This is a genomic window from Mesorhizobium sp. NZP2298, assembly GCF_013170825.1.
GTDB lineage: Bacteria > Pseudomonadota > Alphaproteobacteria > Rhizobiales > Rhizobiaceae > Mesorhizobium.
The window spans coordinates 4,247,076-4,303,879 of the sequence record NZ_CP033365.1 but is presented as its reverse complement, the minus strand read 5'-3'; the positions used below and the strand labels follow the sequence as shown (position 1 = coordinate 4,303,879).

Here is a 56,804-nt window from a genome sequence, read left to right as displayed (position 1 = left end):
CCCGAAGCGTCCTGCAGATTGGCGCCGGAAAAAGCGAGGTTCAGTCCCTCTGTGAAGTCGAGCGTCAGCGCCATCGGGGAGGTCGATATAATCGCCTTGTCGGCCGGGTTGGCGCTCTTGAGATGCGCATGCGCGAACGCCGGGCCGGCTGCGAAAAGGTAACCGAGCCCCGCGAATGCGAGGAAAACAGAAGCATGTTTCATTCGATATGTCCTTCCATGCATGGAGTGATTTCCACCCATGTGGACATTCGGGAAGCGCTTTTATTCCATCGGACAACGAAATTGCCGCGGGTAATGTCGCAAGAGTGACGAGGCCTTTATTCGGAAATTCCTTTTGCGTGAACCCATCGAGGGATTCGAGACAACGGTCATCATCGACCGTGTGAAGGTCGGATTCTCCATGCCGATTGATTTCGACGATTTTTGTGACTGATACCTTATGTTGGATGCCGATTGGCGGATCACAGGGGATGGGCACCAGCTTTTGGCACAGGGGATTCGTCCTGACATCTACACCAGCGAGGGCACGCTCCAGAAAGTCGATGCCTCGTCAGTTTCTTCTACGATCGACGTGAAAGCCTCATTCACACTCTCTGCCAATTCGAAGGAATTCTGACGTCTGCTTTTAGGAGCCTGCACGACAATCGCCGACGACCGACATGAGCGCCAAGCTGCCGTGCCTGGATCGGGCAACGTCGGGTCGTTAACCCGACGACCGCCAGCCGGAAAGAAACAGGCCTGGTAACGCGAGTACGATGATCGGCAAGGCCGAGCGACGCACTGTGGGCAGGAAACAACTGCGCGCGACGTCACGCCGTCTGCACAGCGCCTACCAAGCAAGGGGTTGGTTGCGGAAATCGACGAAATGAATGCCACCAGCGCCCGAACGGGCGATCAGCGTCTCGGCAATTCCCGCGGCGCTCGTCTCTATGTCGAGCGGCGCCCCATTGCCACCCATCTCCGTGCGTACCCATCCCGGCGACATGGCGATATAGGTTCGCCCGTCTCCTTTGCGGATCGCGAAACTTTTCATCATCTGATTGAGGGCCGCCTTGCTGGCGCGATAGATCTCCCATCCGCCGCCGGCATTGTCGTTGATGCTGCCCATGTCCGAAGACATCGCTGCGACAACGCCTTCGGGATCGACCAAATCGTGGAGCGCTCCAATGACGCGCAGCGGAGAAAGCGCGTTCGTGACCATGACGTCCACGAAGTCCTGTGTCGAGACGGTTTCCGCGGCAATGGAAGGGTCAATAGCAACGCCCGCATTGACGAACAAAACGTCGAGCGCGCGCGCCGAGAGCATCTTCCGAAGGGCCGTTACGTCTTCTGGTTTGTTGATGTCCATGTGCGCAATGGAAACCAACCCATTGCCGGCAAGGGTTTCCAGGGCGCCGCGGCCATGCGCGCTGCGTACGGTCGCTATCACCTCCCATCCGCGTGAGACGAAGGCATGGGCGAGCCCGAGACCCAGGCCTCGCGATGCACCGACGACGAGGGCGACTTTTCGATCTGGCATCTTAGTCCCTTTCTGGGCCTGCTCCTGTCTGGCGAATAATAAGCGCCATGCCTCACCCCACCTTCAGCCCGCCGAAGCAGGCATATTTCAGCTCAACATATTCCTCGATGCCGTACTTGGAGCCTTCGCGGCCAAAACCGCTTTCCTTGATGCCGCCGAACGGGGCAAGCTCGGTGGAGATCAGGCCTTCGTTGATGCCAACCATGCCGAACTGCAATTCTTCGAGGACGTGCCAGATGCGGTTGACATCACGGGCGTAAAAATAGGCCATCAGGCCGTAGCGCGTGTCGTTGGCGAGGCGGATGACTTCCGCTTCGTCCTTGAAGCGAAAGACCGGAGCGATCGGACCGAAGGCTTCTTCCTGCGCCAGCCGCATCGGCGCCTGCATTCCGCTCAGCACAGTCGGTTCGAACCAGGTGCCGCCGAGCGCATGCGGCTTGCCGCCAGTCTCGATGCGCGCGCCGCGATCCACGGCGTCGCCGACAAGCTCCACCACTTTCGCCACGGCTTTTGCGTTGATGAGCGGCCCCTGCACCACCTCCGGCGCGGCGCCGTCACCGACTTTCAGGCTAGCAACCTGCTCGGTCAGCTTTGCGACGAAGGCAGCGTGGATGCCGTCCTGCACATAGATGCGGTTGGTGCAGACGCAGGTCTGGCCGGAATTGCGGAATTTCGAGGCGATAGCACCGGCGATGGCGAGATCGAGGTCGGCGTCGTCGAAGACGATGAACGGTGCATTGCCGCCGAGTTCCAGCGACAGTTTCTTGAGCGTATCGGCGCACTGCCGCATCAGGAGCTTGCCGACTGCTGTCGAGCCGGTGAAGGAAAGTTTTCGGATCACCGGATGCTCGCAGAGCAGGCGCCCGATGCCGGCGGCATCCTTCGACGGCACGATGTTGAGCACGCCGGCCGGAATGCCGGCCTGCCGGGCAAGCTCGGCCATTGCGAGCGCCGTCAGCGGCGTTTCCTCGGAGGGTTTGACGACCATGGTGCAGCCGGCGGCGAGTGCGGCCGCCGCCTTGCGGGTGATCATCGCCAGCGGGAAATTCCAGGGCGTGATGGCAGCGCAAACGCCGATCGGCTGTTTCAACACGATGAAACGCCGGTCACGACCGGCCGACGGGATGACGTCGCCATAGACGCGTTTGGCTTCTTCCGAGAACCAGTCGACGAAGGAGGCGCCGAAGGCGACCTCGCCGCGTGCCTCGTAGAGCGGCTTGCCCTGCTCGGCCGTGATCATCTGGGCAAGATCCTCGGTATGGGCAGTGATCAGGTCGAACCAGGCGCGCAGTAGCTTGGCCCGTTCCTTGGCCGGGCGCTGGCGCCAGTCCACGAGCGCGCGCTCGGCCGCAAGGATCGCCCGCTCGACGTCGGCGGTCGCAAGATCGGCGACGCGCGCGATAACCGCGCCCGTCGCCGGATTGCAAACCTCGAAGGTCGAGCCCGTGTCCGCCCCGGCCCAGGCGCCATCGATGAAGGCCTTGTCGTGAAGCAGCGCGAGCGTCATTGTCCGCGCTCCACCTTTTCCAGTGCCGCCCGCAGGCTGTCCTTGAGGATGGCAATGCCTTCGTCGAGATGGTCGAAGGGAATGGTCAGCGGCGTCAGCACACGCACGACATTGCCATGCACGCCGCAGGAGAGCAGCAGCAGGCCCTTTTCGGCAGCGGTGTGCGTGATGGCTTTCACCAGTTCAGGCCAGGGCTGGCGCGTCTCGCGGTCACGCACGAATTCGATCGCCACCATGGCACCAACGCCGCGGACCTCGCCGATGCAGGAAAATTCGTTGCCCTCCTGCCAGCCCTCGAAGACCGCCTTCAGCCGGCGGCCGACCTCGTTGGCGCGGTCGATCAGTTTCTCGTCCTCGATGATCTCAAGCACCGCGATCGACGCGGCGCAGGATAGCGGGTTACCGGCAAAGGTGGAGCCGACGCCGCCCATCGGGATCTTGTCCATGACATCGGCGCGGCCGGTGACGGCGGCGATCGGGAAGCCGCCGCCAAGGCCCTTGGCCATGACGACGATATCGGCGGCAACGCCGGCATGTTCCATCGCGAACATTTTTCCGGTTCGGGCAAAGCCCGTCTGGATCTCGTCGGCGATCAACAGGATGCCGTGCCTGTCGCAAATCTCGCGCAGCGTGCGCAGGAACGTGACGGGCGCCGGGTAGAAACCGCCCTCGCCCTGCACCGGTTCGACGAAAATGCCGGCGACGCGCGTCGGATCGACCTCGGAGCGGAAGAAGCGGTCGAGGGCGGTCAGGGATTCCTGCTCGGAAATGCCGTGATAGGGGATCGGGAACGGCAGGTGGAAGACATCCGGCACCAGCGGGCCGAAGCCGGCCTTGTAAGGATTGGTCTTGCCGGTCAGCGTCATCGCCATCAGCGTGCGGCCATGGAAGGCACCGGAGAAGGCGACAAAGGCCGAGCGGCCGGTCGCGGCGCGGGCAATCTTGGCGGCGTTCTCCACGGCCTCGGCGCCGGTGGAGACGAGAAAAGTCTTCTTCGGGAAGTCACCCGGCACCAGCTTGTTCAGCTTCTCGCAGACAGTGACATAGTCGATATAGGGCGTGGTCTGGAACGAGGTGTGCGTGACCTTGTCGAGCTGGTTGCGCACGCGCTCGACCACCTTCGGATGGCGATGGCCGGTGTTGTTGACGGCGATGCCAGCGGCAAAATCGATGTAGCGCTTGCCTTCGACGTCCCACAGTTCGGCGTTCTCCGCCTTCTCGATATAGACGTCGAGATGTTTCGACAGGCCGGCCGGAATGGCGGCTGCGCGCCGCGCCGTGAAGGCAGCGTTCGTGGACATGGGTATCTCCTTGGACAGTTTGTTATGGCGCGGCGCTTGTCGCGGCGCTTGAAGTTGTCGGCCCCATCCCTGACGGACGGGGCCGGCGCATCGATTGCTAGACTGCGGCCTTGGCGCGGCGGGCGTCCCGGTCGATCTTCCAGTCGACGCATTCCTGAGAGCAATAGATGCTCCCGTCATGCGTCTTCCTGCGGGCGGAATCCTCGGCCGAGGCCTCGTAGATCAGCACGCCGCAATTGGCGCATTTGGTGTAGCTTTCAATGTAAAGCCCGTTCAGCGAAAACTTCATGGTCTCAGGCCTCCTGATAGCCGTAGTGTTTGTGAGCGGCCGCCTTCGAGACGTAGCCCTCGCGGACATCCTCCGCGACCGCCGCCGGATCGCGCTTTGCAGGCTCGCCGTAGCCGCCGCCGCCAGGGGTGACGAGCCGCACGCGATCGCCGCGGCGAATGGAGACGTTGGAGTAGCGGCTGGTCGAGGCCTTGCCATAGGCTTCGCGCATCGTCTGCCAGTCGCTCCGCCCGGACTTCATGACCAGCGTCGCGCCGAGGCCGCCTTCCGTGCCGCCATTCAGGCCCCAGGGGGCCAGCAAGTGCCGGTCAGTCATCTGCGAGCAGATGATTTCGTCGTTGAGGCACAGCATCTGCTTGGAATAGCCGACCCCACCACGATATTCGCCGGCACCGCCGGCATCGACGTTGAAGGCGAGGCTTTCGATGCGCCAGGGGAAGCGCGTCTCGTAGACTTCGACCGGCGTGATGCGGCAATTGCCGTTGATCGAGTCGACGCCGTCATTGCCATCGGCAAAGGCGCGGCCGCCCCAGCCGACCGCTTCGAGGTCGTAACAGGCGAAATACTCGCCTGTGTCGGCATCGACGCCGCCGAAGACGAAGTTGCAGTGGGTGGCACCCTCCGCCGCCATCACCCGGTTCGGGATCGCCGGGGCCATGGCGCCGAGGATCGTGCCGACGATGCGTGGATGGGTTTCGGTGTTGCCGCCGACTTCCGGCGCGGGGAAGTCCACGTTGACGATGGTGCCGGGCGGCGCCATGACGCGGATCGGCCGGAAGCAGCCGGAATTGCGCGGGATCGTCGGGTCGGTCATGTGTAGCACGGCGTTGTAGGCCGCCGATGTGGCAACGCCGAGCGTTGCGTTGATCGGGCCGGAGGCCTGCGGCGAGGAACCGTGATAGTCGACGATGATCTCGCCGCCGCGCTTATGCACTTCGACAGCGACCGTATAAGTGCGGTCGGCGTCGATACCGTCGCTCTCAATCTTGTCGGAGAAGGCATAGATGCCGTCCGGGATCGCCTCCAGTTCGGCACGCATGCGGCGCTCCGAATAGAGCAGCAAGTCGTTGACCGTCTCCTTGATTTTCTCCTTGCCGTACTTCTGGTAGATTTGCGTCATCTGCTTTTCGCCGAGGTCGACGGCGGCGATGAGGGCGCGCAGATCACCATAGTTGACGCGCGGCGTACGCACGTTGGCGAGAAGCAGCTTCCAGACCTCGATATTGTCCTTGCCGCGCTTCTTGATCTTGACCGGCGGAATGCGAAGGCCCTCCTGGAAAATTTCCGTCGCCTCGCCGCAGAAGCCGCCAGGCGCCATGCCGCCGACTTCGGCGATATGGCCGATGGCGACAGCAAAGCCCATGATCTCGCCATCGACGAAGATCGGCTTGAAGAAGGTGTGCTCCGGCGTGTGCAGGCCCCCGCGATAGGGGTCGTTGTGCAGGATGACGTCGCCCTCCTCGATCTCGTCGATCGGGATTTCCTTGAGGCAGGATTTGACGAGCAACGGCATGCCGCCGATCTGCGCCGGGCAATAGTCGGCGACCGCGATCATGTCGCCGTTCATGTCGGCAAGCCCGCAAGTGAAGTCGAGCGCCTCGTTGAAGATCGTCGAATAGGACGTCTTCATCAACACGATCCCCATCTCCTTGCAGAGAGAGACCATGCTGGATTCCAGAATGTTCATCGTAACGAAGTCCATGATGGTACTCCTCAGGCCGAAATGATCAGATTGCCGAGCCGGTCGACGCGGAGCGTCTGTTTCGGCTGCAAAATGGTGACGGAGGCGCTTTCCTCCACAATGGCGGGACCGGCGACGGTCTGCCCCTGCTTGAACGTGCCGCGGTCGTAGGTCTTCACCTCGTGCCAGCCGTCCTCGAAGCGTACCTTGCGGCTGCCCGAGGACGCCGGCGTGCCTTCGCCCTTTTCGAGCTCCCGCATCTTCGGCTTTTCGGAGACGGCGACGGCGACGACCTTGAGATTGACCGTCTCGATGGTCTCACCCGGAATGGAGAAGCCGAAGCGGTTCTGGTGCTCCTCGTGGAAGCGTTCCCAGAGGCTTGCTATGGTCTCCTCAGTGAACTGGTTGGCCGGGAAGCTCAGTTCCAGCTCGTGGTTCTGGCCGAAGTAGCGGGCCTCGATGGAGCGGTAGATCTCCACCTTCTGCTGGTAGCCCTGGGAGACCAGCTCGGCGATGGCGCCATCCACCAGTTCCGTCATCGCCGCCGTGGCGCGGGCACCGTCGAAGTATTTCGAGATCTGCTGCACCGTGCGATGCCGGTCAACACGCGCATCGGTCATGATGAAGCCGAAGGCGGAGAACTGGCCGGGATAGTTCGGCACGATGCCTTGCGGAATGCCGGAAATATCCATCAGGTCGCAGATATGCACCGGTCCCGCCCCGCCCGAGGCGACGAGCGAGAAATCGCGCGGATCAAGGCCGCGCTGGAGGAGAACGGCACGCAGTGCGCCCAGCATGTTGTTGTTGGCGATCTGCACCATGGCGAAGGCAGCAGCATCGACATCGAGGCCGAGCTGGTCGGCGATTGTCTTGACCGCGCGATGCGCCGCCCCGGCGTCGAGCTTCATCTTGCCGCCGAGGAAGTAGTCGGGGTTGATGCGGCCGAGCACGACATTGGCGTCCGTCACCGTGGCATTCTCGCCGCCACGGCCGTAGCAGGCGGGCCCCGGGGCAGCGCCGGCCGATTGCGGGCCCATGCGCAACATGCCGCCCTTGTCGATCCAGGCGATGGAGCCGCCGCCGGCGCCGATCGTGTGGATGTCGATCATCGGGATCTGGATCGGCAAGCCCCATTCGATCTCGAAGCTCGTCGTCACATGCTCCATGCCGTCCACGACGGTCGAACAATCGGTCGAGGTTCCACCCATGTCGAAGGTGACGAGGTTCTTGATGCCGGTGAGTTCGGAGAGGACGCGGGTGGCGACGACCGCACCGGTCGGGCCGGAGAGCGTCATCTGCACCGGCGCTTCTGCAGCACCTTTCAGCGTCGATTCACCGCCGTTCGACTTGATCACGCCGATCCTGTCGCCGATGCCGATGCCATCGAGGCGCTTCTGCATGCGGTGGAAATTGTCGGAGACGATGGGCTTCAGATAGGCGTCGGCAATCGTGGTCGAGGCGCGGTCGTATTCCTTCCATTTCGGCAGCACCTCGTAAGAGATCGAGATCGGCATGCCGGGCAATTCTTCCGCAAGGATGTCGCGGATGCGCTGCTCGTGGCTCGGATCGATATAGGAGAACAGCGTGCAGACAGCGATTGCCTCAATCGTGCCGTCGGCCTTGATCGTTGCGGCCACCTCGCGCACGGCCGCCTCATCGAGCGCCGTGACAAGCTCGCCCTTGGCGCTGAAACGCCCGCCGATCTCATAGGTGTCGGCGCGCTTCATCAACGGCTTGGTCTTGATCCAGGTAATGTCGTAGTGACTGCGGCGATCGCCGCGCTGGATGAAGGGAACATCACGAAAACCGGTGGTCGTGACATAGGCGACCTTCGCGCCGCGCCTCGTCAGCAGCGCGTTGGTGGCGATCGTCGTGCCGAGACGGATCTTGTCGACGCTTGTGACATCCTCTACCTGCGCGAGCCCCTGGAGCACGCCTTCGATCGGTTCGGAGGGTGTTGTCAGGTTCTTCCAGTTTTCGATGGTACCGGTCGCCGCATCGTAGGAAACGAAGTCGGTGAACGTTCCCCCGATGTCGATGCCGATGATTTTCGTGTCAGGCATTATGTCCTCATTTCTCATGGATAGGATCAGGACGAGCGGGGTTTTTCCCGGTCGTAAGCTTCAAGCAGGTGACGCCAGGAATCGCGGATATGATCGCGGATGGCGTCCATCGCCTTTTGGGGATTGCGGGTGCGAAGCGCCTCGACGACCGGCCAGTGATCGACGGCCGCCGCCATCTGGCTCTCGAACTGGCGTTCCGCCATCGTGATCAGCATCTGTACTTCCGCCTGGATGTTGGTGAAGGCGTGCAGCGTCTGGCGGTTCTTCGACAGCCGGCAGATCTCGAGGTGGAAGGCGAGGTCGTTCTCGACAAGCGCGATCTCGTCATTGGCATTGGCGGCCGCGACCATGGCATCGACGAAACCGGCGATGCGGTCGATGTCGGCATCCGTCATCTGCGGCAGCGCCTGTTCCATCGCGAAACGCTCGACGACCACGCGGAAGGAGAAGATCTCATCGATATCGCTGTGCAGGAAAGTGCGAACGAAGGTGCCCTTGCGGGGAACCGCGACGAGCAGGCCACGCTCCTCCAACCGGCGTATCGCCTCGCGGATGGGATTGCGGCTGATCCCGAGCTGGCGGGCCAGTTCCGCTTCGTTGATACGCTGGCCGGGCTGGAGCCGGCCGAAGATCAGTTCGCGCACGAGTAACGTCGAGACCTGGTCGGACAGCATCCGGTGGTCGATGATGCCGATTGGCTCGTCTGTATTGAAGAGATTGTTAGCCATTGATGAGCCCCTTCTCGCGCTGTAGCTGCTGCGGCAAGCCTATTTCTCGCCCTGCCATGATCCCGTCTTTGCGGAAGACCAGTATCAACAGCATAAAGCCCGCGATGATAAGCTCCTGCGTTCCCGCCGGCAGCGACCACTGCTCGCCGCCGATCGAGATCCCGCTTTCGAGGCGACGGAAGATATCGATCATCACCGTGATGACGACGACGCCGACCACCGCGCCGGCAAGGCTGCCCATGCCGCCGACGATGAGCATGGCGAGCGCGAGGAAGGTGAAGCTCAGGAAGAAATTGTTGATCGACACGGTGCCGAGGTAATGCGCCTGCAACACGCCGCCGAGGCCGACCAGAAAGCCCGAGAGCGTGAAGGCGATGAGCCGCGACCAGTAGAGCGAGATGCCCGACGCGGCGGCCGCGACCTCGTCTTCCCGCGTCGCCCGGATAGCAAGGCCGAAGGCGGAAATCTGGTAGAGATAGGCGATGACGATCGCGAGAACGGCGCAGATGAGCGCAAGCCAGGCCGTCACATAGGTCGGCAGGCCGACGATCGAGGCAGAGCCCATGGTGACGCTGTCCCAGTTGGAATAGACCACGTTCAGGATGAAGAGCACGGCAAGCGTGGAGATCGACGCAGCAAGGCCCGTGAGCCGCATGATGACGAGGCCGGTGAGGAAAGCGGCGGCGCCGGCGAGCAGCACCGAGACGACGGCGGAAGGCAGCAGCGGGATGCTCTGGTCGCGCAGGAAATGCGGCAGGCCAGACATGGTGATCGGCTTCAGCATCTCGCAGCAGGTCTGCCAGGCCGAGGCATAGGCTGCGATCGCCATGAAGGTGGCATGGCCGAAGGAAATAATGCCGGAATTCCCGACGAAGACGTAAAGCCCGACGACGATCACGATGCTGATCAGCATTTCGATGACGGTGCGCTGCAGGGAGAGACCGCCGAAGTGGCCGGTGACCACGACGATGAGCGCGAGCGGCACGACAAGCGCCAGCACCGGAAACCAGAAGCGGCCGATCGCGGCAAGGGATGGCATGGTCTTGCTCTTCATTACACACGTTCCTTAGCGGCGCTGGTGACGATCAGGCCTTGCGGGCGGACGAGGAGGATCAGGATGACGAGCGTGAACACACCGGCATCGCGGAAGGGGCGCAGATCGGCCGGCAGGTAGGTTTGCAGGAGCACACTGGCGACACCCACGAGGAACCCGCCGAGTGCTGCCCCCGGCAGCGAGCCCATGCCGCCGATGACGGTAGCGAAGAAGCCGTAGACGACGGGCATCAGGCCCATGCGCAGGTCGAGCGTGCCCGTCTGGATCGTGAGCAGCAGGGAGACCACACCGCTGAGCAGGCCCGAAATGGCAAAGGCGAGCGCGATCACCCGGTTCGCCGGCATACCGAGCAGCCGGGCCATCTGGAAGTTCTCCGCCGCTGCCCGCATCTGGATGCCGAGCGGTGTCTTCTTGAGGAAGAGAACCAGCGCGACGAGCAGGCCGGCGGTGACGCCCATGGTCAGGAGCTGCACGCCCGGAACGCGCACGCTACCGATTTCCACCGCGTTTGCGAGACCCTGCCCGATCCCGACCGATTTAGGCCGGCCGGTATGGATGAGCATGACGAGGTTCTGCAGGAAATAGCTGACGGCGAAGGACGAGATGAGCAGCGTCGACGGGTTGGAATTGCGCAGCGGTCGGAAGGCGACGCGCTCCGTCAGCAGCGCCAGCACGACAACCACGAAAAGCACGCCGCCGATCATGAGGGCGGCGGGAAGCGCACCGAGCAGCAACGGCGGCGTGACGCTCGCCGTGGGCACGACCAGCGCATAGGCGCCGATGGTGATATAGTCGGCCTGCGCGAAATTGACGAGCCGCATGACGCCGAAGACGAGGCCGATCGCCAACGCGACAAGGGCATACAGGCTGCCCAGCGCGATGGCATCGACGAGAACTTGAACGATGTTGGCCATGGCGTCCGGTCCTAGATCGCGAGTGTGCTGTCGGCCGCTTTTTCGCCCAGATAGGCGCGGCGAACGGCGGGGTTCATCCGGATATCCTGCGGCGAGCCTTCGGCGAGGCTCTGCCCGCCATCGAGCACATGGATGCGCTGGCACACCCCCATGATCACCTTCATGTTGTGTTCGATCAGCAGCACGCCGCAGCCGAAGCGGGCCGGCAGCTCGGCGATGACTTCCATCAGCGCCTCGCACTCAGCGTCGTTCATGCCGGAAGCCGGCTCGTCGAGCAGCGCGAAGGACGGCTGCAAGGCGAGTGCCCGGGCAATGCCGACGCGCCGCTCGTCGCCATAGGAAAGACTGTCGCAACGGTGATCGGCCTTCTCCGCGAGGCCCATCCAGTCGAGGATGTCGAGCGCCCGCTCCCGGGCCTCCCGACGAGACAGCCCGCCGCCGATCGCCGCAACGGAGAGGTTCTGCTCCACCGTCATTGTCCGGAACAGCCGGGCCGCCTGAAAGCTTCGGCCGATGCCGGCCTGGGCGATCTTGCGGGCAGTCAGCCGCGACACGTCGATGCCATCGAGGCGGATGCTGCCGCTCGTCGGCCGCTGGAAGCCGCTCAGCACATTGACCATCGTCGTCTTGCCGGCGCCGTTCGGGCCGATGAGGCCGAGGACTTCGCCGCGGCTGAGTTCGAGGTCGACCCCGTTGAGCGCCCGGATGCCGCCAAAGGCGACGGCAACACCGCGGGCTTCCAGCCGTTCTTTCGATCCCGATCTTTTCGATGGGCGTGACATATCGGGCGAGACCTATCCGTAAGCTCGGCTGTGAATTTTCCAGGAGATTTGGTTCTGCCAGCCGCACCACCATGCGGCCGGCGGATCGCAGTCGGTTACTGACCGACGCGGAACAGGAGCTTCATGTCCGGCTTGAACGAGTTCCGGTAGACCTCGACGGCATGGAAGGAGCCGTTCTCGACCTTCATGATCAGCCAGGGGCGGTCGACCTGGATATGCAGCTGATCGGTAAACGAGGTCGGGCCGGCCGTGAACGGCTGGTCCTTGAAGGAGTTCATGACGCCGACCACGGCTTCGGATTCAGTCGTCTTCGCTTGCTCGACTGCGTACGCCCACTGCTCGATGAGGCTGTAGCCCAGAACCGAGTAGGAGGAGACCGGCGGCTCGCCGTAACGCGCCTTGTGGCTTTCAAGGAACTTGTTCATCTCCGGCCGCGGGTCATCGCCGTAAAGCGACATGAAGGCGGGCAGGTAAAAATCCTTCAGGCCCGGTACGGCGTTGAGCCAATAATTGTCGACCATCGCAGTGTTGGCGAGGATCGGCTGGTCGATGCCGGCGGCGCGCAGCTGGCGCACGGCGGAAGCGCCACCCGGCGTGAACGAGCAGACGAAGACCGCGTCCGGCTGTTTTGCAAGCCCCTTGAGGCGGGTGATCTGCGAGGCGATCGACGGGTCGTCGTTCTTGAAGGTGTCGTTGCCGAGGATCGTTTCCTCGCCGCCACCCGCGACCCAGGCCGCCCGGAACCCGGCGCAGGCCGACTTGTTGTATTCGATCGTCAGGTCTTCGAGCACGTAGACTGACTTCAGGTTCATCTTCTTCTGGGCATATTCGGCAATCGCGATGCCTTCCGACTGCGCCGCGCTGTTGGCCGTGAAGGTGAGTGGGCCGACGCCTTGGACGCCCATCTTCGGATCGGCGGCGCACAGGCTGAAGGCGATCTTGCCAGCCTGCTTGGCGGCGAGCGCCGACGGGGCGCCAAAATCGTAGTCACAGGAGACGACCAGCATGTCGACGCCGCCATCGACGAGCTGCGCGCCGACAGTTGCAGCGCGAGCCTGGTCCGTCTTGGTGTCCATGACAGAATATTCGATCTGACGTCCCAGCAGCCCGCCAGCCTTGTTGATCTCCTCGATCTTCATGACCGCCGCTTTGAAAGGCGCGCTGTCGTAGTTCGAAAGCCAGCCGGATTCCGCGATGGCGAACCCGATCTTGATCGGCTCTTCGGCGCGCACGCCGGCCATAGGCAATAGAAAGGCGATTGCGGCCGAAGCGGCCACAGCAACAGATTTCATCGTCGTTCCCCTTGGCGATGACCAATGCACCGCCTTAATTATTTGCACATAGTCCTCTGTGGACAGAAGACAGAATGCGAGTTAGATTTTTTTTGTCAATGGCAAAAAAATGGCGGGCCATTCTGGTTTGATCGCGCCACAGACCGTCAAAGGGGAATGACATGCTTGAAATCCGCGGCCTCACCGCCGGCTATGGCCGGCTTGCTGCCCTGAAATCGGTCGATCTTGAAGTCAGAAAGGGGGAGGTCATTTTCGTCGTCGGCCCCAACGGCGCCGGCAAATCCACGCTCCTGAAGTCAATTTCCGGGCTCATGGCGCCGACTGGGGGCACGCTTGTCTTCAATGGCGAGCCGATCGCCGGCCAGTCGCCGGAAAAGCTGTGCCGGAAAGGTTTGGCACTGGTGCCGGAAGGCCGCAGCATCTTCCGGACACTGACGGTGCAGGAAAACCTGCTGCTCGGCGGCATGATCCGCAAGGACAAGGCCGAAGCGGCCGCCGATCTGGAACGGGTTCTGGAAGCGTTTCCGATTCTCAAAAGCCGCTACCGCGGCGTTGCCGGCCACCTTTCCGGCGGCGAGCAGCAGCAGCTTGCCATTGCCCGCGCCATCCTGCAGCGCCCGTCACTGATGATGATCGATGAACCGTCGCTCGGCCTTGCGCCGCTGGTGATCGACCAGGTCTACGAAAGCCTCCGCCAGCTTAACGCCAGCGGGCTGACCCTGCTCGTCGTCGAACAGTCCACCGCCCGTATTCTCGACCTCGCTTCCCGCATCTACGTGCTGCGCAACGGCCATGTCGCGCTGGAGGGTTCGGCAAGCGAACTTGCCGATGGACATGCGCTGGAAGAAGCCTATTTCGGCTACGGCGACCGTCAGACTGCACACGCATAAGCAGGCAAACAAGGGCGAGACATATGATTTTCGACTATTGCGTCATCGGCGGCGGCATCGTCGGCCTGGCGACGGCCATGCGGCTGCTTGAGACATATCCCGGCTGCAGCCTGATCCTGCTGGAGAAGGAGGAAGCTCTCGGCAGGCATCAGACCGGCCACAACAGTGGCGTCATCCATGCCGGTATCTACTACCCGCCGGGCAGCCTGAAGGCCGAGCTCTGCCGCAAGGGTGCCGATGCCACCAAGGCCTTCTGTCAGGAGCACGGCATCCGCTTCGATGTCTGCGGCAAACTACTCGTCGCCACCTCCTCACTCGAAGTGCAGCGCATGGAGGCGCTCCACGAACGCTCGAAGCAGAACACGATCGAAGTCCATCGCCTCAGCGAGGGTGAATTGAAGGAGCGGGAACCGAACATCCGCGGTCTTGGCGCGCTTTTCGTGCCCTCGACCGGCATCGTCAGCTATGCCGACGTCTGCCAGGCCATGGGCCGGCGCATCAAGGCTCTCGGCGGCGAGATCCGCCTGTCGGCGCGCGTCACCGGCATTCGCGAAGCCAGGGATTCCGTCGACATCGCGTCGACCGGCGAGAACTGGCAGGCGAAGAAACTGGTGGTCTGCGGCGGTCTCCAATCGGACCGGCTGGCCGTGCTCGCTGGGCTTTCAATCGAGCATCGCATCGTTCCCTTCCGCGGCGAATACTATCGCCTGCCCGCATCGAAGAACGACATCGTCCGCCATCTGATCTATCCCGTCCCGGATCCCGCCTTGCCCTTCCTCGGCGTGCACCTGACGCGGATGATCAACGGCAGCGTCACGGTCGGGCCGAATGCCGTGATCGGTTTTGCCCGCGAGGGCTATCCACGGCTTTCATTCAATGTTTCGGACACGGCCGACTACGCGCTGTTTCCCGGCTTCTGGAAGACCGTGTTCGCCAACCGCGGATCGGCGTTGACGGAACTCCGCAACTCGCTCTGGAAGCCAGGCTATCTGGAGGAGTGCCGGAAATACTGCCCGAGCCTCGACCTCGCCGACCTGCTCCCGCACGAAGCAGGCATCCGCGCGCAAGCCGTGCGCAAGGACGGCGCCCTCATCCACGATTTCCTGTTCGCACAAACGGACCGCATGCTGCACGTCTGCAACGCCCCCTCACCCGCCGCCACGTCGGCGATCCCGATTGCGGAGATGATCGTGGGGCGCATGGCGGATGAACGTCGACGCATGCCAGTGAACTGAAAAACGGCAGTTCGGGATAGGGCCAGTTGGCGTGGATGTCCTCCAGAGCCATGTCATACGGCTCCATGAACACGAGCTTGCCCGCTGACTGGGCGAACACCGGCATGGCGCCGAGCATGAGACCGGCGCCGCCAGCGGCCATGCGCTCGTTGCGCCGCACTTCCGTGAGAGGATTCCATGGGGTCGATGGGCGGCGCTATAATCCTTGTTGTCTTCCCCATCACCAGTGGTAATGGGAGCTAAGTCGCCCCATGAATGCTGTGAATGATCGAAAATGGGCCGGTGAACAAACCACCGCTTCTGGGATCGCCAAAGAGCTTACGGGCGGCGACAAGGCGCCAAGCTTGAGCCAGGCTGGGTGCCCACAAAAATGGGTGGCCCCGGGGCGTCCGACGATATGAAGCAGGCGCATCTGACTCAGGCCTGGCTCGCTGCCGACAACGACCCGCAAGCCAAAGCAACCGGCCGCTATTTCTATCATCTGCGTCCGCTGGCCGCCAACCGCCAGGCCGACGACAAGGCGCTTCAGGATCGTCTGCTTGAAATCTGCGCCGAGCTTTCCGGCATCACTCTGCCTGCCTGATCCAGAACATTCCGTGAGCTGTCACGAATACGAAGGAGCATTCCACAGTAGGATCCGGTGAAGCAGAAGCGAAGCCAGCATGGGCGATTCAGTCGTAAGAAAGCCAGTCTACGATCCGCAGGATCTCGAGCCGCTGCTGATTTCGCGGCAGCATGCCGGAGATGTCGATGGCATGACCGCTTTGTTCGAACCCGATGCGGTGATCGACTGCGGCGGCGGACGTTTTCTGCGCGGCCGCGAAGCCATTCGCGGCTACTATGCCGAGATCCTCGCGTCAGGACGGAAGTTTGCCGTGGGGGAACAGCGGCCTGCACTCATTTGCGGCGACCTGGCACTCACCTCCACCCGTCTTCCCGATGGCGATATAACCAGCGAAGTCGCACGGCGGCAAAGCGACGGTTCGTGGCTTTGGGTGATCGACCGTTATTCCGTCGCTTGGGCAGACAAATAAACTGTCGTTATGGACGCGGTCCACAACGTTCAGCATCCAGCAGCCCGACGCGTCTATCGCCGCAGCGCGTATACGCCTGCCATGGTTTCGCCGGCGACGGGCAACGCCATGTCATCGTCCAGAAGGCGCGTGATCCGGGCAAAGCCCGTGAATGCCTTCCTCGCCTCTTCAGCCGACATTTGTCCCGACAGGGCGGCCGAGCAGCAATTCAGCGCGCACTGATACACAGGTCCACGTCGTCCCGTCGGCCATTTACGCAAGAAAACCATCGCCTCGGCGACACTATCCACTTCTTCTACAGGGTGTCCCTGCCCGCGCGAAATCCGCACGGGCGAAAAGAAATGCAGGTAGTCCATTGTTTCCTCCCGGTCGATAGCGATGCGCCCGATCGAACCGATTGAAACGCGCCGCCTGACCGTCGGTTCCACGCAAAAAACGGAATCTTCAAAAATATTTTGGCCGAATGCGATCGCCGATGCGACGATGACCGCTCGGCTACACCGTCGGAAAGTGGCAGGCAACTTTCCGGCCGGGCCGATACTCCCTCAGCTCCGGCCGCTCCGTGCGGCAGCGCTCGACCGCGATCGGGCATCGAGGGTGGAAACGGCAGCCGGATGGCGGCTTGAGCGGGCTTGGCACATCGCCGGTAAGGATGATGCGCTTGCGCGTCCCGCTCGGCGTCGTCTCAACCACGGGCACCGCCGAGATCAGCGCCTGGCTGTAAGGGTGGGCCGGGGCCGCAAACACCTCCTCCGCCGGCCCTTCCTCGACGATCGAGCCGAGATACATGACGGCAATGCGGGTCGACACCTGGCGCACCACCGAGAGATCGTGGGCGATGAAGATGTAGGTGAGGTTGAGCTTCTCCTGCAGGTCGGCGAGCAGGTTGACGATCTGCGCCTGCACCGACACGTCGAGCGCGGAAACCGGCTCGTCCAGCACGACAAGATCGGGGTTCAACGCGATGGCGCGCGCGATGCCGACGCGCTGGCGCTGCCCGCCGGAGAATTCGTGCGGATACCGCATGACATGATCCGGCAGCAACCCGACGAGGTCGAACAGTTCGGCGACGCGCGCGGTGATCTCGCGTGACGAAAGCTTGCCATGGATGCGCAGCGGCTCGGCCACCAAATCGCCGACACGCCGGCGCGGATTGAGCGAGGCAGACGGATCCTGGAAGACCATTTGCAGGCGCCGCCGCAGCGGCCTCAGTTCGGAAAGCGACTTCGAGGTGATGTCGTCGCCTTCAAACAGAAGCTCGCCGTCAGATATGTCGTAGAGCCTCACCAGGCAACGCGCCAGAGTCGACTTGCCGCACCCGGACTCGCCGACCAACCCGACCGTCTCGCCACGCCGCACGCTCAGCGAAACATTGTCGACCGCATGCACGGTTCGCCTGCCTTCGGCGGAAAAGCGGGTGCCGATCGAGAAACGCTTTCCCAGCGAACGCGTCTCGAGAATCGGGCGCTCTTTGTCGGTCATAGGTCCGCTCATGCCTGTGCCACCCGAAAGCATGCCGCGGCGTGGGTACCGGCCCCAAGGTCGGGCTTGCCGGTCACGCAGGGCTCGTAATGCACCGGACAACGCGGGCCGAACGCACAGCCTTGCGGCAATCGCAGCAGCGATGGCGGCGAGCCAGGAATGGCCGGCAGGCGGCGCGGCTTGTCGCCGGTCAGCGGCGGGATCGAACCGAGCAGCGCCCGCGTATAGGGGTGTCGCGGGTCGGAAAACAGCTCCATCCGACTGCCGCGTTCAACCACGCGGCCCGCATACATGACCATCACCCGGTCGGCGAGTTCGGAGACCACGCCCATGTCGTGGGTGATGAAGACGACCGCTGATTTGTGTGTTGCGCGCAGCTTGCGCACCAGGTCGAGAATGCCGGCCTGCACCGTGACGTCGAGCGCCGTGGTCGGCTCGTCCGCCACCAGCAGTGCCGGATTGCAGGACAAAGCCATTGCGATCACCGCCCGCTGCCGCATGCCGCCCGAAAGCTGGTGCGGGTAGCGCGACATCGCCTCGTGCGGGTTGGGAAAATTCACCTCGGCCAGCAGTTCTTCCACGCGCTCCATCGCCTTGGCCTTGCTGATGGTGCGATGCGCGCGGATCTGTTCGGCGATCTGCCAGCCGATCGTGTAGACAGGCGTCAGCGCCGTCATCGGATCCTGGAAGATCATCGCGATCTCATTGCCGCGCAGCCGTCTCAGTTCGCGCGCGGGCAGCCCCACCAACTCGCGGCCCTTGTAGCGGATCGAGCCTTCGATGCTGGCATTGGGGTCGGTGATGAGGCCCATCACGGCCAGCAGCGACACCGTCTTGCCGGAACCGGACTCGCCGACGACACCGAGGATCTCGCTTTCCTCGAGGTCGAAGGAAACGCCGTCGATGGCCCGCACCAGACCGTCATTGGTGCGGAAGGACACTTTGAGGTCGCGCACCGACAGTATCATGATGTCCTCAGGCGCGGATCGAGAAGGATGTAGACGAAATCGACGACCGCGTTGGCGATCACCACGAACATGGAAGCATACATTACCGTTGCCATGATCATCGGCAGATCGAGGTTTTGCAGTGCGTCATAGGTGAGCTTGCCGATGCCGTGCAGCCCGAACACCACCTCGGTCAGCAGCGCCGAGCCTCCCACCAGTGCGCCGAAGTCGAGGCCGAACAAGGTGACGAAGGCAATGAGCGACGTGCGCAAGGCATGGCGCAGCAGGATGCGGGTCTCCGACAGCCCCTTGGCCCGGGCCGTGCGGATATAATCTTCCTGCAGGGATTCGATGATGGCCGCACGCAGCACCCGCCCATAGATGCCGATGTAGAGGATGGCCAGCGTGATCCATGGAATGATCAGCGTCAGGAACCAGCCCTTCGGATCGTCGGAGAAATTCTTGTAGCCGAGCGGCGGCACCCAGGAGAACGCCCAACTGTCATGGTAGCGGCTCTGGGTGATCAGGTTCATCACCTCGCCCAGCCAGTAGACCGGCATGGAAATGCCGAGCAGCCCCAGCGCCATCAGAAGCTTGTCCAGCCAGCTGTCGCGCGTGGCGGCGGCAACGATGCCGATGATGATGGAGACAACCACCCACAGGATCGCAGCCCCGAACACCAGCGAGAGCGTGACGGGAATGGAATCCATGACTGCCGGCACCACCTTCCAGCCACGGTTGACGAAAGAGGTCAGGTCGCCAGTGACGAAGATCTTCTCCATCATCTTCACATATTGCACGTAGAGCGGCCGGTCGAAGCCGAAGCTATGGCGCACCGCCTCCAGCACTTCGGGCGACGCATTGCGGCCGGCGATGCGCGCGGCCGGGTCGGCGCCCGGCGTCGCGAAAAAGATCAGGAAGACGATGACCGAGATGCCGAACATGACGAACAGCATCTGACCGAACCGGCGCAGGATGGCGTAAATCATCAGTCGCGCCCCAGCCGAACCTTGGAGCGCGGGTCGAGCGCGTCGCGCAGCCCGTCGCCGAAGACATTGAGCGCCATGACCGAAACCGCGATCGCCAGGCCCGGAACCAGTGCCACCAGCGGCCTGGTGTAAAGCAGCGCCTGTCCGTCCTGGATGATGGTGCCCCAGCTCGCCGCCGGCGGCTGCACGCCGATCGACAGGAAGGAGAGTGCCGATTCCGTCAGCATGTTCAGCGCCATCATCAGCGGCACGAAAACGATCAGCGTGGTGGTGATGTTGGGCAGGATATCGCGCCACAGGATGCGCCATCCCGGCACGCCCAGATTGATCGCGGCGAGCACGAACTCGCTGTGGCGCAGCGACAGGACCTGCCCTCGTATCGGTCGAGCCACATAGGGCACGTAGACGATGCCGATGATGATAACCGGCAACCAAAGGCTGCCGGACTCGATATCTATCGGCCCGATCCTGATCCCCTGCGCGATGGTGACGATGGAAAGCGAAATCGCCAGCAGGTAGATCGGAAACGCCCACAGGACATCCAGCAAGCGCGACAGCACCGTGTCGGTGACGCCACCGAAATAGCCGGCGATCAGTCCCGCCGCCGTGCCGATGATCAGCGTGAAGATGGTGGCCGCCCCGGAGATCAGCAGCGAGCTCAGCCCGCCATAAAGCATCCGGGCCATGACATCGCGCCCCTGACTGTCGGCGCCGAGGAAATAATTGCCGAGCCGCCAGGTCGGACCGATCGGCGTGTAGCCGAGCCCGAGCCCCTCGGTCGATTGTTCCATCACCGGGACGTCGGTGCCGTCGATCTGGATGACGGCGTCGAGCGTCGAGGCGAAGGGGTCCACGCCTGCCCATTGCGCATAGAGAGGTGCACTGAGGCAGGCAAGGACGATGAGGAGGAACACGGCCAGGGACGCCATCGCGGCCCTGTCCCTTGCCAGCTTCGCAAACGCGACGGCCCAGGGCCCTCGCGTCTTGCGCGGCATGGCGACAGCTTGGTTCGACACGGACGTGTCCCTCCAAAGGTCGTTACTGCACCCAGGACTGGGTGATCATCCAGTTGAACTGCCGGTTGAACTTGAAATTGCCAACCCGTTTGCTGACGAAGTCAAGCCGCTTCGGCGTGAAGAGGCCGACGGCCGGTGCCTTGTCCGTGACTTGCTTGTCGATTTCGGCCCACAATTTGTCGGCGGCTTTCTGGTCGGTCACGCCAAGGTCCAGCGCCTTTTGCATCTTGGCATCGATGTCCTTGTCGCAGAAGCCGGCGATGTTGATCGAAGCATCCGAACCCTCACGGAAGGAAGCGCAGCTGAACAGGATGTTCAGGAAGTCCGAAGCCGCCGGGTAGTCCTTGTACCATTGGGTGACGGACATCTGCACTTTGTTGTTGGTGTTCTGGATGTAGGTGAACTGGATATTGGACGAGATCGGCTTGACGTCGGCCACATAGCCGATGGTCGTCAGCACACTCTGCAGGTAGACGCCGATCGACCGCGAAATGGCGGTATCCTCGACGATGATGGTCACCTTCTGGCCCTTGGTTCCCGATTCCTCGACGAGCTGCTTAGCCTTGTCGAGATCAGGCGCCGACCATTTGGTGCCGGGGTCCTTGGTGAAGGGGCAATAGTCTTCGTGGCCGGGGAAGTCCGGCGGCAGAACCTGGCAGACCGGCGATGCCAGCACCTTGCCGCCGAACAGCTTGACCAGTGTGTTGCGGTCGATCGCATAGGCAACAGCCTGGCGCGCCTTTTCATTGTCGAATGGAGCGAGGCGGTTGTTCAACGGGGCGTACCACCAGGCCGAAAGCGGCGAGATGTGCAACTGGTCCATGGACTTGCTGCCAAGTTCGCCCAGGCGGTCGCTCGGCAATGCGTCGAACATCCAGTCCGCTTCGCCGTTCTGGATCGCGGTGACGGCCGCTTCCTCGGACAGGCCGAAATCATATTGGACAACGTCCGGATAGCCGTCCGGCTGTGCTTCCTCGCTCCACTGCTTGAAATTGGGATTGCGCGAAACCGTCATTCCTTTGTTGGGGTCGAAGGCGGAGATCATGTACGGACCGGTGCTGGGGATGGGCTTGGAGCCCATGTCTTCGGCTGGCGTATCCGCCGGCAGGATCACGGCATGCGGCAAGGCCAGCTTGTAGAGGATTTCGGCGTCAGGCTTGGTGAGGTTGACGGTGATGGTGCCCGCCGCTTCATCGCCGACAACGCCGCCTTCCAGCGTGCAGCCCTTGGTGTCGGCCAGGCATTTGTCGGCGCCGACGATGCCGGCATAGAACGTGCCGGAGGTCGGCCCTGAAACCTTGAAGATGCGCTGGAATGAGGCGACGACATCCTTCACGCCAAGATCCTGGCCGCTGGAGAACTTGATGCCTTTGCGCAATTTGAAGGTGAAGGTCTTGCCGTCATTGGTAACCTCGGGCAGCGCCTCTGCCAGGTCGGGAACGATGGTGAAGCCGTCCATGCCCTCGGCCTTGCGGAAGGCCACGAGCCCGTCATAGATCGGCTGGTACATCTGCCAGCCCTGGTCGGTGTAGTTGATATGCGGATCGAGTGTACCCGCCGCGGAGCGGGCCAGAAGGCGGATGGTGCCGCCTCGGTGCTCCTTGAGATATTCGGCCTGTGCCGGAGAAAGCCACGCGCCGGCCAGCAATGCCGCGGCTGATGCCGCCAGAAGCAGTTTCTTCATGTCTTGATTCCCCTTTTCTCAGTTGTCGTTGTGGTCCAGGAAGTCTCCCACCGCCCGCATGCACGCATCCTGTTCTTCGACATGCGGCATGTGGCTGGAGTGCTCGAATATCTCCCAGCGCGATCCTTTGATGCCGTCCTTGAAGGGCTGCACGGTCGCGGGCGTGGCCTCGTCGTGACGTCCGGAGATGATCAGCGTGGGAACATCGATGGCCGGCAGGCGGTCGATGATGCTCCAATTCTTCAGGGTTCCGATGACGTGGAACTCGTTCGGCCCATTCATCAAATTATAGACGGTGGGATTGCGCACAACCTGGGCGAAGGTCTCCGTCACCTCTGGCGGGAACGGCACGACCCGGCAGACATGCCGCTCGTAGAAAACCATCGTCGCTGCCTGGTAGGCCGGATCGTCCGTCGTGCCGGCCTGCTCGTGGCGGGTCAGTGTCTCCTGCACGTCCTCGGGCAGGTCGGCGCGCAACCGGTTGGCCTCTTCGACCCACAGCTTCATCGAAGCCGGCGAATTGGCGATGGTCAGCGACTTCAGGCCTTTCGGCCGCGTGACCGCATATTCGGCACCCAGCATGCCACCCCAGCTCTGGCCAAGCACATGGAAGCCCGTGCGAATGCCAAGACGGTCGACCAGGTTTTCAAGCTCGTCGATGAAAAGCAGAGGTGTCCAGAAGTCGGCGCCTTTCTCGGGCAGCAATGTGGAATTGCCGCAGCCCAACTGGTCGTAGTGGATGACGGCGCGATCTCTTCGGGCAAGAAGCTTGTAGGCATCGACATAGTTGTGGGCAGCGCCTGGCCCACCATGCAGGATCACCAGCGGGGCCTTGGCGGCGTCGATGTCGCCAGAGATCCGATACCAGGTCTCATAGCCGCGGAAGGTGGCCCGCCCTTCCCTGCCAATGATCTCAGACGACATCCCGGTTCCCCATCACGCTCGAACGCATCTCTTTGCTGTCCCTGACGGCAGGCGCCTAGTTAACCCCGCGGCTGGCCTGCACCCACTCTTCCAGCATCTGTACGCCGAAGGCGGTGGCACCTTGCCTGCCCAAGGGCCGATCGGTGTCGGTCAATTCCTTGCTGGCGATGTCGAGATGCACCCACGGGCGGTCTTCCGTGAAATGGCGCAGGAAAGCAGCTGCATAGGGAGCGTCGCCATCCTCCATGTCCTTGGCATGGTGGCGGAGGTCGGCGAATGGCGATTGCAGCCCCTCGTCATAGGCACGGTCGAGCGGCAGCCGCCAGAACCGCTCGCCGACGGTTTCACCGGCCGCGATCATCTGCGAGGCGATTGCATCGTCGGTGCTGAACAGGCCGGCGAATATCGATCCCAGGCCACGCGTCACCGAATAGGTCAGCGTCGCCAGATCGACGATCACCGACGGATTGAAGCGTGTTGCCGCGTAGTGGAGGCAATCGGCCAGGAGCAGACGCCCTTCGGCGTCCGTATCGAACACTTCGACGGTCTGTCCCGAGGCCGTCGTGATGATGTCGCGCGGTTTGAGAGCGGTGCCGGACGGCATGTTCTCGGCAATACCGAGAACGCCAATGGCGTGTACCGGGCTGCCTTGCCGGGCGAGCGCGATCAGAAGGCCGACCACCGCCGCCGCCCCGCCCATATCGGCCTTCATGTCGAACATCTGCTCGCCGCGCTTGATGCAGAGACCTCCGGAATCGAAACAGACGCCTTTGCCGACGAACGCCAGCGGCTGGGAGGGAGCACCCTTGCCGCGATAGCGCAGCACAGCCACCCGTGGCGGCCGCGCCGAGCCGGAGCCGACCGCCAGCAGCGCGTTCATGCCGAGCTCTTTCAGTTGCGCGGCATCGAGCATTTCGATGTCGATGCCGGCCTCGCGCAGCGGCTCCAAATGATCGTGGAAATTGTCGGGGTGGAGATGGTTCGGCGGCAGGTTGACCAGCGTGCGCGCGTATTCGACGCCATCGGCGATTGCATTGACCCGGGCCAGCGCCGGGGTCAGCTCCGCGCTACTTGCTCCGACCAGTTGCACCCGCAGGGTTCGATCCGCTCCCGCCCCCTGGCGCCGGTTGCGCATGTCGAAACGATAGCGCCGCAGCCGCATGCCAAGCGCGACGCGCGCCAAGATCTCGGCTCCGGGCAAGCCGGCACCGGCAATAGGGTCGAGGACAAGCGTGGCGGCGCATTCGCCCTTGCCTTCCAGATGCGCGGCAAGCAAACCGCCGGCCCGCGCCAAGGACAGGGCGCTCACGGCTTCAGCTTTGCCCAGGGCCAGGACGACTACGCGCCGGGCCGATACGGCCTGAGGGGCGATGAGATCGATGCAGGTGCCGGATTCGGCCAGTGCGGCCGGGTCGGAGCAGGCGCGGGACAGAATCCCGCCCATTTCAGCATCCAGCGCCGCTGCCTGGGGGCCAAAGCCTGTTTGGGCAGTTTGCAAGATCACGACGACAGAGGCCTCTGGGGAAATCTCGTCCACCGTTTCGAATACCGGCACCGGCGATTGAGGCATATGCAGTTGTTCTCCCATTTGCTGATGCGCAATGCTTCCGCAGCCGGCGATGGAACCGATCAGGCCGGTCTCCGCCACTGGTGGAATGGTGCCGGAGGCCCCAAATAGTTGTTTTTGGACGGCGACTTAGTCGCTCTTGTCCTTGGGTATCCCCGAACAGGCCAGGCGATCAAACGCCAATTTTGCTCAAGTCGATTGACAAAAACTCAACTGACAATTCATGATCGGCCCATGGCCTTACCATCACTCAATGGCATGCGCGCTTTCGAGGCCGCCGCACGTCTCGGCAGCATCAAGGATGCGGCCGAAGAACTGCACCTGACGCCCTCGGCCATAAGCCGCCACATCCGCGCGCTTGAAAGAAATCTCGGCCAGGATCTGTTCGAGCGCGGCTTTCGCCAGATAACGCCGACCATCAGGGGCTCTTACTATGCGCGCAGCCTTTCCGAGGCGTTCGAAGCCATCTGGCGCGCCACCGACGATGTCAGCCTCGCCGATGGCCCGAGCCACGGCAGGACCCAACGTGTCCGGGTGTTATGCGTGCCGGCCGTTCTGAACCTTTGGCTGGCGGACCGTTTGCCGAACTTTCGCCGGCTGCATCCGACGGTGGAACTGGAGATCTCGACATCAGGCAAGCGCGCCAACTTCGATTTGGCCATTGTCGACGAGTTCGTCTACAAGGCCGGCCCCGCCCTGACGCTGCTGATCCCGCTGGTTCTGACGCCTGTCTGCGCGCCCTCACTGCTCGAAGGGCCTGTGCCGCTGCGATCGCCCGCTGATCTGGTCAATCACCATCTGATCCATGAATGCGAGACCATGAGATGGAGGCGGTGGCTGGAGCAGGAAGGTGTTTCGGATACGACGCCGAAATCCAGCACGACGCTGGATGATTGCACGCTGATCATGCGCGAGGCGATCAATGGGGCCGGAATTGCGCTTGCCGACACGATGATGGCACAGGATTTTCTTGAGCAAGGCAAACTTGTCGCCCCGTTTCGTGCCCGCCACACCTACCCGGCCGGCATTTATCTGCACCAGCGTCGCAGCATCGGCAACAAGCCAGGCACCGGCCTGTTTCAGGATTGGCTATTGTCCGAAGTCGAGGACCACAAGCGGGTAATGGCCATCACCTAGGTGGAGCCGTTGTTGCCGAAATCCGAATCGCTGAGCCGACCTTGTTCAACAACGGCCCACGAATGCGATCCGTCGATAATCGCGGTTCGTATTGAATATCTTTAAGGCCAAAGCCGGCAAATCGGTTGCTTGTCGGTTCCCCAGCGTCAGGCGTAACCTCTTTGGTCAACGCGTGAGGGCGCGTGCTGCAAGAAGGGGATATTGCAATGACGATACAGGGCGCATCGCCTGACCTTTACAATGAGGACCTCGCTCCAGCCAAAGTTCGAAACTGGGGAGCATTTTCGATCTTCAACGTCTGGACGTCGGACGTCCATAGCCTGTGGGGCTATTATCTCGCCGCCAGTCTGTTTCTGTTCTGCGGCGGCTTCGTCAATTTCATCATAGCCATCGGCATCGGGTCTCTGATCATCTACGCGCTGATGAACATGGTCGGCTATGCCGGCGTGAAAACCGGCGTGCCCTACCCCGTGCTTGCACGCGCCTCCTTCGGTGTCTGGGGAGCCAACATACCGGCGCTGGTGCGCGCCATCGTCGCCTGCTTCTGGTATGGCGCGCAAACCGCGGCCGCATCCGGCGCGATCGTGGCCTTGTTGACCCGCATGCAATGGTTCGACGAGTTCAACAAGACGTCGCATCTTCTCGGCCATTCCACACTGGAAGTGATCTGCTTCGTCATTATCTGGGCGCTGCAGCTGCTGATCATCCAGAGAGGCATGGAAACGGTACGCCGCTTCCAGGATTGGGCTGGGCCCGCGGTCTGGGTGATGATGCTGCTCCTGGCCATCTATCTCTGCGTCAAGTCAGGGACCTTCGCCTTCACCAGCGATATTCCAATGGATGTGCTGCGCGAAAAGACCGCCGATGCCGGCATTCCCGGCGATCCCGGATCGTGGACGGCACTCTTCGGGGTTGCCGCGATCTGGGTGACCTATTTCTCGGCGCTTTATCTCAATTTCTGCGACTTCGCCCGCTATGCGCCGGATAAGGCTTCGCTGCGCAAGGGCAACATCTGGGGCCTGCCGGTCAACCTGATCCTGTTCTCGCTGGTCGCTGGCGTCACCACCATTGCTGCCTATGATGTCTATCACGAAGTGCTGCTGCATCCCGACCAGATCTCGGCTAAGTTCGACAGCTGGTTCCTGGCTGCCCTTGCCGCGCTGACCTTCGCGGTGGCGACGCTCGGCATCAACGTCGTCGCCAATTTCGTCTCGCCGGCCTTCGACTTCTCCAACGTCTTCCCGCGCCAGATCGACTTCAAGAAGGGCGGCTACATCGCGGCGCTGATCGCGCTGGTGCTCTATCCCTTCGCCCCGTGGGAAGGCGGCGCGGCGCATTTTGTCGGCGTCATCGGCGCGACAATGGGACCGATCTTCGGCGTCATGATGGTCGACTACTATCTGATCCGCAAAGGCGAGGTCGACGTCGAGGCGCTTTATCGCGAGCATGGCGAGTTCCGTTTCCAGGGCGGCTGGCATGTCAATGCCTTCATCGCCGCCGGCATTGGTGCTGTCTTCTCGTCGATCCTGCCGAACTTCACCAACTGGCTGCCGGCCTGGTGGGGCGTCTACGGCTGGTTCTTCGGTGTCTCCATCGCCGGCGTCATCTACTACGTGCTGCGCACCGCCGCCGTGGGTGCGGGCGCCAGGACGGCGAAGGCTTGAAAATGAGGGAGTAGGCGGCAGGCGTCAGGGAATCCCTACTGCCTGCCGCCCACCATCTCGGCCAATCTGCGCACCGTATTCCAGTTGCGTGACGTGCCTACGCCCATGCGCTTGTGATTGGCGGCCGCAAGCAACCGTGAGCTTGGTCTTTCACGCGAGAAGACGAGCCATATGTCGCCGCCGACCAAGAGCACCGTCTCGTCCTCGGCGGCATGCGCCTGAAGCCCTGGCAGGACATCTTCGGCCACGGCTTTGCGCATCACGCGCACCGCGACCTGATCGCCGGCGTCCGTCGATTCGGTGGGGAATGGACTGCGTGACGCGAGTTTCAGCCAATCTCCGGCGCTGCGGACAATGATGTCGACGTGGCGGCCAAAAGCCGTTTCGAAAGCGGCCTCCAGCCGCCTTTCAAGGACGGGGATGGCAGTCTTTTCACTCTCGAAGACAAGGTTGCCGGTCGCCACCAAAGTGCGAACGTTCCTGAGGCCAAGGCTTTCCGCCATCGCCTTGAGGTCCGACATGACGACCCGCCGCCCCGCGCCAAGAATGATGCTGTAGAGGAGCGCCACATAGGTCTGCATCAGGTGGGCCTCGCCTGAGCAATTCCAGGAAAAGTGTGAAACGGTTTTCCCACAGGAATTGCGCCGAAACAAAGGGATAGAGCGGTCCACCGTTTCCGTGAGATGGTGGCCCGCTCTCTATCGGGTGCCTACACCAATCTGCTCTGCTCGACCGCCGCCTCGATGAAGCTGGCGAACAGCGGATGCGGATCGAGCGGCCGGCTCTTCAGCTCGGGGTGGTACTGCACGCCGATGAACCACGGATGGTCGGGATATTCGACCGTTTCCGGCAGCACGCCGTCCGGCGACATGCCGGCAAACACCAGGCCGCAATCCTCGAGCCGCTCCTTGTAGTCGATATTGACCTCGTAGCGGTGGCGATGGCGCTCGGAAATCTGCGTGTCGCCATAGATATCGGCGATCTTGGATCCCTTGGCGAGATCGGCCTGATAGGCGCCAAGCCGCATGGTCCCGCCGAGATCGCCGGTCTCGCGGCGCTTCTCTAGCATGTTGCCTTTCAGCCATTCGGTCATCAGGCCGACGACCGGCTCGTTGGTGGGGCCGAACTCGGTCGAAGACGCATGCTCGACGCCCGCCAGCGAGCGCGCCGCCTCGATGCAAGCCATCTGCATGCCGAAGCAGATGCCGAAATACGGCACCTTGCGCTCGCGCGCGAACTTCGCCGCCAGGATCTTGCCTTCGGAGCCACGTTCGCCAAAGCCGCCGGGAACCAGGATGCCATGCACCTTCTCCAGCCATGGCGTCGGATCTTCCTTTTCGAAGATCTCCGATTCGATCCAGTCGAGCTTGACCTTGACGTGGTTGGCGAGCCCGCCATGCGACAGCGCCTCGATCAGCGATTTGTAGGCGTCCTTGAGGCCGGTATACTTGCCGACGATGGCAATGGTCACCTCGCCTTCCGGATTGTGGATGCGGTCGGAGACCTTCTGCCAGGGCTCCATGCGCGGCTTCGGCGCCGGGTCGATGCCGAAGGCGGCCAGCACTTCCGAATCAAGCCCTTCCTTGTGGTAGGCCATCGGCACGTCGTAGATATGCGGCACGTCGAGCGCCTGAATGACCGCGCTTTCCCGGACATTGCAGAACAGAGACAGTTTGCGGCGCTCTTCCTTGGGGATGGCGCGGTCGGCACGGACCAGCAGGATGTCGGGAGCGATGCCGATGCCGCGCAGTTCTTTGACCGAGTGCTGGGTCGGCTTGGTTTTCAATTCACCCGCCGTCGGAATGTATGGCATCAAGGTCAGATGCACATAGACGGCATTGTTGCGCGGCAGATCGTTTCCGAGTTGGCGGATCGCCTCGAGGAACGGCATCGCCTCGATGTCGCCGACCGTGCCGCCGATCTCGCACAGCACGAAATCATAGTCGTCATTGCCGTTGAGGACGAAATTCTTGATCTCGTCGGTGACGTGCGGGATGACCTGGACGGTGGCGCCGAGATAGTCGCCGCGCCGCTCACGCTCGATGATGTTCTTGTAGATTCGGCCGGTGGTGATGTTGTCCTGCTGATTGGCCGAGCGGCCGGTGAAGCGCTCGTAGTGGCCAAGATCGAGGTCGGTCTCGGCACCGTCATCGGTGACGAACACCTCGCCATGCTGGTACGGCGACATCGTGCCGGGATCGACGTTGAGGTAAGGGTCGAGTTTTTTGATGCGTGCGCGATAGCCTCGCGCCTGCAGGAGAGCCCCAAGGGCCGCTGCGGCAATGCCTTTTCCAAGTGAGGAAACCACGCCGCCTGTGATGAATACATATCGCGCCATGGGAGTCATCGCTTAACGCGGCCGGATTGATTCCGCCAGAGAAAAAACCACCGCGAAGGCTTTTTCCCAAGAAGGCGCTTGGACCAGGATCCCGAAACGTGGAATCCGGTTTCACGACCGAACAGGCTTGATCGTGAACGGGCAAAACAAAAGGGCCGGCTGAGCCGGCCCTTTCGGCATGATGATAAAGACGTCAGATGATGACGACTTTGGTGCCGACCTTGACGCGGCTGTAGAGATCCATGACGTGCTCGTTCATCATGCGGAAGCAGCCATTGGAGGCGCTGGTTCCGATCGACTGCGGCGCGATGGTGCCGTGGATACGCAGATGCGTGTCCTTCTTGCCGTCATAGAGATAGATGGCGCGCGCGCCGAGCGGGTTCTGGCCACCGCCGGGCATGCCGTCCTTGTACTGGGCGTAATGCTTCGGTTCGCGCTTCTGCATGTCGAGCGTCGGGATCCAGCGCGGCCATTCCTGCTTGTCGCCGACGGCGACCGTGCCTTTGAACTGCAGGCCCTCACGGCCGACCGCGATCGCGTAGCGACGCGCGGTCGTCGATGATTCGACGAGATAGAGGCGGCGCGCACTGGTGTCGATGACGATGGTGCCGGCATCGTAGCCGGTGAATTCCACGTCCTGCGGGACGAATTCCGGCTTCACCTTGAACGGCTTCTTGGCGTTCTTCTGGGCGAGTGCCTGGTCGAGCGCGCGCGTCTCGGGCAGATAGCTGATCGACGAGCCGGATGAGGTCCCACCAAACAGGCCGGCGAACAGACCGCCACTCGACTGCTTCTGGCCGCCGATGACCTCGCTGCGCAGTTCGCCATTGTTGCCGGTCAAGGCGACGTTCATCGCCTCGGCCGGGAGCGGCTCGGCCGACTGGATTGGCGTGATCGGTTCAACCGGCTCGATGACCTTGGTGGTCTTCTTGGCCGGCTTGGCGTCAGCCACTTCGGTTGCCTGAGCTTTCTGGCCCTTGCTGGCCAGGAACGCCTGCCTGTCCGCTTCGGCCCTGGCCTTGGCGGCTTCACGCATCGCCAGCTTCCTGGCTTCGAGCGCCTTGGCCTTGGCTTCTTCCTTGTCGGCAACGATCTTGGCCTCGAGCCTCTTGATCTGGGCGAGATCGTCCGGTGTCGGGTTTTTCTTCTTCTTGAGAAGCTTCAGTTGCGCCGCATCGCTCTTGGCTGCGACGTTGATGGCGTCGGTTTTGTTGACCGACTGGTTGGCGGCCAAATTGGCCGGCACACCGGCGAAAGCCGGGGAACTAAGGCCGATTGCGGCGCAAAGTCCCAGGAAAATGAAGCTGCGAAGCTGCATGGCGAAGATCCGATCGTTCAATGCTTGTTGCCCACGGCGTCGCCCGGCGCCCCCCAAGGACACCGAAAATGCCGCGTGCAATCTATAGTCGAATAAGCGCGTATGCCTCAAGCGCGAGACCACGCTGCTGCCCGTCGAATCTTCGTGATCGCGCAGCATTTGCCGCGACTGTGTTCAAACGATCACAGGTCGCGGCTGGGACCAGGTGGAGCTTACTGGTTCGGGACTTGCGGTGTCGCCGGCGCGGTGTTGGTGGTGCCGTTGCTTGCCGGCGGCGTCGCGCCGGCAGCAGGCGCCGTCGCCGGGGCAGTTGCCGGAGGCGTCGCCGCGGCGTCATTGCCGGATGGCGGCGTCGGTGTGGCGTTGCCGGCGGGCGCCGGCGTCGTCGTGCCGGGCAATTGATTGAGCACGCCCTTGCCGGCGCCGTCCGAAGTCGCGGGAACGCGGTCGAGAATGTCGATCGGCTTCTCGCCGTAGCGGGCAATGATCGACAACGTCAGCGACGTAACGAAGAAAGCGGCCGCCAGGATCGCCGTCGCCCGCGTCAGCGCATTGGCGGCGCCACGCGCCGTCATGAAGCCCGATCCGCCACCAATGCCAAGGCCGCCACCTTCGGAGCGTTGCAGCAGCACTACGCCGACCAGGGCGAGCACGACCATGAGATGGATGACGATCAGTACGGTTTGCATAGTTTATCCTGGCAAGACCTTGCCCGGCCGCGGACACGACCGGTGAATTGGAGGCGGCTCAATACAATGCTTTCACGGCATTTCCAAGCCCGTGGCCGGAATATGGGAAGCAACGCGCCCTTTGCAACGAATTTGGACGGGATGAGCCCCGTCCAGCATCATGAATCTCAGCCGGGAATGCTGCGGTAGGCTTCCGCGATACCCAGGAAATCAGCTGCCTTCAGGCTGGCGCCGCCGACCAGGGCACCGTCGACATTCCTGACACCCAGCAACTCCACCGCATTGGACGGCTTGACCGAGCCGCCATACAGGATGCGTATCCTCGCAGCAGCGGCGCCGAGCTTTTCCGACAGCTTTTCGCGGATATGCGCATGCGCTTCGGCCACATCGGCCGCGGTCGGCGTCAGGCCGGTGCCGATCGCCCATACCGGCTCATAGGCGATGACGGTGTTGGATGGCGTGGCACTCGGCGGCACCGAGCCGGCGACCTGGCGCGACAGTACGTCAAGCGTGGCGCCCGCTTCGCGCTGTTGCTGCGTCTCGCCGATGCAAACGATGGCCACCAATCCGGCGCGCCATGCGGCGGTTGCCTTGGCCTGGACCGTCGCATCGTCTTCACCGCGTTGTTCTCGGCATTCGGAATGGCCGACAATGACATGGCTCGCGCCCGCGTCCTTCAGCATCTCCGCCGAGATGCAGCCGGTGTAGGCGCCGCTTTCCTTGGCATGGCAGTCTTCACCGCCGGCATGGACGGGCGTGCGTGACAGAATCTCCGCGGCATGGGAAAGCAACGTCGCGGGAACGCAGACCAGCGCCTCGGTCTCGGCGTCGAGCCCGCTCATGAACCCGTTGCCGATCATCCTGATCTCGTTCAGCGAGGCGCTGGTGCCGTTCATTTTCCAGTTGCCGGCAACGAGCGGGCGAATTCCTGGCGTCATGGTCTGCTTCTCCGGGCGATATCAGGCTCTGGCCCTCACTACCAAAATCAGGCCACAAAGCAATCGACAGTGGGGCGGAAGGGCGCTATTGCGCTTGTTTCAGACTCGGCGCCTGCGAAAAAGGCGCACAAATCGGAAGTAACGATGCTTAGTATATTGAGAAACGCGGCGGGTACCTGGGTCGCGAAAGGTCTACTGGTGTTGCTGGTGCTCAGCTTTTTGGTCTGGGGCATCTCCGGGCGGCTGATGGGCGGCTTTGCCGGGCACGATTCGGTGATAACTGCGGGTGGCACCAAGGTATCGATCAACGAATATCGCCTCGCCTATGACCGCCAGTTGGCCGTCATGTCGCAGCAATTCGGTCAGCGCCTCACCCATGAACAGGCAAAGGCGCTCGGCATCGACAATCAGGTGCTGGCCCAGCTCGTTTCCGGCGCCGTTCTCGATGAACAGGCACGCAAGCTGGGCCTCGGCCTGTCCAAGGACCGGCTGGCCGAGTTGACGCGTGAGGATCCGGCCTTCAAGGGGCCGAGCGGTGAGTTCGACAGGAGGACGTTCGAATACCTGTTGCGCGAAGTCGGCATGCGGCCCGAGGATTATCTGAAGAACCGCGCCCAGGTTGCGGTGCGCCAGCAGATCGTCGAGGCGGTCTCGGACGGCCTCAAGGTGCCGGACGCCTTCTTCAAGGCGGTGGCGCTCTACCGCGGCGAGGACCGCACCGTCGATTACCTGACATTGCCGAAGGCGCTCGTCGAGCCGATCGACGCACCGAGCGACAGCGTGCTTAAGGCCTATTTCGAAGCCAACAAGAAGACCTACGCCGCACCCGAGTATCGCAAATTCTCCTATGTCCGCCTGGAGCCGGTGGACATCATGGATACGACCGCGGTCACCGACCAACAAGTCAGCGACGACTACAACAAGAACAAGGCGCGCTACACCACGCCTGAGATGCGCACCATCGAGCAGCTTGTCTTCAAGACGCCGGATGCGGCCAAGGCCGCGCTCGATTCGCTCAAGGCCGGCGCCACTTTCGAAAAGCTGGTGACCGCCGAAGGCAAGACTCCGGCAGACACGCTGCTTGGCACGCTTGCCAAGGACAAGATCGCCGACAAGGCGGTTGCCGATGCCGCTTTCGCGCTCAACGCCAATGAAGTCAGCCAGGTCGTTCAGGGCGCCTTTGGTCCGGTGCTGCTGCGCGTCACCGCGATCAAGCCCGAGGTGGTGAAGCCGCTCGCCGAAGTCTCCGACCAGATCCGCAAGGACCTGGCGCTGGGCGAGGCAAGCCGCATCCTGCTGGATGTCCACGACAACTACGAAGACACCCGCGCCTCCGGCAGTTCCCTGGCCGAAGCGGCCGCCAAGCTGAAGCTGAAGGACGTCACCATCGACGCCATCGACCGCAACGGCCTCAGGCCTGACGGCTCGGTCGTAAAGGACCTGCCGGAATCACCAGCGTTGATCAAGGCGGTCTTTGACGCGGAACCCAACACCGAAAACGAAGCGCTGACCACGGCCGACAACGGCTTCGTCTTCTATGAAGTCGGTTCGATCACGCCGGCTCGCGACCGTACTCTCGATGAGGTCCGCCAGAAGGTCGTCGCGGACTGGACGGCGGCGGAGACCACCAAGCGGCTCGCCGCGAAGGCGGACGAACTCGAAAAGCGGCTCAAGGCTGGCGCCACGCTGGACGTCATCGCCAACGAACTCAAGCTGGAAAAGCAGACCAAGCGCGGCCTGAAGCGCGAAGCCGACGATGCCGATTTCGGCAAGGAGGGCGCCGCCGTGATGTTCGGCGTGGGCGAAGGCGGCACCGGGCTGATCCCCTCGCCCACCGGCGACGGACAAATCCTGTTCAAGGTCGCCGAAGTATTCGAACCCGCCGGGGCCGATGCCAGCTCGGTGCCGGAGGACGCACAGAAATCCTTCACGTCCGGCATGTCGGACGATCTGCTCGACCAGTTGGTGGCGCAGTTGCAGACGCAGTATGACGTCCGCATCGACCAAGCCGCCGTTGCCCAAGCCTCGACAAGATGAGCGCGCTGAAAACCCATATCGCCAAGGTCGCGGGCGGCAACGCGCTTTCCTTCGAAGAAGCACGCGAGGCCTTCGACATCATCATGTCGGGCGACGCGACCCCCGGGCAGATCGGCGGCTTCCTGATGGCGCTACGCGTGCGCGGTGAAACGGTGAGCGAGATTTCGGGCGCCGTTGCCACCATGCGGGCCAAGATGCTCCGCGTTGAAGCGCCCGCCGGTGCCATCGACATCGTCGGCACCGGCGGCGACAATTCCCACAGCGTCAACATTTCGACGGCATCGGCGTTCGTCATCGCCGGCAGCGGCGTTCCAGTCGCCAAGCACGGCAATCGCGGCCTGTCCTCGCTGACCGGCGCCGCAGACGTCCTGATCGCCCTTGGGCTCAAGATCGATATCTCTCCGGAAACGATCGGCGGCTGCATCCGAGAGACTGGCCTCGGCTTCATGTTCGCTCCGGCGCACCATCCCGCGATGAAGCATGTCGGCCCGACCCGTGTCGAGCTCGGCACCCGCACCATCTTCAACCTGCTTGGACCGCTCTCCAATCCGGCTGGCGTCGTCAGGCAGATGGTCGGTGTGTTCCTGCCGGAATGGATCCTGCCAATCGCTGAGACGTTGAAGGCGCTGGGTACCGAGCATGCCTGGGTTGTTCACGGCGACGGCTATGACGAAATCACCACCACCGGCGAGACGCAGGTGGCGGAGCTGATCGGCGGCGAGATCCGCGGCTTCACGCTGACCCCGGAAGAATTTGGGCTGAAGCGCCATACCAAGGACGAGCTGCGCGGCGGCGACGCCGCTTACAATGCCAAGGCATTGCGCGACATGCTGGGCGGCGCTGCCGGCGCCTATCGCGACACCGTGCTGATGAATGCCGGCGCTGGCCTGGTGATTGCGGGCAAGGCAACGACACTTGGCGACGGCATCGCGCTCGCCGCGCAAGCCATCGATAGCGGCCGGGCGCTGCAGGTCCTCGACCGATTGGTCGAAGTTTCGAACGGGTGAACCGTGTCTGACATTCTGCGCAAGATCGAAGCCTACAAACGCGAGGAGATCGCCGCCGCCAAGGCACGCGTGCCGCTGGCCGATATCAAGGCGCGCGCAAAGGATGCAGACGCGCCGCGCGGCTTTCTCGCGGCCCTCGAGGCGAAGCGCGGATCAGGCGGCTTCGCCCTGATCGCCGAAATCAAGAAGGCAAGCCCTTCCAAAGGGCTGATCCGGGCCGATTTCGATCCACCGGCGTTGGCCCGGGCCTATGAGAAAGGCGGCGCCGCCTGTCTTTCGGTCCTGACCGACGCACCGTCCTTCCAGGGCGCGCCGGAGTTCCTCACCAAGGCACGGGCTGCCGTCGCCCTGCCCGCGCTGCGCAAGGATTTCCTGTTCGATCCCTATCAAGTGTACGAGGCGCGCGCCTGGGGCGCCGACGCCATCCTGATCATCATGGCAAGCGTCGATGATGCCTTGGCGAGCGAATTGGAAGCGACCGCATTCGAACTCGGCATGGATGCGCTGATCGAGGTGCATGACGAGGCCGAAACGCAGCGTGCGGTAAAACTGTCGTCGCGGTTGATCGGCATCAACAACCGCAATCTGAGAACATTCGAAACCAGTCTTGAGACTTCCGAACGGCTGGCGGCAATGGTGCCAGGCGACCGCCTGCTGGTCAGCGAGAGCGGGATTTTTACACATGACGATTGCCTCAGGATGCAGAAGAGCGGCATCGGCACCTTCCTCGTCGGCGAGAGCCTGATGCGACAACAGGATGTCACAGCGGCGACACACTTGCTTTTGACGGGCAAGGCGGCGGTAGAGGCCGCCTGACAATGACATCGGCCCTCACCCATCTCGGCGCGCAGGGCGAGGCCAACATGGTCGATGTCGGCGACAAGGACGAGACGACGCGCACCGCGATCGCTGAAGGGTTCGTCTCGATGCGAGCCGAGACGCTGGCAACCATCCTCGCCGGCAATGCGAAGAAGGGCGATGTGCTCGGTACCGCGCGCATCGCCGGCATCATGGCGGCGAAGAAGACGCATGAGCTGATCCCGCTGTGCCATCCGCTGCTCCTGACCAAGGTTTCCGTCGACATCGAGCCCGACCATGCGCTGCCCGGCCTGAAAGTCACTGCATTGGCGCGCGTCACCGGCAAGACGGGCGTCGAGATGGAAGCACTGACCGCCGCTTCCGTGGCCTGCTTGACCATTTACGACATGGCTAAGGCGGTGGACCGCGCCATGATCATCTCCGGCATTCGGCTGGTCGAGAAGACCGGCGGCAAGTCTGGCGACTACAAGGCTGACGCCTGATGGCGCTGGTCCCGGTCGCGGAGGCGCTCGAACGCCTTCTTGATGGTGCCGCGCCGCTGGCCGGCGAAAGCGTTCCTCTCATCGAGGCGGTCGATCGCGTGCTGGCCGAACCGGTCGTGGCGCTTCGCACTCAGCCGCCCTTCAATGCCTCGGCCATGGATGGTTATGCCGCGCGCGCGGCCGATGTAGCGTCAGTACCGTCGAGACTCTCGGTGATTGGCATGGCGCCGGCCGGCCGCGGCTTTGACGGCACGGTCGGCGAACGCCAGGCGGTGCGTATCTTCACCGGCGCCCCGCTGCCTGACGGCGCCGACACCATCGTCATCCAGGAAAACGTGCGGAATCTTGGCGGTGGCAATATCGAAGTGATCGAGCCCACCGCCGGATGGCGCAATATCCGCCGCGTCGGGCTCGACTTTTCCAAAGGCGACGTCTTGCTGGAGAAAGGCCGCTTGCTCGACTCGGCGGCGCTTTCATTGGCGGCATCGGCCAACCATCCCGTGGTCACCGTGGTCAAACGGCCGCTGGTCGCCATCATCGCCACCGGTGACGAGTTGTTGCCGCCCGGCAGCGAACTCGGGCCGGACCAGATCATCTCATCCAACGCTTACGGCGTCGTCGCCGCCGCGCAATCTGTCGGCGCCCGCGCGCTCGATCTCGGCATTGCCGCTGACCGCCAGGAGGCCATTGCCACGCTTGTCAGGAAAGCGGTCGCGGCCGGTGCGGATGTCATCGTCACCCTTGGCGGCGCCTCGGTCGGCGACCACGATTTGATCCATGACGTGCTGACCGGCGAAGGCATGACGCTCGGCTTCTGGAAGATCGCCATGCGCCCCGGCAAGCCGCTGATGTTCGGACGCCTAGGCGATATCAGGTGCATCGGGCTGCCCGGCAACCCCGTGGCGAGCCTGGTCTGCTCGCAATTGTTCCTGAAACCGCTTCTGGCAAGGCTCGGCGGCCGCAATCATCGCCAGGACATCCGTCAGGCGCGGCTGGGCGCCTCAATGCCGGCCAATGATCTGCGCCAGGATTATGTGCGGGCGGTAGTCAGGGAGGACGATGGCGGGCTGGTGGCGACGCCGTTCAGCATCCAGGATTCCTCGATGCTGAGGATGCTGGCCGACGCTAACGGGTTGGTCGTGCGACCCCCGTTCGCCTCCGCTTCCGCTGCCGGAGATTCCTGCAGCGTTCTGATGCTCCGCTGAAGCGCTGCCATATAAGTCGCTGATAAATGTAAAAAATGATCTCCGCTATTCCGAGATCAAGGTCCGCGTCAGCCCATGCGCCGGATCGGCGAGCCCATCGACAATGTCGTAATGATGCCGGTCGGGCTCAACCACGGTGCTGGTAACGGCGCCAAGCCCGGTCCAGATGTTGGCCAGCAGCGCATTCTGGCGCAGGAATTCGGACCGCTCCCCGCCGCCGGCCCAGCAGGTGATGCGGACGCCATCCATGGGGCGCAGCAGTGCCGGGCTCTCGGCCTGGGCTTCGGCTTCGTCGATTGCCAGCGCCTCGTTCATGCCGGTGCGCATGAGTGGGCGCAGGTCATGGAGGCCCGAAATCGAAACGACATGGCGTATACGCTTTGCCACATCGGCGGCCAGCGGCGTTGATATGGTCACCATGCGGCTGGCGAGATGGCCGCCGGCCGAATGTCCGGTGAGCATCAGCGGCCCCCCAACCATTGCCGCCGCCTTGCCGATCGCCGCGCCGATTTCGCGGACGATTCCGGCGATGCGAATGTCCGGGCATTGCGTGTAGGACGGCATCGCCACGGCGAAACCGCTGCTGACCGAGCCCTTGGCCAGGTGCGACCAGGTGCTCTTGTCGGACTCCATCCAGTAACCGCCATGGATGAACACGACGAGCCCCTTGGGCGAAGCCTCTGGAAGGAAAAGATCGAACCGATTGCGCGGTCGCTCACCATAGGCGATGTCGATGCGTGCCCGGCCTTGCGCCGACATCGTGTCGCGAAAGGCTTGCGCAGGTTCCCTCCACGCGGCCGGCCAGCGGTCACTGCGAGCAATATTCGCGCCGTTGGCGTAGGCATTGTCCCAATCCTCAACGCGATGTCCAAGCATCCGCACCCTCCCCCAAGCACTTCGGTTGTCACGCCAGCAATGGCCACCACAATGCCATGCGTCAATGCTCCGGCACAAAACATTTTAGGCTTGAAACAAATTTCGACTGGTGCGATCCTGCTTCACGAACAGCCGACAATGGGAGGTCTGCTGTGCTGTCCAAACCTGCGGATGTTCACCCTTTCCCGGTGGCGTCGCCGAACAGGTGTAGCCGGCTGCACGAAGCCCTCTCGCGAAAAGACGGGACCTTCAGATCCACCGCCTCGGACAGCTGCTTAGCGCACTGGCCAGGCAGCGAATGGGATAGCGGCGAGATGCTTGGGCCTTCAGCGCATATCGACACGTTCACGCGCGATCACCTGCCGCCGCCGGATCAATGGCCGGATTTCCTGCTCGACGGTTTCGATTATCCTGAACACCTCAATGCCGGCGTCGAATTGACCGATCGGCTGGTCGAGAAAGGTCTCGGCGATCACACCGCCCTGATCGGCAATGGCCGCCGCCGCACCTACAAGGAACTGTCCGACTGGACGAACAGGCTGGCGCACGCGCTGGTCGAAAATTACGGCGTTAAGCCAGGCAACCGGGTGCTGATCCGCTCAGCCAACAACCCCGCAATGGTCGCCTGCTGGCTGGCCGCCACCAAGGTCGGCGCCGTGGTCGTCAACACCATGCCGATGCTGCGCGCGGGCGAGCTCACCAAGATCGTCGACAAGGCGGAGATCACCACTGCGCTCTGCGACACCAGGCTGATGGACGAGATGACCGCCTGCGCCAAGGACAGTGCGTTCCTGAAGCAGGTGATCGGCTTCGACGGCACCGCCAACCATGATGCCGAGCTCGATCGCGCCGCCCTCGACAAGCCGGTCACCTTCACCGCCGTTAACACTGGCCGCGACGACGTCGCCCTGCTCGGCTTCACCTCGGGCACGACGGGCGTGCCGAAGGCAACGATGCATTTCCACCGCGACCTTTTGATCATCGCCGACGCCTATGCGCGCGAAATTCTCCAGGTAACGCCGGACGATATTTTCGTCGGCTCACCGCCTCTCGCCTTCACCTTCGGCCTTGGCGGCCTCGCCATCTTTCCCCTGCGCTTCGGCGCCGCGGCGACATTGCTGGAACAGGCGACGCCGCCCAACATGATTCACATCATCGAGACCTACAAGGCGACCATCTCCTTCACCGCGCCGACCGCCTATCGCGCCATGTTGAAGGCCATGGATGAAGGCGCCGACCTGTCATCGCTGCGCGTCGCCGTTTCGGCCGGCGAGACGTTGCCGGCTCCAGTCTTCGAGGAATGGACTGAGAAAACCGGCAAGCCGATCCTCGACGGCATCGGCGCCACCGAAATGCTGCACATCTTCATTTCCAACCGTTTTGGCGACATGAAGCCTGCTTCCACAGGCAAACCAGTCGGCGGCTATGAGGCACGCATCGTCGACGACGCGATGCAAGAGGTGCCGCGTGGCGAGACCGGACGGCTGGCGGTGCGCGGCCCGACCGGCTGCCGCTACATGGCCGACGACAGGCAGAAGGAGTATGTGCGCGACGGCTGGAACCTCACCGGCGACACATTTACCCAGGACGAGGACGGATTCTTCCATTTCGCCGCGCGCTCCGACGACATGATCGTCAGCGCCGGCTACAACATCGCCGGCCCCGAGGTCGAAGCCGCACTGCTCTCGCATCCCGATGTCGCCGAATGTGCTGTTATCGGCGCCGAGGATAACGAACGCGGCCAGATCGTCGAGGCGCATGTCGTGCTGGTGCAAGGCGTGGCAGCTGATGCATTGACAGTCAAGCGCCTGCAGGACCACGTCAAGGCGACGATCGCACCATACAAATATCCACGATCGGTCAAGTTCATCGCCGCGCTGCCCAAGACGCAGACCGGCAAGATCCAGCGCTTCCGGCTGCGCACGGAGAAAATCCATTGAGCGAGCCATACGATCCGGCGTCCGAAGGCGCGCAGATGTCGTTCAAGGAACGCATGTCCTACAGCGACTATCTGCACCTGGAAAAAGTGCTGGAGGCACAGACGCCGCTGTCGTCGGCGCATGACGAGATGCTGTTCATCATCCAGCACCAGACCTCGGAACTCTGGATGAAACTCGCTTTGCATGAGATCGGCGCCGCGATCCGCTCCATCCGCGCTGATCGGCTCGAGCCGAGCTTCAAGATGCTGTCGCGCGTCGCGCGCATTTTCGAACAGTTGAACAACGCCTGGGACGTGCTGCGGACCATGACGCCAAGCGAATACACCGAGTTCCGCGACGCGCTCGGCCAATCCTCCGGCTTCCAGTCCTGGCAGTATCGCGCCATCGAGTTCATGGCCGGGAACCGCAACCTCGCAATGCTCGGCCCACACAAGCATCGACCCGACCTGAGCGGCAAGTTGGAAGCCATCCTGGCCGAGCCGTCGCTCTACGACGAAGCGCTGCGCCTGTTGGCACGCAACGGGTTCGACATCGGCGCCGATGCCAGGCGCACGGACTGGCGTGAAACGCGGACCGAAAATGAAGAGGTCCTGGTCGCCTGGCAGACTGTCTACCACGATCCGCAGCGCTACTGGATGTTCTATGAACTGGCCGAGAAGCTGGTCGATTTCGAGGATTATTTCCGCCGCTGGCGTTTCAACCACGTCACCACGGTCGAGCGCATCATCGGCCTGAAGCGCGGCACTGGCGGCACGTCAGGCGCATCCTACCTCAAGAAGATGCTGGAAGTCGTCCTGTTTCCAGAACTGTGGACGGTCCGCACCCGGCTCTGAGGTCTCAAGTCACCGCCGTTTTGACCGCGAAACGCGCCTCCTGCCAAGCGCCGGTGCGCAGGATGTCCTCAAGCACCTCGACCGCCTGCCAGACGTCCCTGTAGCCGACATAGAGCGGCGTGAAGCCGAAGCGGATGGTTGATGGCGCGCGGAAATCGCCGATCACGCCGCGCTCGATCAGGGCCCGCATCACCTGGTAGCCATGCGGATGGAGGAACGACACTTGGCTGCCGCGCGCATTGCCGTCGCGCGGGCTTTCCAGTTCGAGCCCATAGGCGCCGCACCTGGCTTCGACGAGCTGGATGAACAGGTCAGTCAAGGCAATGCTCTTCTTGCGCACCGCCGCCATGTCGACCTCGTCCCAGATATCCAGCGCGCCCTTCAACGCCCGCATCGACAGCACCGGCTGCGTGCCGCACAGGAACCGGCGAATGCCGCTGCCGGCGGCAAAACCCTGCTCGAAGGCGAACGGCCGCGCATGGCCCCACCAGCCGCTGAGCGGCTGATGGACATGGTTGTGATGGCGTGTCGCGGCATAGATGAAGGCCGGCGCGCCCGGGCCGCCATTGAGATATTTGTAAGTACAGCCGATGGCGAAATCGGCATTGGCGGCATCGAGTTCGACCGGCAAGGCACCTGCGGTGTGGCAGAGATCCCAGACGATCAGCGAGCCGGCCTGGTGGGCCTTGCGCGTCAGGGCTGCCATGTCGCGCAACTGTCCGGACTTGTAGTTGACGTGGTTGACCAGGATGACGGCGACGCGCTCGTCGATCAGCTCTTCAATGGTCGGAGCATCCACGCCCTCGAGCCGCACCACCGTGCCCGGCCGTGTCGAGGCCACGCCCTCGGCCATATAGAGATCGGTTGGAAAGCTGTCGCCTTCGGCGACGATGACCGTGCGGTCCGGCCGCATGTTGAGTGCGGCATGCAGCACCTTGTAGATGTTGATCGAGGTCGTGTCGCAGACCACCGTCTGGCCCGCCGCGGCGCCGATCAGCCGTCCGAGCTGGTCGCCAAGCGCGACCGGCATATCGAACCAGCCGGCGGTGTTCCAGGCACGGATAAGGTCCTGTGCCCACTCCTGCGTCGCGGCCTTCTGCAGCTCGTTGAAGACGGCGGGCGCCGCGGCGCCCAGCGAATTGCCGTCGAGGTAGATCACGCCTTCCGGCAAAATGAACCGGTCGCGCATGGCACGCAGCGGATCCGCCGCATCCATGGCCTCGACTGCTGCGAGATCGAGCGTTGCGCGCATGATTTGTGACGTCCCTCGGTTATTCACGTCTGATTATTCACGGATCGCTTCGCGCGCGGGTGCCGGGCCTCGGCTGCGCTTCAGGCTGGGCAGAGCAAGCATGGCGAGCACGAACAGGCCCGTGGCAAGCTTCAGGTCGGGAGGAGGCATGCCGGCGGCAAGGCAAAACGACACCAACTGGTAGTAGATGATCGCGCCGGCGAAGGGCGCCAGCAACTGGCGCCAGACTGTCTGCTTGCCGACGACGGCCTCGCCGATCATCAGCGCGGCAAGGCCGTTGATGAGAATGCCCAGCCCCATATTGACGTCGGCGAAGCCCTGCGACTGCACCATCAGTGCGCCGCTCGACGCCGAAAATGCACTCGCCAGCCCGACACCGCCAATGGTCGCCGCCCAGACATTGATGCCTTGAGCCTCGGCCATATCGGGATTGGCGCCCACGGCGCGCACGGCAGTCCCCTTCTCGGTCCTGAAAAACATATAGAGCGCCAGGAAGACGATGAGCGCGACGAGGCCGGCGACAACGATCTTGCTGGCCGGAAAACCCGGCCGCGCGAACGGCACCCAGTCGAACACGGTGGGCGAGCCGAAGACGGAGAGGTTGGACTTGCCCATGATGCGAAGGTTGATGCTGTAGAGCATCGTCATCATCAGGATGCCCGCAAGAAGCGTGTGGATGCGGAAACGCAGATGGATGAAGGCTGTGCAGCAACCCGCCGCGAAGCCCGCCGCGAACGCAACCACGATGGCTGCCAGCGGTGATACGCCGGCAGCCAGCAGCACGCCGCAGACGCAGCCCCCCAGCGGAAATGCGCCTTCGCTGGTCAGATCGGGAAAATTCAGCATGCGAAACGGGATCATGATCCCGAGCACGACAAAGGCCAGGATCAGGCTTTGCGCCAGCGTGACCGGTATGATCGCGACGAAGCTGGTGAGAACCTCCTGAACAAAGCCCATGATGATCAGCTCGCCAGCAACATGCGGTCGGTCTTGACCGAAAAATGGCCGATGAGGTCGATGACCGTGACCCTCGCCTTCTCCTCGCCGGTGATCTCAAGCAGGACCCGGCCCGCATCGAGCATGATCACCCGGCTGCCATAGTCGACGGCGTGTTGCATGTTGTGGGTCACCATCAGGGTGGTCAGCTTCAGCGCGTTGACGGCGCGCACCGTCGCTTGCATGACGATCTCTGCCGTGCGCGGGTCGAGCGCGGCCGTATGTTCGTCGAGCAGCAGCAAATCCGGCGATCCGCCGACAGCCATGATCAGCGACAGCGACTGACGCTGCCCGCCCGAGAGTAGATCGACACGGGTATCGAGGCGATTTTCAAGGCCGAGGCCCAATATCGACAGGCGCTCCTTGTAGGACGCCAGCCGCGTGGCGTTCAGCCCTTGCCGCAGCGTGCGTTTTTGGCTGCGCAGGTCGGCCAGCAGCATGTTCTCCGCCACCGTCATGCTGGCGGCTGTGCCGCGCATCGGATCCTGGAAGACCCGTGCCAACCTTGCGGCACGTTTGTACACCGGCATGGCTGTCACATCGACACCATTGATCAGGATTTTGCCGGAATCCAGGACAAGAGCTCCGGAAATGGCATTGAGCATGCTGCTCTTGCCGGCTCCGTTGGAGCCGATGACGATGCCGAACTCGCCCGTGGCCAGCGACAGGCTGAGACCGTCCAGCGCGATCTTCTCGTCGGCCTGGCCCTTGTAGAATACTTTACGCGCGGATCGGATCTCGAGCATCGTTCCTCCCTGACCTCGGGATGACGGCGCCGGCGCCGTCATCCTTCAGTGCCGATGTCAGTCGACGATGCAGCCGCAATCGGCCATCGACGCCGGTATCTCGATGCCGAACGCGGCCATCGCCTTGCGGGAAATCGTTGCCATATGATCCTTGTAGGCCGGGCGCGACGGCGCGATCGTCTTGGGATCCTTGCCCTTGAGGATTTCGGCGGCGATGTTGCCGGCGTTGACACCGACCTGCGTGTAATTGACCGCGAAGCTTGCCGGCACCGTGCCGTTGCGGACCGCGCTGTCATCGGAGTTGACGACCGGGATTCCGGTCTGGCGAGCGGCCGCGGAAACAGCGGCGATCGCCGGCTGGATCAGGTTCGAAGCCGGGCCGTAGATCACGTCTGCCTTGCCGGCGAGCGCGGCGATGCGCTGCTGGATGTCATTGACGTTGTCGATGCCGACTTCGACGACCTCGAAGCCGGCCGCCGGTGCGGCCGCCTTGATCTTCTCGACCAGGGCGACGTCATTGGCCTCGCCTGGATTGTAAGGCACGCCGAAGCGCTTGGCGTTCGGCAGCAGCTTCTTGGTGAAGGCCATGACAGCGGCGACATCCTGCAGATCGCTGGCGCCGGTCATGCCTTCGTCTCCGGCGTCCCACGACGGCACCAGCTTGGCCGCGACCGGATCGGTGACAGCGGCGAAGACGATCGGAATGCCGGAACCGGCAAGCGCCTTCTTGGCGATCTGCGAGACCGGCGTGGTGATGGTGTAGATCAGCTTGGGCTGCTCCGCCTGTAGCTTGGCGATCATCTGCGGCACCAGCGATGCATCGAAATTGGTATGGCTCTCCGTGTAGACGACATCCTTGCCCTCGACAAAGCCATTGTCCGTCAGCGCCTTCTTGAATCCGGCTATGGCAGCGTTGAGCTGCGGATGCTCGCCGAAATTGGCGATGCCGATGCGAATCTGGTCGGCGGCGGCACTCCCCGCGCTGACCATCAATGCGCCTGCCAGGGCCAATCCCGACAGCCAAGCGGATTTGGACTTCAACATCATTTCCTCCCAGATTTGATCAGCGCCGCTCATCGGGACGGCAACTGTGGCGATCATGGTCAGTCCATCGCTTCCTGTCAAACATTATATATAATTCTTGCCATCGAGCACCATCATATATAATTTTCACATGCCCGACGATGGACGGATCGCGATGCAGGACCAGAACAACTCCACGAAAACCGAGGCGGCCTATCAGCTGCTGCGGCGCGATATCCTGACCACACGCCTCATGCCGGGCGCACCGCTCAAGCTGAGTGCGCTGCGCGGTCTATACGGCGTCGGCTGGACACCGCTGCGTGAAGCCTTGTCTCGACTTGAGGCCGAGCGCCTGGTTACCGCCATCAGCAATCGCGGCTTTGCCGTGGCTCCGGTGTCGCGGGCCGAACTCGAGGACCTGGCTCGCGCACGGATGGTTGTGGAGATGCCGCTGTTCCTGGAATCGATCGAGAAAGGCGGCAGGGAATGGGAGGACGCGGTTGTCACCGCCCACTACCGGCTCTCCCGCTGCAAGACCGCGGTCGACGACCCCTCGGATGCGGCCGTCGACCAGTGGGACGAGAGCCACGAGGCCTTTCACGGGGCACTGCTGAGTGCCGCGACGTCCAACTGGCTGTTGCGCTTCCGTTCGACAATCGCCGATCAGTTGCGGCGGCATCATCGGTTTCTCGGCCTGGCGCCGACATTGCGGGCGGCCGCCGGCCTCAAGGATGGTTATGGCGAGGCAATGGACGCTCTTCGAGAGGCGATCGCGATCGAGCATCACACCGCGATCATGGAAGCGGCCCTCGATCGCGATGTCGAGCGGGCAAAGGCGCTGATGACGGCGCATATCGGCTATACGCTGCATGTCTACGTTCATAGCGAGGACGGCGGCGCGAACAACTACACCGCACGCGCCGGCAGCCTGAAAGCAATTTCCGGATGACTTCAGCGTTATTGCTCTCGAAGCATGATCGTTGGCGTTTTGATTTCGTTTCGTTCCGCCAGGAATGGATCGAACAACGACGCGATCCAGCCTCTGGACGCCCTCTAGAAACTGATTCCAAGGTCCATCAAGGGTAGGCCACAGGCCATTAACCAAAATGATTTCAATGCTCGCGCTGGCGGCGAAGGCGGCCGATCGCTGCCCGCTGCCGGCGGCAGACAATTTCAGATGCCTTAACAAATTCACTAAACTTTAAACAGTTGCGGAACACAACTGGAACAGATAGTGTTTGTTCTGGGTTTGTTTTTCGATTCCGATTCCCTTCGTTCAATGCCTGGGGGGCGCCATGCTGACGCGTAAGCAACATGAACTGCTGATGTTCATTCATGAACGGCTGAAGGAAAGCGGTATCCCGCCTTCCTTTGACGAGATGAAGGAGGCGCTGGATCTCGCCTCCAAGTCAGGGATACATCGCCTGATCACGGCGCTGGAGGAACGCGGCTTTATCAGGCGGCTGCCCAACCGGGCGCGGGCATTGGAAGTGCTGCGACTGCCGGATTCGATCGCGCCCGGCCTCAACGCGGCAAAGAAATTCTCGCCGAGTGTCATTCAAGGCAGTCTTGGTCAGGGCGGCCTAGGCCGTCAGATCAAGCCGGCGCCGTCGCGCTTGCCCTCTGCCGGCAATGACTACGACGCGGTCTCTGCCGTGTCGATCCCGGTGATGGGCCGTATCGCCGCAGGTGTGCCGATCGATGCCATCCAGCATCAGACGCATTCGATCTCGGTGCCTCCGGACATGATCATGGGTGGCGAGCACTATGCGCTGGAGGTCAAGGGTGACTCGATGATCGAGGCCGGCATCTTCGATGGCGATACAGTCATTATCCGCAACGCCGATACGGCGAGCCCAGGCGAGATCGTCGTGGCGCTGGTCGACGAGGAGGAAGCGACCTTGAAGCGGTTCCGCCGCAAGGGCGCCTCGATTGCCCTTGAAGCCGCCAACCCGGCCTACGAGACGCGCATTTTCGGGCCGGACAGGGTCAAGGTGCAAGGCAAGCTAGTCGGCCTGATCAGGCGCTACTGAGCAGGAGCGGCCGGCGTTTCAGGTTTTTGATAGGGCGGCAGTCCCCTCGCCTCACGCGAAAACTTTCGTTGCGTGTGCCAGGGCCGATAGGGCCCGTCCACGGCGAAGCTGATGGTTGGCGGGCTGGTCGCCGATTGGCGGTCGAAGAAGACAGCGGCACTGCCCTTGCGTGCGAGTTGCCGTTTGGTAACGACGAGAACCAGCGGGTTGTGGCAGGCATCGTAGCCCGTCGCATCATTGACAACGATCAGGTCGGCGAAGCCGCAGGCCTTCCAGGTAGCCTTGCGGTCTTCGACATGCGCGATGATCGCGCCAGACGGATGCCGGGCGAGACAGATGCCCTCCGTGCAATAAAACGGCGCCCCCGGCGGCAGATTGACCGCATCGGCCAAGTCGAATTGCCCGTCCGCCTTGTTGAACATCTCCGGCACGACGATGGTTTCGGACACCAGCGCGCGTTTCCAATTGTCGACGGTGAATTCGTTTGGACGAGCCCGGCTGACCGCGAGTTCGCCGCCGCCGATCGGCAGCGCAACCAGCCGCGCGTCTTCGGAGATCAGCACGTCCGGCGTGCGTGTATCCGACACTGTCAACAGGCCGGCGAGCGCGAATGGCACTGCCGCGAGCCGCAGCCATGTCGTCGCCATCGTCGCGATGACCAGGGCGATCGTCACCAGCAGCACGGAGTGTTGTGAAATCAGCCCGACCGCATCGACGGGGGAGCGTTCCGATATCCACGCCGATATGGCGATCATCGCGGTCAGGCCCTTGCCCATGAGGTAGAGAAAAGGTCCGTCCAGACCGAAGGGCATTGTCAAGGCGCTGACAACCGCCAGAAACATGACGACTGAGACAATTGGCATGACAGCCAGATTTGCGAACAGGCTGAGCGGCGACACACGCTGGAAGTGCCATATGGCAAACAGCGCCGTGGCGCTGCCGGCAATGATGGACGTCATCGCCACCCCTCCCGTGAGCGCGAGGAATTTTCGCGTCAGGAACCCCGGCAGGGATCGCCTTGGCGGTGGCGGTCTTGTCTTTCCCGCACGGTGATCCGCCCAGCCGGCATAGGCGCCGACCAGTGCGGCCGTCGCGGCGAACGACATCTGGAAACTCGGGCCGACCACTTCATGCGGCGACACCACGATGACGGCGATCGCCGAGATAGTGAGGTTGCGCATGGTCAGCGCCGCGCGATCGAACAATACGGCAATCAGCATCACCGCCAGCATGATGAAGCTGCGCTCGGCGGCAACGACGACGCCTGAGATGACGAGGTAGGCGGCGATCGACAACAGTGCCGCGGCGGCCGCATATTTCTTCACCGGCCGACGCGCGGAAAAATCCGGGAAAAGCGCGAAGGCACCGCGCAGCAGACCCATGATGGTGCCGGCGACCAGCGCCATATGCAGTCCCGATATGGAGATGATGTGATAGATGCCAGTGCGCCGCATCGCTTCGTTGATTTCATCGGGAATGCCGGCGCGCACGCCAACGATCAGCGCTGCCGCGATCTCGCCTTCGGCGCCGCCAACAACGCCCCTGATATGGTCGGCGATGGCTTCGCGCGCATTTTCTATCCCCGAAAACAGGCGGGCCGACAGCGGCATCTCATCGTCGTCGGCGGAGATGATTTTTGGATTGCCAAGGAAGAAGCCGCTGCCACCGATGCCGGCAAAGTAGCTGTCGAAGGAGAAATCGTAGCTGTCCGGCCGCACCGGACCGGTCGGCGGCAGCAGTTTGGCATAGCCCGATATCAGCGAGCCGGCGGTCATGTCGTCAGGTATCTTGCGCGCTGAAAGCCGGACCCTTTCCGGCGCGTAACGCAGTTTTGGCCGCGCCGTCGACGTCACGTCTATCGTCAATCGGATGCGGCCGGTCTCCATGCGCTCGAGCGAGACGACGCGGCCGGTCACTTGCGTCGAGATTTCCGAACCCAGCATCCGGGTGCCCGCCCGCCAGGTCTCGACCTTGGCGGCAAGCAGGCCCAGCGCGCACAACAATGCCGCCATGAAAGCCAGATGGGTTTTCGGCCAGGAGCGCGAGACAAGCGCACAGATCGCCATCAGCACGACGATCGCGACGGGCTTTGCGAAGTCAGGCTCCGCCGCCAGCGAATAGTAGCCGATCGCACCCGCGGCCAGGCAGACCGGCACCAGCAGGAAGGCAGCGCCTCGGTCAAGCTCCAGTTCCGCTGCCGTCGTCACACTGTGGCGCAGGCGACGCAAGGAAGCCTGGCCGATTTGCCGCCCGACACGCGCAATCCGGCCAGTGGCGGGCGGAATTGGTGCTGGGGCACCCGCTGGCAAAGGTTGGCTGCCGGAGCCGGGAAGGAGAGGTGATGGCGGCAGCGAGGCCGGCGGCGGGATCGCAAACAGGGACCGCTCGCTGACGCCAACAACAGCGTCCTCGCCCTGATCCGAGCCCCGGCCACGTCCAGCCATCGGGTCTGCCCCTTGCACCCCTGACGCCCTATGCTACATGAACGCGCAACGCGCGAAAGTCCGCGCCGCCGCGCCCCGCTTCAGATGGTTTCCGAGAGTTTCATGTCCGACAAGGTCGTCACCCGTTTTGCCCCCTCGCCCACCGGTTACCTGCATATTGGAGGCGCGCGCACGGCGCTGTTCAACTGGCTCTATGCCAAACATACCGCCGGCACGATGCTGCTGCGCATCGAGGACACCGATCGCGAGCGTTCGACCGATGCGGCGACGGCCGCCATCCTGGACGGACTCTCCTGGCTCGGTCTTGGCTGGGACGGCGATGCGGTTTCGCAGTTCGAGCGTGCCCCGCGCCACCGCGAGGTCGCGGAGGAGCTCGTGCGCCTGGGCAAGGCCTATTACAGCTACGAGACGCCTGCCGAACTGGAGGCGATGCGCGAGGCGGCTCGCGCAAAAGGTCTGCCGCCGCGCTACAATGGTCAGTGGCGCGATCGCGATCCATCCGAGGCGCCGGCTGGCGTCAAGGGCGCCATCCGCATCAAGGCGCCGACCGAGGGCGAGACGATCGTCCACGACCGCGTCCAAGGCGAGGTGCGCTTTCCCAACAAGGATCTCGACGACTTCATCATCCTGCGTTCGGATGGTAACCCGACCTACATGCATGCCGTCGTCGTCGACGACCACGACATGGGTGTCACGCACATCATCCGTGGCGACGACCACCTGACCAATGCCGCCCGCCAGACCGTGATCTATAACGCCATGGGCTGGGACGTCCCGTCGATGGCGCACATCCCGCTGATCCACGGCGCCGACGGAGCCAAGCTGTCGAAGCGCCACGGCGCGCTTGGCGTCGAGGCCTATCGCGCCATGGGCTACCTGCCGGAGGCGCTGCTCAACTATCTGGCGCGCCTGGGCTGGAGCCACGGCGACGACGAGATCATGTCGATCAAGGACATGATCTCCTGGTTCGACATCGGCGACGTCAACAAGGGCGCGGCCCGCTTCGATTTCGCCAAGCTGGAAGCAATCAATGGCGCGCATATGCGCCGCATGGCCGACGCCGAACTGTTCGACATCTTCATCGCCACTCTACCCTATCTCGAGGGTGGCCCGGCGATGGCCGCACGCCTTGACGACACGAACAAGGCGCAACTGCTGGCAGCCCTTCCGGGGCTGAAGGAGCGCGCCAAGACGCTGGTCGAGCTTGTCGATGGCGCGGCCTTCCTGTTCGCCACGCGCCCGCTGCCGATCGACGACAAGGCGGCCCTCTTGCTCAATGACGATGCGCGCAAGATCCTGCGTGGCGCTCACGAAGCTTTGAACGCGGTTTCGGGCGACTGGACGGCTGCCGCGGCGGAGGCCGCGATCCGCGATTATGCGCTTGCCGGTGGCCATAAGCTTGGCGCCGTGGCCCAACCCCTGCGGGCCGCGCTGACTGGCAAAAGCACCTCGCCGGGTGTGTTCGACGTGCTTGCCGTGCTTGGACGCGAGGAGAGCCTGGCGCGCATAGCGGATCAAATCGATTAGGAGCAAACTGGCCCAAGAAGATTGGCATTGAAAGGCGCGTTTCGCAGTGCAACATTAGGCCTTGGCCCAATCTGGCACGCACCTCCTAAAATGCGGTGGCGAATACGCGCATTGCGGTGATTCGACGTGTCGCTCTGCAGAGATTTGCCTTTGCCGGCATGAGGAAACAAGAAGGAGTTTGCAATGACCGAAGCTGCGAAAAAACTGGATGTGGGCGGCAAGAACCAAGAAGCTACGGCAACGCTTGAATTCGCCGGCAAGACTCATGAATTCAAGGTGCGAAGCGGCTCCGTCGGACCTGACGTCATCGACATCGCCTCGCTCTACAGCACCACCGGCGCGTTCACTTACGACCCCGGTTTCACCTCGACCGCGAGCTGCGAGTCCGAAATCACCTTCATCGACGGCGATGCCGGCATCCTCTTGCATCGTGGCTATCCGATCGACCAATTGGCTGAACACGGCGACTTCCTCGAAGTCTGCTACCTCCTGCTCTACGGCGAACTGCCGACCAAGGCGCAGAAGGACGATTTCGATTACCGCGTAACGCGCCACACCATGGTGCACGAGCAGATGTCGCGCTTCTTCACCGGCTTCCGTCGCGATGCGCACCCGATGGCTGTGATGTGCGGCGTGGTCGGCGCGCTGTCTGCCTTCTACCATGACTCCACCGACATCTCGGACCCGTACCAGCGCATGGTCGCTTCCATGCGTCTGATCGCCAAGATGCCGACGATCGCGGCCATGGCCTACAAGTACCACATCGGCCAGCCCTTCATTTACCCGAAGAACGATCTCGGTTTCGCGGCAAACTTCCTGCATATGTGCTTTGCGGTGCCGTGCGAGGAGTACAAGATCAACCCGGTGCTGGCGCGCGCCATGGAGCGCATCTTCATCCTGCATGCCGATCACGAGCAGAATGCCTCGACCTCGACGGTTCGCCTTGCCGGCTCTTCTGGCGCCAACCCGTTCGCCTGCATCGCCGCCGGCATCGCTTGCCTTTGGGGCCCGGCCCACGGAGGCGCCAATGAAGCGGCGCTCAACATGTTGGGCGAGATCGGCCATGTCGATCACATCCCGGAATTCATCGCCCGCGCCAAGGACAAGAACGATCCGTTCCGGCTGATGGGTTTTGGCCACCGCGTCTACAAGAACTACGATCCTCGTGCGAAAATCATGCAGAAGACGGCGCACGAGGTTCTGGGCGAACTCGGCATCAAGGACGATCCGCTGCTCGACATCGCCATGGAACTGGAAAAGATCGCGCTGACCGATCCCTATTTCATCGAGAAGAAGCTCTATCCGAATGTTGACTTCTATTCCGGCATCACGCTGAAGGCGCTCGGCTTCCCCACCACCATGTTCACGGTGCTATTCGCGGTCGCCCGTACCGTCGGCTGGATCGCGCAGTGGAAGGAGATGATCGAGGACCCGCGCCAGAAGATCGGCCGCCCGCGTCAGCTCTACACCGGCGCCCCAGAGCGTGACTACGTGCCGATCGCCAAGCGCTGACTAAAGCTGTCTTGACCGAAAAAGGCGCCTGTCAGGGCGCCTTTTTTATATGGCGAAGCACAACGCCCGCCGCGATCTCGCCCGACGGTTTGTCCGTCGCCATGCGCCGCGCGATCTCGGCAAAGCCGTCTTTCTGCCAGACGCGCATGCCGCTGTCGGCGAACAGCGCTTCCATTTGCCGAGCCAGATTGTTCGGCTTGACGTATTCGTTGTAGAACTCCGGAATAAGCGCACGATCCGCAATCAGGTTGGGCAGCAGCGCCGACCAGACGGAAACGAAATAGGGCGCGACGGCACGAGCTATGGGATCGAGCCTGTAGCACGAGACCATCGGCACGCCCGACAGCGCCAGCTCCAGCGATACCGTTCCCGATGCGATCAGCGCGGCATCGGCCTTGCCGAAAGCCTGCCATTTGCGTTGCGGATCGACGATGATCTCAGGCTTTTCATCCCAACGGTTGACCGAGGATTTGACGAGGTCGGCGACATGGGGAACCGTCGGCAGCAACAGCCGCAGCCTATGTCCGCGCGCGCGCAGCATCGACACCGTCTCGCCGAATGGTTCGATCAGCCGGCGCACCTCGCCGCGCCGCGAGCCGGGCAGCACCAGCAACGTCTTGATGCGGTCCTGGGCAAGATCGCGCGGCAATTCTTGCGCCTTCGCGGCGGCAAGCACACCTGCCTCATGCGTGAGGCGGTGCCCGACATAGGTGCCGGGCGGGCCACCCAGCCGCTCGAGTTCCTTCACCTCGAACGGCAGGATGCACAGGATATGGTCGACGTAAGGCCTCATAGCCACCGCCCTGCCCGGCCGCCACGCCCAGACGCTTGGACAGACATAGTGGATGATGGGAATCGACGGATTGGCCGCACGCACCTTCCTGGCGACACGCAAGGAAAAGTCCGGGCTGTCGATGGTGACCAGACAGTCCGGCTTCTCGTCCGCGATGGTTTTGGCCAGTTGACCGATCCGCCTGACGAGGCGCGGCAGATCGCGCAGGACGGCACTGAAACCCATCAGAGCAATCTCACCGGCATCGAACGGCGACACCAGGCCCAGTTCGCCGAGATGCCGGCCGCCGAGGCCGGCGAGTTGCATCTCGCGGCCCGTCATCTGGCGAAGCTCACGCACGATGTCGGCACCAAGCAGATCGCCTGATTCCTCTCCCGCGACGATCGCGATCTTCAGCGCCCTGTCAGCCATGCGCCGGCTCCGCGACGGCCAGGCCGACGATGAACAGACCGAGTTCATTGGCGCGCGACAGGGTTGCGGGACCCTCGAGGATCAGCGAGCGTCCCGCCTCGATGGCAATGCCCGCAAGCCCGGCCACGTGGGCTGCTTCGACCGTCTGCGGTCCTATGGACGGAAGATCCGCGCGCAGCTCCTGGCCGGGCTTGGCGCATTTGACGAGGACGCCGCGCGTCTTCCCGGCGATGCGGCCGTGGCCACGCAGCAGCCTGGCGCGATCGAGCAATCCGGCCGTACCCTCGATACCCTCAAGCGCGATGGTCCGGCCGCCGACCGCGATCGCCGCCTGGCCGATATCCAGCGCTCCGATGGCCTTTGCCGCCGCGAAGCCCGCCTCGATGTCGCGCCAGTCGGACTTCTGCGGCTCCACCTTGGTCAAGGTCCCTTCGGCTGCCACAAGGTTCGGCACGATTTCGTGGGCCCCCACGACCTTTATTCCTCGTGCCTCGAGGCCTCGCGCCACCACTTTCAGCAGCCCATCGTCGCCGCGCGCCAGTGCCATCACGACAACCGGTATCACCGCAAGCAGGCTGAGGCTTGGGCGCAGATGCGTCAGCCTTGGCCGGCGCTTGATCTCGCCGGCAAGCACAAGATGGGTGATCCGGTGACGCTTGAGCAATGGAACAAGCGAGCCGATCGCCTCCAGGGCCAAGGTCTCATGGTCATACTGGCGCAATTCCACTAGGCGATCAGCCTCGCCGTCCATGAGGACGACGAAGGGCGGGTACCCCTGCTCGGCCGAGCCGGCCGCGACTTCAACGGGAAGACTGCCGCCGCCGGCGATGATGCCGACCCTGGCACCAGGCGGGAGATCAAGACCAGCAGAAGCCGTCTCAGTCTTCATCATCGGCATCGTCGCCGTCGCTGCCCTTGAGCGATGGCACCGCATAGTGCCGCTTGCCGCGACTGGTGATGAAATCGATGATCTTCATGGCGGTCGGTGAAGAGGCGAACTCGGCCTTGGCGAATTCGATGTTCTCGCCGACGGTGCGGGAGCGGTCGAAGATCGTCCTGTAAGCCTTGCGCAACAGATAGATTTCGGAACGCGGCAGACCGGCACGCTTGAGGCCGATGATGTTCAAGCCGCGCAAGCTGGCGCGGTTGCCAACGGCAATGGCATAGGGAATGACATCACCGACAAAAGCCGAGCACCCGCCGAGAAAGGCGTTATCGCCGACACGCACGAACTGATGAACGGCGCTGAGGCCGCCAATATAGACGTTATCGCCGATCTCGCAGTGTCCGCCCAGCGTCGCGCCGTTGGCGAAGGTGGCGTTCTTGCCGACCACGCAATCATGGGCGATGTGGGCATAGGCAAGGAAATTGCCGTTGTCGCCGACCGTCGTCTCGCCGCGGCTGGTATCCGTGCCGACATGCATGGTGACGCCTTCGCGGATGGTGCAATTGGCACCGATGACCAGCGTGGTGCGGCCGCCCTTGTGCTTGGTGTTCTGCGGCGGCGCGCCCAATATCGCCATCGGATAAACCTTGGTGGACGCCCCGATGGTGGTCGCGCCCATCACCGAGACATGGCTGACCAGTTCGACGCCATCACCGATCACGGCATCGGCGCTGACATGGCAGAACGGCCCTATGCGCACACCTTGGCCGATTTGAGCGCCCTCTTCCACAACGGAAGAAGGATGGATTGAAGTCTTGATTTTCATAGGCACTCGATCGTCAGTCGCCGGTGACCATCATGGCTGAAATCTCGGCCTCGGCTGCCTTGGTGCCATCGACCAGGGCTTCACAGGCGAATTTGAGCAGGTTGCCACGCTTCTTGATTTTCTTGACATGGATCTTCAACTGGTCGCCGGGAACGACCGGTTTGCGGAATTT

Annotated in this window: 52 protein-coding genes (2 of these 52 cut by a window edge); 17 read left to right on the top strand and 35 right to left on the bottom strand. The window is 62.8% G+C overall.

Going from position 1 to position 56,804, the window contains the following annotated elements:
• The 12 genes from copC to EB231_RS20755 all read right to left on the bottom strand — a co-directional run.
• Positions 1–203, bottom strand: the 5' portion of a protein-coding gene (gene copC, locus EB231_RS20810) for a copper homeostasis periplasmic binding protein CopC (protein ID WP_172350513.1). It extends 166 nt beyond the left edge of the window; 203 of the gene's 369 nt are visible here — the first part of the coding sequence; it begins with the start codon at positions 201–203; the stop codon falls past the left edge of the window.
• Between the two features lie 628 nt (positions 204–831).
• Positions 832–1,521, bottom strand: a complete 690-nt coding sequence (locus tag EB231_RS20805) for an SDR family NAD(P)-dependent oxidoreductase (protein ID WP_172350512.1) — start codon at positions 1,519–1,521, stop codon at positions 832–834.
• Between the two features lie 52 nt (positions 1,522–1,573).
• Complete coding sequence (locus EB231_RS20800; protein ID WP_172350511.1) at positions 1,574–3,028, bottom strand: NAD-dependent succinate-semialdehyde dehydrogenase; 1,455 nt, start codon at positions 3,026–3,028, stop codon at positions 1,574–1,576.
• Positions 3,025–4,329: a 4-aminobutyrate--2-oxoglutarate transaminase gene (gene gabT / locus EB231_RS20795; protein WP_172350510.1), complete on the bottom strand. Its 1,305-nt coding sequence runs from the start codon at positions 4,327–4,329 to the stop codon at positions 3,025–3,027. The genes EB231_RS20800 and gabT overlap by 4 nt, the downstream gene beginning before the upstream one ends.
• Before the next feature lie 97 nt (positions 4,330–4,426).
• A complete protein-coding gene (locus EB231_RS20790; protein WP_172350509.1) occupies positions 4,427–4,618 on the bottom strand; it encodes a hypothetical protein in 192 nt (63 codons plus the stop codon).
• 4 nt (positions 4,619–4,622) lie between these two features.
• Complete coding sequence (locus EB231_RS20785; protein WP_172350508.1) at positions 4,623–6,320, bottom strand: hydantoinase B/oxoprolinase family protein; 1,698 nt, start codon at positions 6,318–6,320, stop codon at positions 4,623–4,625.
• An 11-nt stretch (positions 6,321–6,331) separates the two neighbouring features.
• The gene (locus tag EB231_RS20780; RefSeq protein ID WP_172350507.1) at positions 6,332–8,362 is read right to left on the bottom strand and encodes a hydantoinase/oxoprolinase family protein; all 2,031 of its coding nucleotides are present in this window, start codon (positions 8,360–8,362) and stop codon (positions 6,332–6,334) included.
• Positions 8,363–8,388: 26 nt separating this feature from the next.
• A complete protein-coding gene (locus EB231_RS20775; protein ID WP_172350506.1) occupies positions 8,389–9,090 on the bottom strand; it encodes a GntR family transcriptional regulator in 702 nt (233 codons plus the stop codon).
• Positions 9,083–10,144: a branched-chain amino acid ABC transporter permease gene (locus tag EB231_RS20770; protein ID WP_246740690.1), complete on the bottom strand. Its 1,062-nt coding sequence runs from the start codon at positions 10,142–10,144 to the stop codon at positions 9,083–9,085. Before EB231_RS20770 ends, EB231_RS20775 begins: the two co-directional genes overlap by 8 nt.
• Positions 10,144–11,058 carry a branched-chain amino acid ABC transporter permease gene (locus EB231_RS20765; RefSeq protein ID WP_172350505.1) on the bottom strand — a complete coding sequence of 305 codons (915 nt, stop codon included), beginning with the start codon at positions 11,056–11,058 and terminating at the stop codon, positions 10,144–10,146. The genes EB231_RS20770 and EB231_RS20765 overlap by 1 nt, the downstream gene beginning before the upstream one ends.
• An 11-nt stretch (positions 11,059–11,069) precedes the next feature.
• Entirely contained in the window at positions 11,070–11,840 is a 771-nt protein-coding gene (locus EB231_RS20760) for an ABC transporter ATP-binding protein (protein ID WP_172350504.1), read from the bottom strand.
• Between the two features lie 95 nt (positions 11,841–11,935).
• Positions 11,936–13,132 carry an ABC transporter substrate-binding protein gene (locus EB231_RS20755; RefSeq protein WP_172350503.1) on the bottom strand — a complete coding sequence of 399 codons (1,197 nt, stop codon included), beginning with the start codon at positions 13,130–13,132 and terminating at the stop codon, positions 11,936–11,938.
• A 161-nt stretch (positions 13,133–13,293) separates the two neighbouring features.
• Between EB231_RS20755 and EB231_RS20750 the strand changes: the two genes are divergently transcribed.
• The 4 genes from EB231_RS20750 (at position 13,294) to EB231_RS20735 (ending at position 16,291) form a co-directional block, all read left to right on the top strand.
• On the top strand, positions 13,294–14,022 hold the full coding sequence (locus EB231_RS20750) for an ABC transporter ATP-binding protein (RefSeq protein ID WP_172350502.1): 729 nt from the start codon (positions 13,294–13,296) through the stop codon (positions 14,020–14,022).
• Positions 14,023–14,048: 26 nt separating this feature from the next.
• The gene (gene lhgO / locus EB231_RS20745; RefSeq protein WP_246741028.1) at positions 14,049–15,257 is read left to right on the top strand and encodes an L-2-hydroxyglutarate oxidase; all 1,209 of its coding nucleotides are present in this window, start codon (positions 14,049–14,051) and stop codon (positions 15,255–15,257) included.
• A gap of 370 nt (positions 15,258–15,627) precedes the next feature.
• Positions 15,628–15,840 (top strand): hypothetical protein, encoded by a 213-nt coding sequence (locus tag EB231_RS20740; protein WP_206681849.1) that lies wholly within the window; start codon positions 15,628–15,630, stop codon positions 15,838–15,840.
• A 79-nt stretch (positions 15,841–15,919) separates the two neighbouring features.
• Positions 15,920–16,291, top strand: a complete 372-nt coding sequence (locus tag EB231_RS20735; RefSeq protein ID WP_172350500.1) for a YybH family protein — start codon at positions 15,920–15,922, stop codon at positions 16,289–16,291.
• 53 nt (positions 16,292–16,344) lie between these two features.
• Here the strand turns inward: EB231_RS20735 and EB231_RS20730 are convergent, their stop codons facing one another.
• The 8 genes from EB231_RS20730 to EB231_RS20695 all read right to left on the bottom strand — a co-directional run bounded on the left by EB231_RS20730 (position 16,345) and on the right by EB231_RS20695 (position 24,903).
• Positions 16,345–16,647, bottom strand: coding sequence for a DUF982 domain-containing protein (locus EB231_RS20730; protein ID WP_027051844.1), 303 nt, complete (start codon positions 16,645–16,647; stop codon positions 16,345–16,347).
• A 139-nt stretch (positions 16,648–16,786) separates the two neighbouring features.
• Positions 16,787–17,773, bottom strand: coding sequence for an ABC transporter ATP-binding protein (locus tag EB231_RS20725; protein ID WP_172350499.1), 987 nt, complete (start codon positions 17,771–17,773; stop codon positions 16,787–16,789).
• An 8-nt stretch (positions 17,774–17,781) separates the two neighbouring features.
• Positions 17,782–18,741: an ABC transporter ATP-binding protein gene (locus tag EB231_RS20720; RefSeq protein ID WP_172350498.1), complete on the bottom strand. Its 960-nt coding sequence runs from the start codon at positions 18,739–18,741 to the stop codon at positions 17,782–17,784.
• Positions 18,738–19,709 (bottom strand): ABC transporter permease, encoded by a 972-nt coding sequence (locus tag EB231_RS20715; protein WP_140773624.1) that lies wholly within the window; start codon positions 19,707–19,709, stop codon positions 18,738–18,740. The genes EB231_RS20720 and EB231_RS20715 overlap by 4 nt, the downstream gene beginning before the upstream one ends.
• Complete coding sequence (locus tag EB231_RS20710; RefSeq protein WP_172350497.1) at positions 19,709–20,725, bottom strand: ABC transporter permease; 1,017 nt, start codon at positions 20,723–20,725, stop codon at positions 19,709–19,711. Before EB231_RS20710 ends, EB231_RS20715 begins: the two co-directional genes overlap by 1 nt.
• A 22-nt stretch (positions 20,726–20,747) precedes the next feature.
• Positions 20,748–22,409, bottom strand: coding sequence for an ABC transporter substrate-binding protein (locus EB231_RS20705; RefSeq protein WP_172350496.1), 1,662 nt, complete (start codon positions 22,407–22,409; stop codon positions 20,748–20,750).
• 18 nt (positions 22,410–22,427) lie between these two features.
• Entirely contained in the window at positions 22,428–23,333 is a 906-nt protein-coding gene (locus EB231_RS20700) for a proline iminopeptidase-family hydrolase (RefSeq protein ID WP_172350495.1), read from the bottom strand.
• 55 nt (positions 23,334–23,388) lie between these two features.
• Complete coding sequence (locus EB231_RS20695) at positions 23,389–24,903, bottom strand: leucyl aminopeptidase (protein WP_172350494.1); 1,515 nt, start codon at positions 24,901–24,903, stop codon at positions 23,389–23,391.
• 231 nt (positions 24,904–25,134) lie between these two features.
• Between EB231_RS20695 and EB231_RS20690 the strand changes: the two genes are divergently transcribed.
• Positions 25,135–26,037 (top strand): LysR substrate-binding domain-containing protein, encoded by a 903-nt coding sequence (locus EB231_RS20690; RefSeq protein ID WP_172352973.1) that lies wholly within the window; start codon positions 25,135–25,137, stop codon positions 26,035–26,037.
• Between the two features lie 206 nt (positions 26,038–26,243).
• Positions 26,244–27,701, top strand: a complete 1,458-nt coding sequence (locus tag EB231_RS20685) for an NCS1 family nucleobase:cation symporter-1 (RefSeq protein WP_172350493.1) — start codon at positions 26,244–26,246, stop codon at positions 27,699–27,701.
• A 35-nt stretch (positions 27,702–27,736) separates the two neighbouring features.
• Here the strand turns inward: EB231_RS20685 and EB231_RS20680 are convergent, their stop codons facing one another.
• From EB231_RS20680 to tpiA, 5 genes are all read right to left on the bottom strand, one after another.
• Positions 27,737–28,282: a DUF1697 domain-containing protein gene (locus tag EB231_RS20680; RefSeq protein WP_172350492.1), complete on the bottom strand. Its 546-nt coding sequence runs from the start codon at positions 28,280–28,282 to the stop codon at positions 27,737–27,739.
• Positions 28,283–28,410: 128 nt separating this feature from the next.
• Positions 28,411–30,048, bottom strand: a complete 1,638-nt coding sequence (locus tag EB231_RS20675; RefSeq protein ID WP_281411398.1) for a CTP synthase — start codon at positions 30,046–30,048, stop codon at positions 28,411–28,413.
• Between the two features lie 184 nt (positions 30,049–30,232).
• Entirely contained in the window at positions 30,233–31,357 is a 1,125-nt protein-coding gene (locus EB231_RS20670) for a L,D-transpeptidase (RefSeq protein WP_172350490.1), read from the bottom strand.
• Positions 31,358–31,569: 212 nt separating this feature from the next.
• Entirely contained in the window at positions 31,570–32,046 is a 477-nt protein-coding gene (gene secG, locus EB231_RS20665) for a preprotein translocase subunit SecG (RefSeq protein WP_172350489.1), read from the bottom strand.
• Between the two features lie 167 nt (positions 32,047–32,213).
• Positions 32,214–32,984 carry a triose-phosphate isomerase gene (gene tpiA / locus EB231_RS20660; protein ID WP_172350488.1) on the bottom strand — a complete coding sequence of 257 codons (771 nt, stop codon included), beginning with the start codon at positions 32,982–32,984 and terminating at the stop codon, positions 32,214–32,216.
• 144 nt (positions 32,985–33,128) lie between these two features.
• Between tpiA and EB231_RS20655 the strand changes: the two genes are divergently transcribed.
• From EB231_RS20655 to EB231_RS20635, 5 genes are read left to right on the top strand one after another with little or no spacing between them, the layout of a single operon-like run.
• Complete coding sequence (locus EB231_RS20655) at positions 33,129–35,021, top strand: peptidyl-prolyl cis-trans isomerase (protein WP_172350487.1); 1,893 nt, start codon at positions 33,129–33,131, stop codon at positions 35,019–35,021.
• Positions 35,018–36,028 (top strand): anthranilate phosphoribosyltransferase, encoded by a 1,011-nt coding sequence (gene trpD / locus EB231_RS20650; RefSeq protein WP_172350486.1) that lies wholly within the window; start codon positions 35,018–35,020, stop codon positions 36,026–36,028. The genes EB231_RS20655 and trpD overlap by 4 nt, the downstream gene beginning before the upstream one ends.
• 3 nt (positions 36,029–36,031) lie before the next feature.
• Entirely contained in the window at positions 36,032–36,844 is an 813-nt protein-coding gene (gene trpC / locus EB231_RS20645) for an indole-3-glycerol phosphate synthase TrpC (protein ID WP_172350485.1), read from the top strand.
• A 2-nt stretch (positions 36,845–36,846) separates the two neighbouring features.
• The gene (gene moaC / locus EB231_RS20640; protein WP_172350484.1) at positions 36,847–37,329 is read left to right on the top strand and encodes a cyclic pyranopterin monophosphate synthase MoaC; all 483 of its coding nucleotides are present in this window, start codon (positions 36,847–36,849) and stop codon (positions 37,327–37,329) included.
• Entirely contained in the window at positions 37,329–38,534 is a 1,206-nt protein-coding gene (locus EB231_RS20635) for a molybdopterin molybdotransferase MoeA (RefSeq protein ID WP_172350483.1), read from the top strand. The genes moaC and EB231_RS20635 overlap by 1 nt, the downstream gene beginning before the upstream one ends.
• Positions 38,535–38,579: 45 nt before the next feature.
• Here EB231_RS20635 and EB231_RS20630 read toward each other — a convergent pair whose 3' ends face one another.
• Positions 38,580–39,410 (bottom strand): alpha/beta hydrolase, encoded by an 831-nt coding sequence (locus EB231_RS20630; RefSeq protein ID WP_172350482.1) that lies wholly within the window; start codon positions 39,408–39,410, stop codon positions 38,580–38,582.
• A 314-nt stretch (positions 39,411–39,724) separates the two neighbouring features.
• Here EB231_RS20630 and EB231_RS20625 point away from each other — a divergent pair, with 314 nt between their 5' ends.
• Both EB231_RS20625 and kynA read left to right on the top strand, forming a co-directional pair.
• Positions 39,725–41,350: a benzoate-CoA ligase family protein gene (locus EB231_RS20625; RefSeq protein WP_172350481.1), complete on the top strand. Its 1,626-nt coding sequence runs from the start codon at positions 39,725–39,727 to the stop codon at positions 41,348–41,350.
• Positions 41,347–42,183, top strand: a complete 837-nt coding sequence (kynA, locus tag EB231_RS20620; protein WP_246740688.1) for a tryptophan 2,3-dioxygenase — start codon at positions 41,347–41,349, stop codon at positions 42,181–42,183. Before EB231_RS20625 ends, kynA begins: the two co-directional genes overlap by 4 nt.
• A gap of 4 nt (positions 42,184–42,187) precedes the next feature.
• On the opposite strand, the gene kynU is transcribed toward kynA, so the two are convergent.
• Genes kynU through EB231_RS20600 form a run of 4 tightly spaced genes read right to left on the bottom strand, consistent with a single transcriptional unit; the run spans position 42,188 to position 46,221 of the window.
• On the bottom strand, positions 42,188–43,435 hold the full coding sequence (gene kynU / locus EB231_RS20615) for a kynureninase (RefSeq protein WP_172350480.1): 1,248 nt from the start codon (positions 43,433–43,435) through the stop codon (positions 42,188–42,190).
• Between the two features lie 33 nt (positions 43,436–43,468).
• Positions 43,469–44,392, bottom strand: a complete 924-nt coding sequence (locus EB231_RS20610) for an ABC transporter permease (protein ID WP_172350479.1) — start codon at positions 44,390–44,392, stop codon at positions 43,469–43,471.
• A 5-nt stretch (positions 44,393–44,397) separates the two neighbouring features.
• Positions 44,398–45,177: an ABC transporter ATP-binding protein gene (locus EB231_RS20605; RefSeq protein WP_172350478.1), complete on the bottom strand. Its 780-nt coding sequence runs from the start codon at positions 45,175–45,177 to the stop codon at positions 44,398–44,400.
• Between the two features lie 57 nt (positions 45,178–45,234).
• Positions 45,235–46,221 (bottom strand): ABC transporter substrate-binding protein, encoded by a 987-nt coding sequence (locus EB231_RS20600; protein WP_172350477.1) that lies wholly within the window; start codon positions 46,219–46,221, stop codon positions 45,235–45,237.
• 154 nt (positions 46,222–46,375) lie between these two features.
• Between EB231_RS20600 and EB231_RS20595 the strand changes: the two genes are divergently transcribed.
• Positions 46,376–47,149 (top strand): GntR family transcriptional regulator, encoded by a 774-nt coding sequence (locus tag EB231_RS20595; RefSeq protein WP_172350476.1) that lies wholly within the window; start codon positions 46,376–46,378, stop codon positions 47,147–47,149.
• A 346-nt stretch (positions 47,150–47,495) separates the two neighbouring features.
• Complete coding sequence (lexA, locus tag EB231_RS20590) at positions 47,496–48,233, top strand: transcriptional repressor LexA (protein WP_172350475.1); 738 nt, start codon at positions 47,496–47,498, stop codon at positions 48,231–48,233.
• Here the strand turns inward: lexA and EB231_RS20585 are convergent.
• Positions 48,227–50,677: a ComEC/Rec2 family competence protein gene (locus tag EB231_RS20585; protein WP_172350474.1), complete on the bottom strand. Its 2,451-nt coding sequence runs from the start codon at positions 50,675–50,677 to the stop codon at positions 48,227–48,229. The two genes, lexA and EB231_RS20585, sit on opposite strands and share 7 nt — an antisense overlap.
• Positions 50,678–50,779: 102 nt before the next feature.
• On the opposite strand from EB231_RS20585, the gene gltX reads away from it, so the two are divergent.
• Entirely contained in the window at positions 50,780–52,204 is a 1,425-nt protein-coding gene (gene gltX / locus EB231_RS20580) for a glutamate--tRNA ligase (protein ID WP_172350473.1), read from the top strand.
• A 183-nt stretch (positions 52,205–52,387) separates the two neighbouring features.
• On the top strand, positions 52,388–53,716 hold the full coding sequence (gltA, locus tag EB231_RS20575; protein ID WP_056577025.1) for a citrate synthase: 1,329 nt from the start codon (positions 52,388–52,390) through the stop codon (positions 53,714–53,716).
• A 31-nt stretch (positions 53,717–53,747) separates the two neighbouring features.
• Here the strand turns inward: gltA and lpxB are convergent, their stop codons facing one another.
• The 4 genes in view from lpxB to fabZ are tightly spaced (at most 13 nt apart) and all read right to left on the bottom strand, a layout consistent with a single transcriptional unit that may run on beyond the window.
• Positions 53,748–54,920: a lipid-A-disaccharide synthase gene (lpxB, locus tag EB231_RS20570; RefSeq protein ID WP_172350472.1), complete on the bottom strand. Its 1,173-nt coding sequence runs from the start codon at positions 54,918–54,920 to the stop codon at positions 53,748–53,750.
• Entirely contained in the window at positions 54,913–55,812 is a 900-nt protein-coding gene (locus EB231_RS20565) for an LpxI family protein (protein WP_172350471.1), read from the bottom strand. The genes lpxB and EB231_RS20565 overlap by 8 nt, the downstream gene beginning before the upstream one ends.
• A complete protein-coding gene (lpxA, locus tag EB231_RS20560) occupies positions 55,799–56,632 on the bottom strand; it encodes an acyl-ACP--UDP-N-acetylglucosamine O-acyltransferase (protein WP_140773556.1) in 834 nt (277 codons plus the stop codon). Before lpxA ends, EB231_RS20565 begins: the two co-directional genes overlap by 14 nt.
• 13 nt (positions 56,633–56,645) lie before the next feature.
• A protein-coding gene (gene fabZ / locus EB231_RS20555) for a 3-hydroxyacyl-ACP dehydratase FabZ (RefSeq protein ID WP_172350470.1) crosses the window boundary here: on the bottom strand, positions 56,646–56,804 show its end. Its footprint extends 309 nt past the window's final position; only the last 159 of its 468 coding nucleotides appear in the window; its start codon lies off the right edge, out of view — the gene reads right to left on this strand; the stop codon is at positions 56,646–56,648.

What these genes read in the sequence shown, in the direction of transcription:
- EB231_RS20750 (WP_172350502.1), top strand. Translation starts at nt 13,294, where the DNA reads ATGCTTGAAATCCGCGGCCTCACCGCCGGCTATGGCCGGCTTGCTGCC.
- EB231_RS20595 (WP_172350476.1), top strand. Translation starts at nt 46,376, where the DNA reads ATGCAGGACCAGAACAACTCCACGAAAACCGAGGCGGCCTATCAGCTG.
- EB231_RS20700 (WP_172350495.1), bottom strand. Translation starts at nt 23,333, where the DNA reads ATGTCGTCTGAGATCATTGGCAGGGAAGGGCGGGCCACCTTCCGCGGC.
- EB231_RS20775 (WP_172350506.1), bottom strand. Translation starts at nt 9,090, where the DNA reads ATGGCTAACAATCTCTTCAATACAGACGAGCCAATCGGCATCATCGAC.
- EB231_RS20765 (WP_172350505.1), bottom strand. Translation starts at nt 11,058, where the DNA reads ATGGCCAACATCGTTCAAGTTCTCGTCGATGCCATCGCGCTGGGCAGC.
- EB231_RS20800 (WP_172350511.1), bottom strand. Translation starts at nt 3,028, where the DNA reads ATGACGCTCGCGCTGCTTCACGACAAGGCCTTCATCGATGGCGCCTGG.
- EB231_RS20730 (WP_027051844.1), bottom strand. Translation starts at nt 16,647, where the DNA reads ATGGACTACCTGCATTTCTTTTCGCCCGTGCGGATTTCGCGCGGGCAG.
- EB231_RS20670 (WP_172350490.1), bottom strand. Translation starts at nt 31,357, where the DNA reads ATGCAGCTTCGCAGCTTCATTTTCCTGGGACTTTGCGCCGCAATCGGC.
- secG (WP_172350489.1), bottom strand. Translation starts at nt 32,046, where the DNA reads ATGCAAACCGTACTGATCGTCATCCATCTCATGGTCGTGCTCGCCCTG.
- tpiA (WP_172350488.1), bottom strand. Translation starts at nt 32,984, where the DNA reads ATGACGCCAGGAATTCGCCCGCTCGTTGCCGGCAACTGGAAAATGAAC.
- EB231_RS20605 (WP_172350478.1), bottom strand. Translation starts at nt 45,177, where the DNA reads ATGCTCGAGATCCGATCCGCGCGTAAAGTATTCTACAAGGGCCAGGCC.
- EB231_RS20770 (WP_246740690.1), bottom strand. Translation starts at nt 10,144, where the DNA reads ATGAAGAGCAAGACCATGCCATCCCTTGCCGCGATCGGCCGCTTCTGG.
- EB231_RS20760 (WP_172350504.1), bottom strand. Translation starts at nt 11,840, where the DNA reads ATGTCACGCCCATCGAAAAGATCGGGATCGAAAGAACGGCTGGAAGCC.
- EB231_RS20600 (WP_172350477.1), bottom strand. Translation starts at nt 46,221, where the DNA reads ATGTTGAAGTCCAAATCCGCTTGGCTGTCGGGATTGGCCCTGGCAGGC.
- EB231_RS20715 (WP_140773624.1), bottom strand. Translation starts at nt 19,709, where the DNA reads ATGATTTACGCCATCCTGCGCCGGTTCGGTCAGATGCTGTTCGTCATG.
- EB231_RS20585 (WP_172350474.1), bottom strand. Translation starts at nt 50,677, where the DNA reads ATGGCTGGACGTGGCCGGGGCTCGGATCAGGGCGAGGACGCTGTTGTT.
- EB231_RS20635 (WP_172350483.1), top strand. Translation starts at nt 37,329, where the DNA reads ATGGCGCTGGTCCCGGTCGCGGAGGCGCTCGAACGCCTTCTTGATGGT.
- EB231_RS20610 (WP_172350479.1), bottom strand. Translation starts at nt 44,392, where the DNA reads ATGGGCTTTGTTCAGGAGGTTCTCACCAGCTTCGTCGCGATCATACCG.
- EB231_RS20735 (WP_172350500.1), top strand. Translation starts at nt 15,920, where the DNA reads ATGGGCGATTCAGTCGTAAGAAAGCCAGTCTACGATCCGCAGGATCTC.
- kynU (WP_172350480.1), bottom strand. Translation starts at nt 43,435, where the DNA reads ATGCGCGCAACGCTCGATCTCGCAGCAGTCGAGGCCATGGATGCGGCG.
- EB231_RS20565 (WP_172350471.1), bottom strand. Translation starts at nt 55,812, where the DNA reads ATGATGAAGACTGAGACGGCTTCTGCTGGTCTTGATCTCCCGCCTGGT.
- EB231_RS20780 (WP_172350507.1), bottom strand. Translation starts at nt 8,362, where the DNA reads ATGCCTGACACGAAAATCATCGGCATCGACATCGGGGGAACGTTCACC.
- EB231_RS20725 (WP_172350499.1), bottom strand. Translation starts at nt 17,773, where the DNA reads ATGACCGACAAAGAGCGCCCGATTCTCGAGACGCGTTCGCTGGGAAAG.
- gabT (WP_172350510.1), bottom strand. Translation starts at nt 4,329, where the DNA reads ATGTCCACGAACGCTGCCTTCACGGCGCGGCGCGCAGCCGCCATTCCG.
- EB231_RS20790 (WP_172350509.1), bottom strand. Translation starts at nt 4,618, where the DNA reads ATGAAGTTTTCGCTGAACGGGCTTTACATTGAAAGCTACACCAAATGC.
- EB231_RS20625 (WP_172350481.1), top strand. Translation starts at nt 39,725, where the DNA reads ATGCTTGGGCCTTCAGCGCATATCGACACGTTCACGCGCGATCACCTG.
- EB231_RS20785 (WP_172350508.1), bottom strand. Translation starts at nt 6,320, where the DNA reads ATGGACTTCGTTACGATGAACATTCTGGAATCCAGCATGGTCTCTCTC.
- EB231_RS20720 (WP_172350498.1), bottom strand. Translation starts at nt 18,741, where the DNA reads ATGATACTGTCGGTGCGCGACCTCAAAGTGTCCTTCCGCACCAATGAC.
- EB231_RS20705 (WP_172350496.1), bottom strand. Translation starts at nt 22,409, where the DNA reads ATGAAGAAACTGCTTCTGGCGGCATCAGCCGCGGCATTGCTGGCCGGC.
- lpxA (WP_140773556.1), bottom strand. Translation starts at nt 56,632, where the DNA reads ATGAAAATCAAGACTTCAATCCATCCTTCTTCCGTTGTGGAAGAGGGC.
- gltX (WP_172350473.1), top strand. Translation starts at nt 50,780, where the DNA reads ATGTCCGACAAGGTCGTCACCCGTTTTGCCCCCTCGCCCACCGGTTAC.
- EB231_RS20690 (WP_172352973.1), top strand. Translation starts at nt 25,135, where the DNA reads ATGGCCTTACCATCACTCAATGGCATGCGCGCTTTCGAGGCCGCCGCA.
- EB231_RS20755 (WP_172350503.1), bottom strand. Translation starts at nt 13,132, where the DNA reads ATGAAATCTGTTGCTGTGGCCGCTTCGGCCGCAATCGCCTTTCTATTG.
- EB231_RS20685 (WP_172350493.1), top strand. Translation starts at nt 26,244, where the DNA reads ATGACGATACAGGGCGCATCGCCTGACCTTTACAATGAGGACCTCGCT.
- EB231_RS20695 (WP_172350494.1), bottom strand. Translation starts at nt 24,903, where the DNA reads ATGCCTCAATCGCCGGTGCCGGTATTCGAAACGGTGGACGAGATTTCC.
- trpD (WP_172350486.1), top strand. Translation starts at nt 35,018, where the DNA reads ATGAGCGCGCTGAAAACCCATATCGCCAAGGTCGCGGGCGGCAACGCG.
- EB231_RS20630 (WP_172350482.1), bottom strand. Translation starts at nt 39,410, where the DNA reads ATGCTTGGACATCGCGTTGAGGATTGGGACAATGCCTACGCCAACGGC.
- lpxB (WP_172350472.1), bottom strand. Translation starts at nt 54,920, where the DNA reads ATGGCTGACAGGGCGCTGAAGATCGCGATCGTCGCGGGAGAGGAATCA.
- EB231_RS20675 (WP_281411398.1), bottom strand. Translation starts at nt 30,048, where the DNA reads ATGACTCCCATGGCGCGATATGTATTCATCACAGGCGGCGTGGTTTCC.
- gltA (WP_056577025.1), top strand. Translation starts at nt 52,388, where the DNA reads ATGACCGAAGCTGCGAAAAAACTGGATGTGGGCGGCAAGAACCAAGAA.
- lexA (WP_172350475.1), top strand. Translation starts at nt 47,496, where the DNA reads ATGCTGACGCGTAAGCAACATGAACTGCTGATGTTCATTCATGAACGG.
- moaC (WP_172350484.1), top strand. Translation starts at nt 36,847, where the DNA reads ATGACATCGGCCCTCACCCATCTCGGCGCGCAGGGCGAGGCCAACATG.
- EB231_RS20740 (WP_206681849.1), top strand. Translation starts at nt 15,628, where the DNA reads ATGGGTGGCCCCGGGGCGTCCGACGATATGAAGCAGGCGCATCTGACT.
- EB231_RS20805 (WP_172350512.1), bottom strand. Translation starts at nt 1,521, where the DNA reads ATGCCAGATCGAAAAGTCGCCCTCGTCGTCGGTGCATCGCGAGGCCTG.
- EB231_RS20655 (WP_172350487.1), top strand. Translation starts at nt 33,129, where the DNA reads ATGCTTAGTATATTGAGAAACGCGGCGGGTACCTGGGTCGCGAAAGGT.
- EB231_RS20680 (WP_172350492.1), bottom strand. Translation starts at nt 28,282, where the DNA reads ATGCAGACCTATGTGGCGCTCCTCTACAGCATCATTCTTGGCGCGGGG.